Here is a 55702-nt window from a genome sequence, read left to right on the forward strand (position 1 = left end):
CTTCGGTCAGTTCGAACAGGATCGGCACCGGCTCGAACGGCCGACGCCCCTGCCGCATGCGCTTTTCGAACAGCGCGCGGTCGTCCGGAGTCAGTTCCAGCACCTCGACGATCACATCGAGCACCTGCTGCCAGTCGCCGGAACGCTCGCGGGTCATGCTCAGGCTGAAGCTGGGCCGGTTGTCGGCGATGATCACGCCGTTACGGTCGAAGATCAGCCCGCGGGTCGGCGGAATCGGCTGCACATGCACCCGGTTGTTTTCCGACAGCGTGGAGTGATAGTCGTACTGGATCACCTGCAGGTAGTACAGCCGGGCGATCAGTACGCAGATCAGCAGCAGGATCGCCACCGCGCCGACCACGACGCGGCTACGCACCAGACGGGCGTCTTTCTCGTGGTCCTTGAGGCGGATCGGCTGCGACATTGAAAAGGCTTACGGCTTATTTGTGGTAAGGGTGCCCGGACAGAACCGTCCAGGCGCGATAGATCTGTTCGCCGATCAGTATCCGTACCAAGGGATGCGGCAGGGTCAGCGGCGACAGCGACCAGCGCTGCTCGCTGCGCGCACAGACCTCCGGTGCCAGCCCTTCCGGTCCGCCGACCATGAGGTTGACGGTGCGCGAGTCCAACCGCCAGCGGTCCAGCTCGACCGCCAGTTGCTCCGTGCTCCAGGGCTTGCCATGGACCTCCAGGGTAACGATGCGCTCCCCCGGCTGGACCTTGGCCAGCATGGCCTCGCCCTCCTGACGGATCAGGCGGGCGACGTCGGCGTTCTTGCCCCGGGTATTGAGCGGGATTTCCACCAGTTCCAGGGACAGCTCCGACGGCAGGCGCTTGGCATATTCATGCCAGCCTTCCTCGACCCACTTGGGCATGCGCGAGCCGACCGCGATCAATCGCAGACGCACGGCGCTACCTCAGTCCAGGTCTTTGTTGAGCTTGGCGAAATGCTCATGGGTGTTTTCCGGGCTATGGTGCTTGCCATCGGCGGCACGGCTCTGCTCGGCACCCAGCCACAGGCGTTCCAGGTCGTAGAACTGGCGGGCGGCGGCGGTCATCATGTGCACGATGACGTCGTTCAGGTCGAGCAGGACCCAGTCGCTGTCGCCCTTGCCTTCCTCACCCAGGGGCATCACGCCTTGCTGCTTGACGATCTCGCGGACCTTCTCGGCCATCGCGTTGATCTGCCGGTTGGAGGTACCGGTGGCGATGATCATGTAGTCGGTCAGGCTGTGCTTGGCGCGTACGTCGATAACCTGGATGTCCTGTGCCTTGACTTCTTCCAGGGCCGACTTGGCCAGTTGGACCAGCTCTTCGCCGGTGATTTTCTGCTTGGTCATATAAAACTCGTTCAACTCATTGATAGCGGCGCCCATGGGCGCCTGCCGCTCTACGCACGATAAAGGCCGTGCGTCTCGATATAGGCCAGTACTGCGTCCGGCACCAGGAACCTCACCGACTTGCCGCTGGCCAGCAGCTGCCGGATCTGCGTGGCGGACACCGAAAGCGGCGTCTGCCAGACGAACGAAATGTTCCCCGCCGGGCCGGACATGGCGGTGGGATCGCTCTCCGAGCGCGCAGCCAGCAGGTTGCGCAGCTCGTCTGGGGGTTCTATGTCGGCATCCGGACGTTGCAGGACCAGGATGTGACAGTGTTTCAGCAACTCTTCCCAGCGGTGCCAGCCGGGCAGGCCGCAAAAGGCATCCCAGCCCATCAGCAGGAAAAGCTGGTCGCCGGCGCCCAGTTCGGCGCGCAACGACTCCAGGGTGTCGATGCTGTACGACGGTTTGTCCCGCAACAGCTCGCGGTCATCCACGCTCAGCCGTTCGACACCGGCCACTGCGCAACGCACCATGGCCAGGCGATCCTGCGCCGCTACCTGCGGGGTATCGCGGTGTGGCGGGCGGGCGTTCGGCAACAGGCGCAGCTCGTCCAGGCCCATGAACTCGGCCACTTCCAGCGCGCTGCGCAGGTGGCCGATGTGCACCGGATCGAAGGTGCCGCCAAGGATGCCGATCCGCCGGATCGCCGGGGCCTTGCTCAACGGGTCAGGACTCCTGGCCGCGCAACTGGCCGTCGCCGACGACTACGTATTTCTCGCAGGTCAGGCCTTCCAGGCCGACCGGGCCGCGGGCGTGCAGTTTGTCGGTGGAAATGCCGATTTCTGCGCCCAGGCCATACTCGAAGCCATCGGCGAAGCAGGTCGGGGTGTTGATCATCACGGAAGCCGAATCCACCTCGGCAACGAAGCGCCGGGCCAGGCCCTGGTGCTCGGTGACGATGGCGTCGGTGTGGTGCGAACCATAGTGGTTGATATGCTCGATCGCCGCGTCGATGCCATCGACGATGCGAATCGACAGGATCGCTGCCAGGTACTCGGTGCTCCAGTCTTCTTCGCTCGCAGGCGCGGCTTCGATGACCATGCGGGTACGCTCGCAACCACGCAGTTCTACGCCTTTCTCACGGAACTGGCGGGCCATTTCCGGCAGGAATTCGGCAGCGATGCTCGAATCCACCAGCAGCGTCTCCATCGCGCCACAGATACCGTAGCGGTAGGTCTTGGCGTTGAAGGCGATGCGCCAGGCCTTGTCCAGCTCGGCGTGCTCGCCGACATACACGTGGCAGATGCCGTCCAGGTGCTTGATCACCGGGACGCGGGCGTCACGGCTGATGCGCTCGATCAGGCCCTTGCCGCCGCGCGGAACGATGACGTCGACGAACTCCGGCATGCTGATGAGCGCGCCCACCGCCTCGCGGTCGGTGACTTCCACCACCTGGACCACCGCAGCCGGCAGGCCGGCCTCGGCCAGGCCGCGCTGGATGCAGGCGGCAATGGCACGGTTGGAATGGATGGCCTCGGAGCCGCCGCGCAGGATGGTGGCGTTACCCGATTTGAGGCACAGGCTCGCGGCATCGATGGTCACGTTCGGCCGCGACTCGTAGATGATCCCGATCACGCCCAAGGGCACGCGCATCTTGCCGACCTGGATACCCGACGGCCGGTAACTCATGTCGCGGATCGCACCCACCGGGTCCGGCAGGCTGGCGACCTGGCGCAGACCGACGATCATGCCGTCGATGCGTGCCGGGGTCAGGGCCAGGCGATCGAGCAGGGCCGGCTCCAGGCCGTTGGCCCGGCCGGCGGCCAGGTCCAGCTCGTTGGCTGCGGACAGTTCGGCGCGAGCCGCGTCCAGGGCGTTGGCGGCAGCGTGCAGCGCGCGGTTCTTCTGCGCGGTGCTGGCACGGCCGATAACGCGGGACGCCTCGCGGGCGGCGCGACCCAGGCGGGTCATGTAGTCAAGAACGGACTCAGTCATGGGGCTCAGTGTCTTGGCGAAGGGGAAAATCGGACGAGTATAACTGTCATGGGGTTGTACGCCCAGCGGTGACAGTCGGATGGTAGGAAGCGAGCCGCAGATTTTCCTTCCCCGCACTGCCCCCGTGGGAGCTGGCTTGCCAGCGATGAGGCCAGACCTGACAACATCATTGCCCTGGCCGGCCCTATCGCCGGCAAGCCAGCTCCCACAGGGATCGCATGCACCGCTTGAACCTGCGATTTACCTGCTTCATTTCCCTGAGATACAGAGCAAATCCCAGAAGCACTGCGGATCCTGTGGGACCAGTTCAGCTTGCCAGCGATGCGGTCAGGCCTGACAACACCGTTGCCCTTGCCGGCCCTATCGCTGGCAAGCCAGCTCCCACAGGGATCGCATGCACCGCTTGAACCTGCGATTTACCTGCTTCATTTCCCTGAGATACAGAGCAAATCCCTGAAGCACTGCGGATCCTGTGGGAGCTGGCTTGCCAGCGATGAGGCCAGACCTGACAACACCATTGCCCTTGCCGGCCCTATCGCTGGCAAGCCAGCTCCCACAGGGTTCTCTGTCGCCTGGGATAACGCGCTCTTCGTTCAGCCTGGATAAAGGAAGAAGTTGCTATCATCCCGGCCTCATTTCCCCATTCCAGAGCCACGATGCCGCACCCCGCCCCTTTGCCCGACAGCTTCTTCGACCGCGACGCCCAGGTCCTGGCCAAGGCCTTGCTGGGCAAGATCATCCGCCATCGGCAGGGCCCGTACTGGCTGTCGGCGCGAATCATCGAGACCGAGGCCTATTATCTCGACGAGAAAGGCAGCCACGCGTCCTTGGGCTACACCGAGAAACGCAAGGCGCTGTTCCTCGATGGCGGGCATATCTACATGTACTACGCCCGCGGTGGCGATTCGCTGAACTTCAGCGCCCAGGGCCCGGGCAATGCGGTGCTGATCAAGTCCGGCTTCCCCTGGGTGGATGAACTGTCCGACGACAACGCCCTGGCACAGATGCAATTGAACAACCCGGACGCCAGCGGCGGCCTCCGCCCGCCCGAGCGCCTGTGCGCCGGGCAGACCCTTCTGTGCAAGGCCCTGGGCTTGAAAGTGCCGAACTGGGACGCCAAGCGCTTCGATCCGCAACAGCTGTTCGTCGAGGACTGCGGAATCATCGTGCAACAAATAATCCAGACCACGCGGCTGGGCATCCCTCAAGGCCGCGACGAACATCTGCCGCTGCGCTTCGTCGATGCCGAATACGCACGGTACTGCACGCGGAACCCGCTGCGCCGCGGCCAAGTCGAAGGCCGCGACTTCTTCTTTCTGACACAAGGAAACTGAGACGATGGGCCCATGGCTCGACAGCCTCACCGGCTGGCTGACGATGAACCCGCAATGGCTGGGTCTGGCGATATTTCTGGTGGCCTTCGTGGAGTGCCTGGCGATCGCCGGGATCATCGTGCCCGGCACCGTATTGCTGTTCGCCGTGGCCGTGCTGGCCGGCAGCGGCGCCCTGTCGCTGCATGAAACCCTGATCCTGGGCTACCTCGGCGGGTTGCTGGGGACGCGGTGTCCTACACCCTGGGCCGACGCTTCCATCAGAACATCCGGCGCCTGCCCCTGCTGCGCCATCACCCGGAATGGATCGGCAGCGCGGAAACCTATTTCCAGCGCTATGGCATCGCCAGCCTGCTGGTCGGCCGCTTTATCGGGCCGCTGCGGCCGATGCTGCCGATGGTTGCGGGGATGTTCGACATGCCGCTGCCGCGCTTTATCGCGGTCAGCCTGATCGCCGCCGCCGGCTGGTCGCTGGCCTACCTGCTGCCCGGCTGGGCCACCGGCGCGGCCATGCGCCTGCCATTGCCGGAAGGCTTCTGGCCGCAGGCCGGGGTGGTCGCAGCCGGCCTGGCCATCCTGGTCGGGGTGAGCATCAACAGCTCACTGCGCGCCCAGCCCCGCGGTACCCGACTGATCGCGGCGGTCAGCCTGGTGATGCTGGCGGCAATCTTCTTCGGCTGGCCCTACCTCACCCATCTCGACCAGGGGCTGATGGCGCTGGTCCAGGAACACCGCAGCGATTACCTGAACAGCATCATGGTGCTGATCACCCGCCTTGGCGATTTCCGTACTCAATTCGTCGTTGCCGCCGTACTGGTCGCCCTGCTCCTGCTGACCCGGCAATGGCGCCCGGCATTCTTCGCCGCCGCCACCCTGGGCGGTACGGCGATCTGCAACGCCGGCCTGAAGTGGTTCTTCGCCCGCGCTCGCCCGGAAGTGCTGACCGAACCGCTGACCAGCTACAGCATGCCCAGCGGCCACAGCTCGGCCTCCTTCGCCTTCTTCCTGACCCTGGCGGTGCTGGCCGGGCGCAGCCAGCCGCCGCGCATGCGCCTGACCTGGATCCTGCTGGGCTGCCTGCCGGCGCTGTCGATCGCCATGTCGCGGGTCTATCTCGGCGTGCACTGGCCGACCGATGTCCTTGCCGGCGGGCTGCTGGCCTGCTGCGTATGCGCGGTCAGCCTGACGGTGATCCAGTACCGCGAACCGCTGTATGCCATGTCGCTGCGGGTGTGGTGGCTGATCCTGCCGGCCTGCGTCGGCGTGCTGGCGTTCTTTGCCCTGCACGCCCTGCCCCATGCGCTGCTGCGCTATTCCTATTGAGGCTCAGGCGAAGAGTTCGCCCTGGATGCGGTCCAGCAGCGACTGGATCGCCACCAGCTTCTGGGTAGGAGAATCGATGGCCAGCAGCTTGAGCTTGTCCTGATCATCGAAGGGCAGCAGATAGGCCAACTGGTTGGCCAGGGCCTGCTTGCCGGTGACCTGGCTGGCCATGTCGAGGCCGGAGACCATGGGATGCTCGGCCAGGGCCATCAACAGCGCCAGCAGGTCATCATCGTCCTCGTCGAGAGGCAGGTCGGCCTGCTCGTCGAGCCAGCGCACATCGGCCACCAGCAGGTTGTCCTTGCGCACTTCGAAGTCATCGACCATGAAGCGCCGCTCACCTTTCACCCGGATACCCAGAAGACCGTTGTCCTGCTGCTGGAAATCCTCGATCAGCGCCTGGCAGCCTATGCCCGCGAAGGATTCCGGCGCCCTGCCGACCTGTTCGCCCTCCAGGATGCAGACCACACCAAAGCCGCCGCCCTGCTTCATGCAGCGGCCGATCATGTCCAGGTAACGAGCTTCGAAGATCTGCAAATCCAGGTTGCAACCGGGGAACAGCACGGTATTCAGGGTAAACAGGGGCAAACTCATTGCAGCTCCTCTAGGCAACCAGGCTGACCGCCAGCGGCAGGAATACCGCAGTAGCCACGCCCATCAGGCTCATCGCCAGGGCTGCGAAAGCCCCGCACTCTTCACTTTCCTGCAAGGCCACCGACGTGCCCACCGCATGGGCGGTCAGGCCCAGGGCCATGCCCCGGGCTTCGGGGCTGCGCACGCCAAGCGCGGTCAACAGGGCCGGGCCGAAGATCGCCCCGATCACCCCGGTGATCAGCACGAATACCGCAGCCAGGGCCGCCACGCCGCCGATCTGCTCGGCCACCAGCATGGCGATGGGCGACGTCACCGACTTCGGCGCCAGGGTCATCAGGATCATGTGCTCGGCCCCGAACCACCAGCCCAGCAGGAGGCAGATGCCGGTGGCGAACACGCCTCCGACTACCAGCGTAGTAAAAGTCGGCCAGAACAGTTGGCGAATGCGCCGCAGGTTGAGATAGAGCGGCACGGCCAGGGCCACGGTGGCCGGGCCGAGCAGGATGTTCATGATCTCGGTGCTCTTGCGGTATTCGGCGTAGGTCAGGCCGCAGCTCAGCAGCACGCCCACCACCACCAGCATGGACACCAGCACGGGCTGGAGGAAGATCCAGCGGGTTTTCTCGTAGGCGGCAATGACGATCTGGTACGCCGCCAGGGTAACGCCGATGCCGAACAGCGGATGATGGATCACCGCCTGGGTTGCGCCATGCCAGTCGAGCATCATGGACGCTCCCCGGAGTGCTTGCCGCGATTGATCATCTTCTGCATCAGCACGCCACAGAAGGCCATGGCCAGCACCAGCGACAGTACCAGCGCCCCGGCGATGGCCCAGAAGTCGGCGACGATATCGGCGGCATAGACCATCACCCCCACCGCCGGCGGCACCAGCAACAGCGGCAGGTAGCGCAACAGGCTGGACGACGCTTCGCTCAGCGGCGCACCGACTTCGCCACGCACCATGAGGAACACCAGCAAAAGCACCAGGCCGATGATCGGCCCGGGCAGGATCGGCACCAGCAAGTGATTGACCGCCGTTCCGAGCAACTGGAACAGCACGAGCCACGTCAAACCGCGCAACAACATCGCATACCTCCCCTCGAACCTGGCGGCCATTATAAGCACGCTATCGACCTGTCTATAACCCGACATTCGCCCGAGGCATAGGCACTTGACCAGGCTTTCATCGCGTGCTGATCTTAGACGCTCGTATCTTTGCTGGTCACAAATCATTCAAGGACAGTCAGGAGAGTCGCGATGCCCTATGTACCCGTTGCAGAGCTGTCGCAGTACGTTGGTAAGGAACTGGGACGTTCCGAATGGCTGAAGATCGATCAAGAACGCATCAACCTGTTCGCCGAGGCCACCGGCGACTTCCAGTTCATCCACGTGGATCCGGTGAAGGCGGCAAAAACGCCATTTGGCAGCACCATTGCCCATGGTTTCCTCAGCCTGTCGCTGATTCCCAAGTTGATGGAAGACATCCTCGTCCTGCCCGAAGGGCTGAAGATGGTGGTGAACTACGGACTCGACAGCGTGCGCTTCATCCAGCCGGTCAAGGTCGATTCGCGAGTGCGCCTGGCGGTGATCCTCACGGACGTCACCGAGAAGAAACCCGGCCAGTGGCTGCTCAAGGCAACCGCCACCCTGGAAATCGAAGGCGAAGAAAAACCCGCCTACATTGCCGAACCGCTCTCCCTCGCCTTCCTCTGACCCTGCACGTGCGAAACGGCCTGCCGGGCCGTTTCACCCTCGCCCGGCTTCTGCGGCATACTCGTGGGCCTAGACCGCCCGGACCCCGCCATGCGCCCTTTCGTTCCATTTGCCTTGATTCTTTTGCTCGCTGCCTGCGGCGACGGTGAATCGCTGTCGCCGCCCGATGCCCGGCTGCCCGATGGCGGCCGCTACCGGGGAGATGTGGTAGACGGTCTGCTGCAGGGTGAGGGTCGTATCGACTATCCCAACGGCAGTTGGTACGCCGGGCACTTCAGCAACGGCCAGCTGGATGGCCAGGGCGAGTGGCACGGCAGCAATGGCGAGGTCTATATCGGCCAGTTCCAGCAGGGCCTGTTCCACGGCCAGGGCAAGCTGACCACCGCCACCAGCAGCTACAGCGGCGGCTTCAAGCTGGGCCGGCGCGATGGCGAGGGAACCTTGCGCGACGGCGCCCAGCATTACAGTGGCCAGTTCAAGGACGACCAGTACAGCGGCGCCGGCAAGCTGGTGCTTGCCGATGGCAGCCAGTACCAGGGCCAGTTCGCCAAGGGCAAGCCCAACGGCGAAGGCGTGCGCAGCGACACCAGTGGCAATCAGTTCAGCGGGCGCTTCGTCGATGGTGAACTCAACGGCACCGGCACCTTCAGCAGCGCCGAGGGCGATCAGTACATCGGCGACTTCAAGGCCAATCGCCTGGAAGGGCGCGGCCGTTACGAGAACGTCGATGGCGATGTGTGGATCGGCGAGTTCAAGGACGGTTCCCTGACCGGCCCGGGCGAACTCTTCGCGGTCGATGGCAGCCACTACAAGGGCGGCTTCCGGGAATGGCGCTTTGCAGGAAAGGGCCGCCTGCAACTGGCCGACGGCAGCGTCTATACCGGCGGCTTCGAGAACGATGCCTACCAGGGCAGCGGACGGCTGGTGCTGCCGGACGGCAAGGTCGAGGACGGCCACTGGATCAACGGCCTGCGGGTTCGTGACGAAAAAGGCCGGTTGCTGCCCGACCCGCTGGAGCAGGCGTTGCTCAACCAGGGCGCGCTGCTGGAACAGGAGCTGGCCCGCGTGCCGGCGTCCAGCGGCTCCATCGACCTGTACAGCCTGACCCTGGCCGGGGACGGCAACCAGAGCGTGTTCATGCGCGAAGCCGACTATGTCAGCGACATGCTCAAGACCCGTTTCGGCGCGGTCGGCCAGATCACCCTGGTCAACCATCGCGACCACCTGGCCGATCGCGTCATGGCCACCCGCGAGAACCTGGCCCGCTCCGCCCGCCGCCTGGCCGAGCGCAGCGGCCCTGACGACCTGGTATTCATCTACCTGACCAGCCACGGCAGCCACGAACATGAACTGGTACTGGACCAGCCGCGCCTGCAACTGGCCGACCTGCCGGCAGACGAACTGGCGGCGGCACTCGCCCCGCTCAAGGAGCGTGACAAGGTAATCGTCATCTCCGCCTGTTATTCCGGGGGCTATATCGAGGCGCTCAAGGACGACCGCACCCTGATCATGACCGCCTCGCGGGCCGACCGTGTCTCGTTCGGCTGCTCGGAAGAAGCGGACTTCACCTATTTCGGCGATGCCCTGTTCGCCCAGGCGCTGAACCAGACCGACGATCTGCTGCAAGCCTTCGAACTTGCCAGGGCGCATGTGGCCCAACGTGAACAAGCCGAGGATTTCGAGGCATCCGAACCGCAGATCTGGGCCCCGAAAGGGGTAGTGGCACATTGGCAAAAACTGCGCCAGCAACAAGCCCGCAAGGCCCTGCAAAGCAACGCTGCGGTTGAGGAAAAAAGCCCAGCCAGCCGCTAAGCTGGAGCCTATGCAAGGGAGAAACATCATGTACCTGACGCCGCAGCACATCCTGCTTGCCGGAGCCACCGGCCTTACCGGTGAACACCTGCTCGATCGCCTGCTCAGCGAGCCGACCATCAGCCGGGTGCTCGCGCCAACCCGCCGCCCACTGGCCGAACACCCGCACCTGGAAAACCCGGTGGGGGATCCGGCGGTATTCCTGCCGCAGCTCAGTGGTCGGGTGGACATCGCTTTCTGCTGCCTGGGTACCACGATCAAGCAGGCGGGCTCGGAGAATGCCTTCCGCGCGGTGGATCTGGACATGGTCGTGGCCTTCAGCAAGCGCGCCCGCGAGATGGGCGCACGGCATCTGCTGGTGGTCAGCGCGATCGGCGCCGACCCGAAATCGTCGATCTTCTACAACCGGGTCAAGGGCGAGATGGAAGAAGCGCTCAAGGCCCAGGACTGGCCACAATTGACCATAGCCCGGCCATCTTTGTTACTCGGGGAACGCAGCGAGCCACGCCTTGCGGAAAAGGTGGCGGGCAGTCTGTCGAAGCTGATTCCGGGCAAGTACCACGGGATCGAGGCGTGCCAACTGGCCAGGGCGCTGTGGCGGCTGGCGCTGGAAGAGCAGGATGGGATTCGGATCGTGGAGTCCGATGAGCTGCGCAAATTGGGGAAATGATCTTATTGCCTCATCGCTGGCAAGCCAGCTCCCACAAGGTCCCTGTGGGAGCTGGCTTGCCAGCGATAGGGCCCTAGAGTCCGCCGGAAGCCTGGAGCCCCACCCTAGAACGGTCAACACCGACAACGGCAACAACACCGTATCCAGCACCATGCTCCCCGGCAGGTCCAGCCCCGGGTACTTCGGTGCTTCGGCGCCAAAGCGATCCGCCGCACAACACCCGCCCTGCATCGCATACAGATCCAGCCGCGTTCCGGAATACACCAGCGGCGCTCCCGGCTTGGCCGCATCCAGAGTCCGCACCGTGGCGCAGCCTGTCGCGCTGAGCACCACCAGCAGCGCGAAGACCAGCGCCCTCACTCCTCGCCTCCGAAGTGATGCTCGCCCCAGCGTGGCAGCATGTCTTGCGGAATATCCAGCAGGTTGAGAATCCGCGCCACGACGAAGTCCACCAGGTCATCGATGGTCTGCGGCTGGTGATAGAAACCCGGCGCCGCCGGCAGGATGACCGCGCCCATCTGCGACAGCTTGAGCATGTTTTCCAGGTGGATCGTGGAGAACGGCGCCTCGCGCGGCACCAGGATCAACTGGCGGCGCTCCTTCAGGGTGACATCCGCCGCCCGCTCGATAAGGTTGTTGCAGGCGCCGGTGGCAATCGCCGAAAGCGTGCCGGTGGAACAGGGCACCACCACCATCGCCGCCGGCGCGCCGGAGCCGGAGGCGACCGGCGACATCCAGTCTTCCTTGCCATAGACCCGAATCTGCCCGGCCGCGGCGCCGGTGTATTCGGTCAGGAATGCCTGCATGCCCTGTGGCTTGGCAGGCAGGACGACATCGGTCTCGGTGGACATCACCAGTTGCGCCGCCTTGGAAATCAGGAAGTGCACCTCGCGGTCCTCGCGTACCAGGCAATCCAGCAGGCGCAAGCCGTACTGGGCCCCGGACGCGCCGGTCATGGCCAGGGTGATGCGCTCCGGCCCGCTCATCCGCGCAGCGCCTCGGCCAGCTTGCCATGCAGGCCGCCAAAGCCGCCGTTGCTCATGATCACCACCTGGGTACCGGCGCGGGCCTGGCCCTTGATCCGCTCGATGATGGCTTCAAGGCTGTCCGCCACCACCGCCGGCACCGTGCATTGCGCAGCGGTGGCGGCCAGGTCCCAGCCGAGGTTGGGTGGCGCGTACCAGATCACCTGGTCGGCGTCCTTGACGCTTTCCGGCAGACCGTCGCGATGGGCGCCGAGCTTCATGGAATTGGAACGCGGTTCGATCACTGCGATCACCGGAGCATCGCCAACCCGCTTGCGCAGGCCGTCGAGGGTGGTGGCGATGGCGGTCGGGTGGTGGGCGAAGTCGTCATAAATGGTGATGCCGTTGACCTCGGCAACCTTTTCCATCCGCCGCTTGACGCTTTTGAACGCGCTCAGGGCCGCGATGCCCAGGGCCGGGACGACGCCGACATGGCGTGCCGCCGCCAGGGTGGCCAGGGCATTGGCAACGTTGTGCTGGCCAGTCAGTTCCCACTCCACCACACCCTGCACCTCGCCCTCGAAGCTGACTTCGAAACGCGAGCCGTCATCGCTGAGCAGGCGCACCTGCCACTGGCCGCCGGCACCGGTGGTCTGCACCGGGGTCCAGCAACCCATTTCGATGACACGCTGGATCGCCGGTTCGGTAGTCGGATGGATCACCAGCCCCTCGCTGGGAATGGTCCGTACCAGATGGTGGAACTGACGCTCGATGGCCGCCAGGTCAGGGAAGATATCCGCGTGGTCGAATTCGAGGTTGTTGAGGATAGCGGTACGTGGGCGGTAATGGACGAATTTCGAGCGCTTGTCGAAGAAGGCGCTGTCGTATTCGTCGGCCTCGACCACGAAGAACGGCGTACCGCCCAGCCGCGCCGACACCGAGAAATTTTGCGGGACGCCGCCGATCAGGAAGCCCGGGCTCATCCCGGCGCGCTCCAGGACCCAGGCCAGCATGCTGCTGGTCGTGGTCTTGCCGTGGGTGCCCGCCACCGCCAGGACCCAGCGGCCCTGCAGCACATGGTCGGCCAGCCACTGCGGGCCCGAAACGTAGGGCAGGCCCTTGTTCAGCACGTATTCGACTGCCGGGTTGCCCCGCGACAGCGCATTGCCGATCACTACCAGGTCGGGAGCCGGGTCCAGTTGCGCCGGATCATACCCCTGGGTCAGGGCGATGCCCTGGGCTTCGAGCTGGGTGCTCATGGGCGGGTAGACGTTGGCATCGGAGCCGGTGACGTGGTGGCCGAGCTCCTTGGCCAGTACCGCCAGCGAGCCCATGAAAGTGCCACAGATACCAAGAATGTGAATGTGCATGGTCAACCTCGGAAAACGTGCAGGCAGGGTAGCCCAGAGGGGGGAAAAACTCACCCGGTGTTTGCTTCAGGCCCCCTTGGACAGCCCATGCTTGCGCAGTTTCCGATACAGGGTGTTTCTACTTATGCCGAGCTGCGCCGCAACCTGGGTCATGTGCCAGCGTTTTTCCTCGAGCACCGCCAGCAAGGCCTGGCGCTCGGCATCGTGCAGAGGGTGCGCCGGGTTATCCACAGGCGCGACCGGCGCGACCGCGGCCAAGGGCGCAGTGCGCACCAGTGCTGGCAGGTCGTGCACACCGATCCGGCCGTCCTCGCACAGCGCCACCAGCGTGCGCAGGACGTTACGCAATTGCCGCACGTTGCCCGGCCAGGCGAAGTCCAGCAGCAGCCGGCGGGCCGCCGGATCAAGCTGCACCGGCTGGCGCCCCGCCTCCCGGGCGAGGATGAAGTCCAGCAGCTGCGCCTTGTCAGAGCGCTCGCGCAATGCCGGCAATGCCACCTCCAGCCCGTTGAGCCGGTAGTAGAGGTCTTCACGGAAGCTGCCATCGGCGACCCGGTCAAGCAGATTGCGGTGGGTGGCACTGATGATGCGCACATCCACATCCTGCGGCTCGCCGCCGATCGGCACCACCTGACGTTCTTCCAGGACACGCAGCAGCCGGGTCTGCAGGCCCAGCGGCATGTCGCCGATCTCGTCCAGCAGCAAGGTGCCACCATCGGCCTGCTGCAACTTGCCGCGCATGCCTTCCTTGCGCGCGCCGGTGAAGCTGCCGCCGCGATAGCCGAACAGTTCGCTTTCGATCAGGCTTTCCGGGATAGACGCGCAGTTGAGTGCGATGAACGGCTTGCCCGCGCGCTGGCTGGCCTGGTGCACGGCCTTGGCGAAGGCCTCCTTGCCCGAACCGGTCTCGCCATTGAGCAGCAGCGGCACATCCCGTTCGAAGACCCGCACTGCACGACGGAAATCGTTTTGCAGCGCCGGATCGAGCAAACAGATCTCATCCGGCTTCGCTGCAGCGACGCTCGGAGCAGACAGCGGCCGCACCTGCTGCCCGCGCACGCTGGCGAACAAGCGACGTCCATCGCGGGTCCGTAGCGGCCAACTGGTGCTGGCCAGGGCAGTGGCGCGCCCCAGCAGATCGTCCAGCCGACAATCGAAGAACAGCTCCACCGGTTGCCCGAGCAACCCGCCTCGCAGGTTGCCCAGCAGGTTCAGGGCACTCTGGTTCACCGCACGGATCCGCCCTTCGCCATCGAAAGCCAGCAGCCCCTCACTGAACAGCCCGACCGACTCGGCCTGCAGATGGAAGCGCAGCAACCAGTGATTGTCGAAACAACGCAGGAAATAGCAGCTCTCGATCATCTTCGCCGAGAGATTGACCAGCGCCATGGTGTGGAACTGGCTCTGGCGCGAGGCATCGGCCCGCGCCGAAGACACATCGAGCACCGCCAGCAGTTCGCCGTGAGGATCGAACACCGGGCTCGCCGAGCAGGTCAGCCCGGTGTGACGGCCGCGAAAGTGTTCATCCTGATGGATGGTCAGGGCCTGGCGCTCGACCAGGCAGGTGCCGATGCCATTGGTGCCCTCCCGCGCTTCGCTCCAGTCGGCGCCCAGCCACAGGCCGGCGCGTTCGAAGATGCGCCGTTCGCTGGGTGCGGTCACGCAATTGAGGATGACCCCGCGCGCGTCGGTCAGCAGTACCGCATGGCCGGCCCCGGAAAGTTGCTGGTGCAGGCTGTTCATTTCGCCGTCGGCGATCTGCAGCACCTGGCGCAGGCGTTCGCGGCTTTCCAGCACACGCTCATGCTCGAGCACCGTCGGCGCCACGGCCAGGGCCGGGTCGAGGTGGTAGTCCTCCAGGCAGCGCAGCCAGGAGCGGGCGATCGACGGGTCGCTGCCAGGGCCCTGCAAGCCACCCTTGCCCTGCGTCACCGTCAGCACTTGCCGGGCATGCCGGCTCAGATGATTACCCTGCACTTTTTATTGTTCTCCGCGGGTGAGAGAAAGCCAGCATCCTCCAGGCGCTGGCGCATTGCAATGGCGGCTTGACCGCCGGGTCACGGGCTGTACCGCCAGCGGTACAAAGTGTCACCCAGGCTGTGCCGCATCCCTCACAAAACGCCGCGCGGATCCCCGGAAAACTGCGCCAGATCATCCATCCAGCGCCCTCTGCGGGCACTGGCCCGACCTTTGCTCTACGCTCCATATCCTCCCCAACAAAACACATAAGCCAGGAGAGACACCATGCGTTACGCACATCCGGGTACCGAAGGCGCAAAGGTTTCGTTCAAGAGCCGCTACGGTAACTACATCAATGGCGAGTTCGTGGCTCCGGTCAAAGGCGAATACTTCACCAACACGTCGCCGGTGAACGGCCAGCCAATCGCCGAATTCCCCGCTCCACTGCCGAAGACATCGACAAGGCCCTGGACGCCGCCCATGCCGCAGCCGACGCCTGGGGCCGCACCTCCGTACAGGACCGCTCCAACGTTTTGCTGAAGATCGCCGACCGCATCGAGCAGAACCTCGAAGTCCTGGCCATCACCGAGACCTGGGACAACGGCAAGGCCATCCGCGAAACCCTGAACGCCGATATCCCGCTGGCGGTGGACCACTTCCGCTACTTCGCCGGCTGCATCCGTGCCCAGGAAGGCGGCGCCGCCGAGATCAACGAAGGCACCGTGGCCTACCACATCCACGAACCGCTGGGCGTGGTCGGGCAGATCATCCCGTGGAACTTCCCGATCCTCATGGCCGCGTGGAAACTCGCCCCGGCCCTGGCCGCCGGCAACTGCGTGGTGCTCAAGCCTGCCGAGCAGACGCCGCTGGGCATCACCGTGCTGGTCGAACTGATCGGCGACCTGCTGCCGCCGGGCGTGCTCAACATCGTGCAAGGCTACGGTCGCGAAGCCGGCGAAGCCCTGGCCACCAGCAAGCGCATCGCCAAGATCGCTTTCACCGGCTCGACGCCGGTGGGTTCGCACATCATGAAATGCGCCGCCGAGAACATCATCCCCTCCACCGTCGAGCTGGGCGGCAAGTCGCCGAACATCTACTTCGAAGACATCATGAAGGCCGAGCCGTCCTTCATCGAAAAGGCCGCCGAGGGCCTGGTGCTGGCATTCTTCAACCAGGGCGAAGTGTGCACCTGCCCGTCCCGGGCCCTGGTCCAGGAATCCATCTATCCGCAGTTCATGGAAGTGGTGATGGAGAAGGTCAAGAAGATCAAGCGCGGCGACCCGTTGGATACCGACACCATGGTCGGCGCCCAGGCCTCTCAGCAGCAGTTCGACAAGATCCTGTCCTACCTGGAGATCGCCGAGAAGGAAGGCGCCGAACTGCTCACCGGCGGCCAGGTGGAAAAACTCGAAGGCAGCCTGGCCACCGGGTACTACATCCAGCCGACCCTGCTCAAGGGCAACAACCGCATGCGCGTGTTCCAGGAAGAGATCTTCGGCCCGGTGGTCAGCGTCACCACCTTCAAGGACGAAGCCGAGGCCCTGGCCATCGCCAACGACACCGAGTTCGGCCTGGGTGCCGGCGTCTGGACCCGGGATATCAACCGCGCCTATCGCATGGGCCGCGGGATCAAGGCCGGCCGCGTGTGGACCAACTGCTACCACCTGTACCCGGCCCATGCCGCGTTCGGTGGCTACAAGAAGTCCGGTGTCGGCCGTGAAACCCACAAGATGATGCTCGATCACTATCAGCAGACCAAGAACCTGCTGGTGAGCTACGACATCAATCCGCTCGGGTTCTTCTAAACCCTTATCGCTGGCAAGCCAGCTCCCACAAAGACCGCGTTCACCGCCACCCTGTGGGAGCTGGCTTGCCAGCGATGAATACGACGCGCTCCCACAGACAAAAACCAGTGCCAAGCGCTCTGGCCCGCTTCCTGCAGCACGCTCACCACTCAAAAAAAGACAACAGGTGACTCCCCATGCCAAGCGATCATTCCGCCGGATCCCCGGCAGGTTCTTCCGTAGATTTCGAAAAGGTCGGTTCCGACTATTTCCAGCAACGTGAATTGAAAAAAGGCGCCGCCGGCTGGGTCCTGCTGGTGGGTCTCGGCGTCGCCTACGTGATTTCCGGCGACTACGCCGGCTGGAACTTCGGCCTGGCCCAGGGCGGCTGGGGCGGGATGTTCCTCGCCACCCTGCTGATGGCCACCATGTACCTGTGCATGTGCTTCTCCCTGGCCGAACTGTCCTCGATGATCCCCACCGCCGGCGGCGGCTACGGCTTTGCCCGCAGTGCCTTCGGGCCTTGGGGCGGCTTCCTCACCGGCACGGCGATCCTGATCGAGTACGCCATCGCCCCGGCCGCCATCGCCGTGTTCATCGGCGCCTATTGCGAGTCGCTGTTCGGCATCGGCGGCTGGATGATCTACCTGGCCTTCTACGTCGTCTTCATCGGCATCCATATCTTCGGTGTCGGCGAGGCGCTGAAGCTGATGTTCATCATCACCGCCGTCGCGGCCATCGCCCTGGCCGTGTTCCTGTTGGCGATGGTGCCGCACTTCGATGCGAAGAACCTGTTTGACATAGCGCCCACCCAGGCAGCCGGCGCCAGCAGCTTCCTGCCGTTCGGCTATGTTGGTGTGTGGGCGGCGATTCCCTACGCGATCTGGTTCTTCCTCGCCGTCGAAGGCGTGCCGCTGGCCGCCGAAGAAACCAAGAACCCCAAGCGCGACCTGCCTCGCGGCCTGATCGGCGCCATGCTGGTGCTGCTCAGCTTTGCCTTGCTGATCCTGGTGATCGGCCCGGGCGGTGCCGGTGCCGAAGCCCTGAAAAGCTCCGGCAACCCGCTGGTCGAGGCGCTGGCCAAGGCCTACGGCGGCTCGACCTGGATGGGCGGCTTCGTCAACCTGGTCGGGTTGGCCGGCCTGATCGCCAGCTTCTTCTCGATCATCTACGCCTATTCCCGGCAGATCTTCGCCCTGTCCCGCGCCGGCTACCTGCCGCGAGCGCTGTCGCAGACCAACAAAAGCAAGGCTCCGGTGCTGGCCCTGATCATTCCCGGGATCATCGGCTTCGCCCTGTCGCTGACCGGCCAGGGCGATCTGCTGATCCTGGTGGCGGTGTTCGGCGCTACGCTGTCCTATGTGCTGATGATGGCCGCGCATATCACCCTGCGCATCAAACGCCCCAAAATGGAGCGCCCTTATCGCACCCCGGGCGGCATCCTGACCTCGGGCGTGGCCCTGGTGCTGGCCTGCATCGCCGTGGTGGCGGGCTTCCTGGTGGATCCGCGGGTAGTGATCGGCGCTGCGATCATTTATGGCGTGCTGATTGCGTACTTCGCCCTGTACAGCCGTCACCACCTGGTGGCCGGCACGCCGGAAGAAGAGTTCGCCGCGATCCAGAAGGCCGAAGAGGCCTTGCACTGACCGAAATACTGCGTCGCCGGTCAAACGGCGGCGCTCTGGAGATTGCACATGGCAAGTTTCGTACATACGGCAGGCCAGCAGACCTACCGCTTCGACAGCCTGAAGGAAGTAATGGCCAAGGCCAGCCCGGCCCGCTCCGGCGACTTCCTCGCCGGGGTCGCCGCCAGCAACGACGGTGAGCGGGTCGCGGCGCAGATGGCATTGGCCGACATCCCCTTGAGCCACTTCCTCAACGAAGCGCTGATTCCCTACGAGGACGACGAAGTCACCCGGCTGATCATCGACACCCACGACAAGCAGGCCTTCGCCGCGGTCAGCCACCTCACCGTCGGCGGCCTGCGCGACTGGCTGCTCAGCGATCACGCCGATGAAGCCAGCCTGCGCGCGCTGGCCCCGGGCCTGACCCCGGAAATGGCCGCCGCGGTATCGAAGATCATGCGCGTGCAGGACCTGGTGCTGGTGGCGCAGAAGATCCGCGTGGTCACGCGTTTTCGCGGCACCATGGGCCTGCGCGGGCGCCTGTCCACCCGCCTGCAGCCCAACCACCCCACCGACGAGCCGGCCGGGATCGCCGCGAGCATCCTCGACGGCCTGCTCTACGGCAACGGCGACGCCATGATCGGCATCAACCCGGCCACCGACAGCATCGCTTCGATCTGCGCCCTGCTGGAAATGCTCGACGCCATCATCCAGCGCTACGACATCCCTACCCAGGCCTGCGTGCTGACCCATGTCACCACGTCTATCGAGGCGATCAACCGCGGCGTACCGCTGGACCTGGTGTTCCAGTCCATCGCCGGGACCGAGGCGGCCAACGCCAGTTTCGGGATCAATCTGAATGTGCTGAAGGAAGGCTATGAAGCGGGCCTGAGCCTGAACCGCGGCACCCTGGGCCAGAACCTGATGTATTTCGAAACCGGCCAGGGCAGCGCGCTGTCGGCCAACGCCAACTTCGGCGTCGATCAGCAAACCTGCGAAACCCGTGCCTATGCCGTGGCCCGGCATTTCAAGCCGTTCCTGGTGAACACCGTGGTCGGTTTCATCGGCCCGGAATACCTGTACAACGGCAAGCAGATCATCCGTGCCGGCCTTGAAGACCACTTCTGCGGCAAGCTGCTCGGCGTGCCCATGGGCTGCGACATCTGCTACACCAACCACGCCGAGGCCGACCAGGACGACATGGATACCCTGCTGACCCTGCTGGGCGTGGCAGGCATCAACTTCATCATGGGCATCCCGGGCTCCGACGACATCATGCTCAACTACCAGACCACCTCCTTCCACGATGCCCTCTACGCCCGCCAGACCCTGGGCCTCAAGCCGGCGCCGGAGTTCGAGGCGTGGCTGGCCCGTACCGGCATCTTCACCCAGGCGGACGGCCGCGTGCGCTTCGGCGACAACCTGCCGCCGGCCTTCCGCCAGGCCCTGGCGCAATTGGGATAAGCGAGCGAACCATGGACAAGCAACCGACGCCCACCGACAACCCCTGGCTGGAACTGCGCCGCCTGACACCGGCGCGAATTGCCCTGGGGCGCACCGGTACCAGCCTGCCGACCCAGGCCCAGCTGGACTTCCAGTTCGCCCACGCGCAGGCCCGAGATGCTGTACACCTGCCGTTCGACCACGCCGGCCTGCGCGAGCAACTGCAGGAACGCGGACGCGATAGCCTGCTGCTGCGCAGTGCCGCGCAGGATCGTCACCAGTATCTGCAACGCCCCGACCTCGGCCGGCGCCTGCATGAAGACTCCGCCGAGCTGCTGCGCGAGCATGCGCGAAGCAATCCGGGGGGCGTGGACCTGGCCATCGTTGTGGCCGATGGCCTGTCCGCGCTCGCCGTGCATCGCCATACCCTGCCGTTGCTCAATCGCCTGGAAGAGCAGATCGCCACCGATGGCTGGTCTACCGCGCCGGTGATGCTGGTGGAGCAGGGCCGGGTCGCGGTAGCCGACGAAATCGGCGAGCTGCTGGGCGCCCGCATGACCGTGATCCTGATCGGCGAACGCCCCGGGCTCAGTTCGCCGGACAGCCTTGGCCTGTATTTCACCTGGAACCCCAGGGTCGGCCTGACCGACGCCTACCGCAACTGCATCTCCAACGTGCGCCTCGAGGGCCTGAGCTATGGCATGGCCGCGCACCGCCTGGTCTACCTGATGCGTGAAGCCTGTCGGCGGCAGCTATCGGGGGTGAATCTGAAGGACGAGGCCCAGGTCCACACTCTGGAAACGGAAACGAACCCGCAGCAAAACGGAAACTTCCTGCTTGGAAATCCTGACTGAGGGCTACTTTTTCGTCGATTGCGCTTTTTTTCCGCTTTAGGCAGCATCTGGGGCGACGGCTGCCCGAGATTCGCCGCCATTCCCTACGAAACACGAGGCCTGCTTATGCGAATCATCCAAGCAACCCTTGAGCACCTGGACCTGCTCGCCCCGCTGTTCGTCAAATACCGCGAGTTCTATGGCGAACTGCCATATCCGGATACCTCCCGCGCCTTCCTGCAAAAACGCCTGGAACGGGGCGAGTCGGTCATCTACCTGGCCTTGCCGGACGATGACGACAGCAAGCTGATGGGTTTCTGCCAGCTCTACCCGAGCTTCTCCTCGCTGTCGCTGAAGCGGGTATGGATTCTCAACGATATCTACGTGGCCGAGGATTCCCGGCGCATGCTGGTGGCCGACCACCTCATGCGCGAGGCCAAGCGCATGGCCAAGGAGACCAACGCCGTGCGCATGCGGGTCTCGACCAGCAGCAACAACGAGGTGGCGATGCGCACCTACGAGTCCATCGGCTTTCGCGAGGACACAGAGTTCAAGAGCTACGTACTGCCGATCAACTAGTCACAAGCACGACACGGACCCTGTGGGAGCTGGCTTGCCAGCGATAGGGCCGGCAAGGGCAATGAGGTTGTCAGATCGGGCCTCATCGCTGGCAAGCCAGCTCCCACAGGGATCAGTGGAACCCGAAAGTCTCCGCACATTCAGCTACAAACTGCGTAAGCAGAATCCCCTCACAGCCGTATAATGCCTCCCTTCAGACTGTGTGAATCGTTACCCAGGCCTGTGGGCAAAAACCTCACACTCCGCACTGCCAGCCATCGCATGCCCGTAAAGCCGGGTCCTGAACAAGGTGCTGTACATGGATTTCAACCCGCTGGACCTCATTCTGCATCTCGATACCTACCTCGATCTGCTGGTCAACAACTACGGTCCCTGGATCTACGCGATCCTGTTCCTGGTGATCTTCTGTGAAACCGGCCTGGTGGTGATGCCCTTCCTGCCGGGCGATTCCCTGCTGTTCATCGCCGGCGCCGTGGCTGCGGGCGGCGGCATGGACCCGGTGCTGCTGGGCGGCCTGCTGATGCTGGCGGCGATCCTGGGCGACAGCACCAATTACGTGATCGGACGAACCGCCGGGGAACGGCTGTTCCGTAACCCCGACTCGAAGATCTTCCGCCGCGACTACCTGCAGCAGACCCACGATTTCTACGAGCGCCACGGCGGCAAGACCGTGACCCTGGCGCGCTTCCTGCCGATCCTGCGCACCTTCGCGCCGTTCGTCGCCGGCATCGCGAAAATGTCCTACCCGCGTTTCTTCGGCTTCAGCGTGGCCGGCACCATCCTCTGGGTCGGCGGCCTGGTGACCCTGGGCTACTTCTTCGGCAACGTGCCGTTCATCAAGCAGAACCTGTCGCTGATGATCGTCGCCATCATCTTCCTGTCGCTGGTCCCGGTGATCATCGGTGTGGTCCGTGGCCGCCTGGGCCGCAGCCAGGCCAAGGCGCACTGACCGGCGATCATGTGGAGCTTCAGCGCCTGGCGTCGGCGCCGCACCCTGGAACGTCATCCGGTCGATCCACAGCTGTGGCAGCAGGTGCGCGAGCGCCTGCCGATCCTCGACGGCATCAGCAACGCGGAAGACCGCTGGCTACGTGAAGCCTGCGTGCTGTTTCTCAGCGACAAGCACCTGACCTGCCTGCCCGGGGTCGAGCTGAACGATGGCGAGCGCCTGTTCCTCGCGGCCCAGGCGCAGTTGCCGTTGCTGCACCTGGGCGCGCTGAACTGGTACCAGGGCTTCCACGAACTGATCCTCTACCCCGACGACTTCCTCAGCCCGCAGCGCCACCGCGACAGCAGCGGCATCGAACACGAGTGGGACGCCGAGCACAGTGGCGAAGCCTGGCAACAGGGCCCGGTGATCATGGCCTGGCCCGGCGTGCTCTCCAGCGGTGGCTGGGAAGGCTACAACCTGGTCATCCACGAGCTGGCACACAAGCTGGACATGCTCAACGGCGACGCCAACGGCTTGCCGCCGCTGCACAACGACATGCGCGTCGGCGACTGGGCCACGGCCATGCAACAGGCCTATGACGACCTCAACGCCCAACTGGACCGCAACCCCGACGCCGAAACTGCCATCGATCCCTACGCAGCGGAAAACCCGGCGGAATTCTTCGCCGTCACCAGCGAATACTTCTTCAGTGCGCCCGACCTGCTGGCCCAGGCATACCCCCAGGTCTACGCCCAGTTGCGCGGCTTCTATCGCCAGGATCCCCTGGCCCGCCTGCAACAGCTGCAGGCCACGCATCCCGGCTACAAAGAAGCCGCGGAGTGAATCGGTCAAGCATCGGGGCGGGCGTGGCAAGGGCCTTGGAATGTGCCTATAATCGCGGCCAATTTTTGGTCAAACACGGGGGCAACGCCCAATGAGCTACAGCAAGATCCCGGCTGGCAAAGACCTGCCGAACGACATCTACGTCGCCATCGAGATCCCGGCCAACCACGCGCCGATCAAATACGAGATCGACAAGGACAGCGACTGCCTGTTCGTTGACCGCTTCATGGCCACCCCTATGTTCTACCCGGCCAACTACGGTTTCATCCCGAACACCCTGGCCGACGACGGTGATCCCCTGGACGTGCTGGTCGTTACCCCGTATCCGGTCGCTCCAGGCTCGGTGATCCGTGCCCGTCCGGTCGGCGTTCTGAACATGACCGACGATGGTGGCGGCGACGCCAAGATCATCGCCGTACCGCACGACAAACTGTCGCAGCTGTACGTAGACGTGAAGGAATACACCGATCTGCCAGCGCTGCTGCTGGAGCAGATCAAGCACTTCTTCGAGAACTACAAGGATCTGGAGAAAGGCAAATGGGTCAAGATCGACGGCTGGGGCAATGCTGACGCCGCCCGCGCCGAGATCAGCAAGTCGGTCGCTGCCTACAAAGGCTAAGTCCGGTTGCGTAAAAAGCCCCGCATTCGCGGGGCTTTTTTATGGGCGCTGGCATGGAAACCATTCGATCAAATGGCCCTTTGCATAATTAGCGAAAATTCCTACAAAAATATGGGCAACTGCTGTAATCGTGCATCCTTCGACTCCCCGAAACATCTCAACTCAATGTTTATAGGAAGCCTTGCGCTTGGGTTCTAGACTCGACGCCCATGAATACTTCCGGTGATCGATTGAAGGCCCTGCTGAGCGAGTGCAACCTGAGCGCTTCGGACTTTGCCGCGCAACGCAAGGTAACCCCCAGCATGTAAACAACTGGTTCCACCGCGGCGTGCCCCAGGCCCGCCTCGATGAAATCGCCGAACTGCTCTGCGTACGGGCCAAATGGCTGCGTACCGGCGAAGGCCCCAAGCACAGCTCGCCGCTACCGCGGGTCAATCGCAGCCGCAACGGCCCGTTGCGCAGTGAACCACCAGAGCACAGTGCCCTGAGTTGCCACGGCGAAAACGACGTCCGCCTGCAGTTCCATGTACTGCGCGCACGCCAGCTCGAGCCCATCGACCAACGCTACCTGCGCCTGCCGCGCCACGCCCTTGACCGCCTCGGTGTCGATCCCGGCCAGGCGATCGCCCTGAGCATGCCCGACTACAACATGACTCCGCTGATTCCCTACGGCGCCCCCCTGGCCATCGACCGCGGCCTGACCCGGGTGGTGGACGGCGAACTCTACGCCGTACTGCACAACGGCCAATTGCGCATCAACAGCCTGAGCAAACGCAGCAACGGCGCCCTGCGCCTGCACAGCCACGACAGCGAGGGTTTTCCCTGCGAGAACTACGGAGTCGGCCAATCCCGCGGCCACCAGCTGGAAGTGCTGGGCTGGGTGTTCTGGTGGGCGCAATATCGCAGCGAAAGGCCGGACTGAAGCGCCGGAGTGCATTTTTTGCTGGGCATTGCGAGTCATTCCCAGTATGCTGTGCGCCACCTCAGCCCTGAGTGCCGCTTGCATCTCACGGGCCGGGCGAGGTCTCACACAGCCCTCGCTCATACGGCACCACCCTGCGGTGCCGTCCAACGATTTGAAGGCGGTTGCGGCTTGCCAAAAGCCAGCCAGAACTGTCCCCGAGAAGCCGGCCACAAGCCGGCTTTTTAATTTCCGTTGTTGCCGCTTCCCTCGCCAACCCGCCTGACCCCCGTCAGCGCCAGAAACGAATTCATCTGCCCATACGGCGCTCGATATACCCCCAACGCATTCAGGTACTTCACGCTGATCGCCGCCAGTTCCCAGGCCATGGGTTCGTCGTCGATGGAGAACGCCTGCTCCGAGACGAACAGGTCCAGCCCGGTGAGATCACCCAGGGCCTTGAGCGGCGCTGATCGTTCACGGTGCCGGGGCAGCAACGTTTCGTTGCTCCAGGCCCAGCGCCAGGTGTTTTCATTGCCGGCATGGCTGCCGATGGGAATGACATCCGCCTCGACCACCTTGTTGTCGTCGAGGTCGTACATTTCCAGTAGACCGGCCTCCTGGTCGAACGACCATCGGGCGTGACCGGCGAGGTGGTGCTCGGTTTCGAGCAGTTGCTGTTTTTCCTTGAGTTCGTCCTTGGCAGACCGCAGGAAGCGGTCGAAATGTTCGTTGATCATGAGATTTCCTGAACGCTGCGGATGGCGTGGCCGGAACGATCAAGAGTAGCCGCGATTCGCCAGACCGCGGCAAATACACCTCACCCCCGCGGGGACGGCGGCGGCAGCAGCTCCAGTACGCGATCGCGGCCGCCCTCGGCCACCAGGTAAGTGCCACGCCCGGTAGCCACGATGGATTGCGGCGCCTTGAGGAAGGACAACACCGTGCGTTGCTCGCCCTGCGGATCCACCAGCAGCAGGCGGGCGCGGTGGGTGGAGTCCTCGCTTATCCACAGGCCACGCTGGTCACACATCAGGAAGGTGGGCTGGTTGAGGCCACTGAGAATCACCGGGTCGCTGCGGTCCTCGGTCAACTGGCGGACCAGGCCGGTTTCCTTTTCGCTGTACAGCAGGCGGCCATCGCTGCAACGGGTAATCGACTCGGTTTCAGTGAGACCATCCCTCAGCACGGTCAGCGAGCCGTCACTCCAGCGGTAGCGCATCAGGCGACCGTCACCCTTGCGATCCTCGATGGCGTAGAGATCCTCGCCGTCGTTCCACAGGCCCTGGACATTGTTGCCACTGAACAACGGCGTTACCTGGCCGTCCTTGAACAGGCTGACCGGCGCGTTGCCTACTTCCTGGCTGAACACCCAGCCACCGAGCGCGGGGTCATGCCGTCGGGCTTGGACAGCCCGCCCACCAGGGTTTCGCGCTGGCCGTCGGGCTGGATGCGCACGATGCTGCCTTTGCTGCCTCGCAATTCCTGGCTGATCAGCAACGAGCCATCCGGCAAAGGCGCCAGGGACGCCGCCTTGGGCACGGCGCGGTAGACGACCTGGAAGCTCCAGTCGCCAGAAGCCTGCACCGGGTAGAAGCTTTGCCAGGCAAAGAAACCCAGCGCGGCGAGGACCAGCACAGCGCCGGCAAGCACTAGCTGACGCAATACAGAGAAGCTTCGAGTCATGGATCAGACCGCCGTCAGGTGTTCATAAAGGATGGCCGCGCCCACCAGCATCAGTACCACGCCACCGGCGATCTCGGCGCGCTTGCCGACGACCGCGCCGAGCACGCGACCAAGCATCACGCCGACAGTGACCATCACACAGGTAGCCATGCCGATTGCCGCTGCCGCGACCAGTATGTTCACGTCGACGAAGGCCAGGCCCACGCCCACCGCCATGGCATCGATGCTGGTGGCGAACGCGGTCACGGCAAGGATTAAGAAGGAATGCTGGCTGGCTTTTTCTTCGGCTTCGTCTTCGTGCTTGAGACCGTTGTAGATCATGTGAAGGCCAAGTGCCAGTAGCAGGCCGAATGCGATCCAGTGGTCCCAGTTTTCCACGTATCGCACCGCTGCCTGGCCGATGCCCCAGCCGACGACGGGGGTGATGGCCTCGATCACACCGAAGATCAGGCCGGTGCGCAGGGCTTCGCTGAAGCGCGGTTTATGCAGGCTTGAGCCTTTGCCGATGGCGGCGGCAAACGCATCGGTGGACATCGCCATGGCGAGGAAGAAAAGGGAAATCGGGTTCACGGTTTCTATCCAGTCGGGCTATGAGTCAACGACGCAACCACACGCCCGACTCCAGGCATGGTTGCATCGTTGGTCTCGCCAACCAGAAGGTGTTCACGCCACGGCTGCTGCCGAGAATGTTGACGCGAACGCTCATGACCAAGGGTCAGGAGCAGGCTACTCCCCAACAAGGGTGGCCAATATAGTGGCCCGGATGTGAAAAAAACATCAACCGAAAACGACTTTTCCTACATCAAGGCGTCTGGACGGGCCTCATCGCTGGCAAGCCAGCTCCCACAGGGATCGCGTACACCACTGAAACCGTGGGAGTCCGCCCAGCCTTTCAGGCTGCGCTGTCGCGCAGAGAACAGTTCCAAAGCACGACGCGTACCCTGTGGGAGCGGGTTCACCCGCGATTGCGGTAGTGAATTCACAATAGCAATCGCGGGTGAACCCGCTCCCACAAGGTCCCTGCAAATCAAAGAGTTATGTTTTGTTCTATGAGAATTGGCTTGCCGGCGATGAGGCCCTCAAGAAAACATCAGAGGTTCTGGTCGAGGAAGGTCACCACAGTCCCCATGCACGCCACCCGCTCTTCCACGTGCGGCATATGGCTCGAGTTCTCGAACAGCGCCCAGCGAATCCCCGGGATCAGGTCCAGGTATGGCTTGACCACCAGCGGCGTGGCTTCGTCATAGCGCCCGGAAATCAGCAGGCTTGGCACGTTGATGCGCGGCAGGCGATCAACGATGGTCCAGTCCTTGGTGCTGCCGATCACGTGGAATTCGTTCGGCCCGGTCATGGCGTGGTACACGGTGGGGTCGGCGTCGACCTGGGCGAAGGTCCGCGCCACTTCGTCCGGCCAGGGGTTGAGGCGGCAGACATGACGGTCGTAGAAGACCCGGGTCGCGGCGATGTAGTCGGCGGCGGTGAAGTCACCAGCGGCCTCGTGGCGCAGCAGGGTGTCCTGCACGTCCTGCGGCAGTTCCTCGCGCAGGCGGTTGGCTTCCTTGACCCAGGTGCGCATGTCTGCCGGCGAGTTGGCGATCACCAGGCAGCGCAGCCCGGCCGGGCGCCGTACCGCGTGCTCGCTGGCGAGCATGCCGCCCCAGGACTGGCCGAGCAGCGCGTAGCGGTCGCGAATGCCCAGATGGTCGAGCAGGTTGTCGAGTTCTTCGAGGAACAGGCTCACGGTCCAGAATGACGGCGGCATGTCCGGCAGATGGGTCGAGCGCCCGTTGCCGAGCTGATCGTAGTGGATGACCGGGTAGCCACCGGCCGCGACATCCTTGTAGGCATCGACGTAGTCATGGGTACAACCCGGGCCGCCATGCAGGATGACCAGCGGGGTGCGCCCGCACTCCAGGTCACCGGTGACGCGATACCAGGTCTGATAACTACCGAAAGGGGCAAAGCCTTCACGCGATTTGATGAGTTCCATTTCATCGGGCTCCGTGCGGATCGTAGGGCATACCATAGCCGCCACGTGCCTCGGGCATAACTAGAGAATTCTCTAGGTTTTCGCGATTTTTCCGCTATCAGTCCTCTAAAAGCCGGTAATGCACGGCACGGGCTACCGCCTGGACACGATTCCTGGCACCCAGCTTGTGCATGGCCGAGGTCAGGTGCAGGGAGATGGTGGCCAGCGAGCGGTTCAATTGCTCGGCGATCTGCGCCGCCGTCAGGCCCTCGGCGGCCCAGCGCAGGCACTCGCGTTCGCGGCGGGTCAGGCGGATGACCTGCGGCGAGCATTCCTTGTCGAGCAAGGGGTAGGCGGCTTCCTGGAGCGCGTGGGCGACCAGACTGAAGTCAGCGAGATGCTCGCGGGCCTCGTCGAGGTCACGCCTGCTGGTCTGCGGGCGCAGGCCGGTGAGGGTGGCGAAGCCGCCGCGAGGCAGGTGGATCGGCACGGTCACGCCACAGGCCAATTGCGCATCCTGCAGATAGCCGACCACCGGCGCATGCCGACTGTCGATGAAACGCTGGAGGATGGTGTCGCCCTTGGGCTGGTAGGACCAGACGAACGGCGAAATGCTCGTCAGCGCAAGGTGCTGCACCGGATCGATCTGGTAATAGCCTTCGGCGCACCAGAGGTCCTGCCAGTCCTGCGGGGTGTTGCGCACCCGCAGGATCGCCGGGGTGATGAGTTCGCCGACGTGGTCCAGTGGAACGGGACTGTAGTCATAGACCAGGGCTTCGAAGCCCAGGTCCGCTGCCACGTCGGCAACGCGGTCCATCTGCTCGTCCAGGCTCCTGCCAGACAACAGACGATGGTCGAGATCAGCCAGTTTGGCCTGCATTCCTTGCACTCCTGCGTGTTACCCCTGTTGGATTTCCATCTTGAAGTCCGACAAGTAGAATGCCACGGCCCGGCGCCGGACTGCCACCACAAACCTATAGGAAATACTAGCTTGTGGGCACTGCCGTCTCCTGCGCAGGGTATAGCTGCAAGCCAATGCCAACAGGAGAGTAGCGATGTGGCGTGAGATGCAACCTGACCAGCAGTTCGACGTGACGGTCGATGGCCACAATCTCGTGGTGTACAGCTATGGTGAAGGCGACGAGGTGCTGCTGCTCCTCAACGGCGGCCCCGGGCTACCCTGCGATTACCTTCGCGAGGCCCATTCGTGGCTCAAGGACAAGGGTTTGCGCGTGGTCACCTTCGACCAGCTGGGAACCGGCAAGTCCGCCCGCCCCGAAGACCCGTCCCTGTGGAACATCACCCGCTACGTTGCCGAAGTGGAAACCGTGCGCCAGGCCCTCGACCTCGGCCGTGTGCACATGCTCGGGCATTCCTGGGGCGGCTGGCTGGCGATCGAGTACGCCATCCATCATCCGCAGGCACTCAAGAGCCTGATCCTGGAAAACACCGTCGGCGATATCCCGCACCTGTCCAGCGAGCTGGAACGCCTGCGCGGCGCCCTTGGCAGCGAAACCGTGGCGATGATGCAGCGTTTCGAGGCCCTGGGGCAGCTCGACCATCCGCAGTACCAGGCCGCGATCACCCTGCTCAACTATCGGCATGTCTGCCGCCTCGATGAATGGCCGGCGCCGATCAAGCGCTCGCTGGGCGACTGGAACATGGGCCCGTACACCGCCATGCAGGGGCCCAACGAGTTCCTCTATATCGGCAACCTCAAGGACTGGAACCGGCTCAAGGAAATGGGCGACTTCAACATGCCGGTGCTGATCACCACCGGGCAGCACGACGAACTCACCCCGGCCTGCGCCATGCGCATGAAGCTGGCCCTGAAAGACGCCGAACTGCATGTGTTCCCCAACAGCAGCCATATGCCGTTCTACGAGGAACCCGAGGCGTACTACCCGGTATTGCTGGACTTCCTGCAGCGCTACCGGGGTTGATCGATGAACCTGGCGCGCTACCGCTTCGTCCTGACCCGCCCGCTGCAACTGCTCCCGGTATTGCTGGGCATCAGCCTCATCACCTTCGTGCTGGTGCGCTCGATCCCCGGCGACCCGGCGCGGGTACTGCTCGGCGCGCGCAGCACGCCGGACGCGATCCAGAAGATCCGCGCCCAGTTCGGCCTGGACGAGCCGATCTGGGTGCAATACCTGTATTTCCTGAAGAACCTGCTCAACGGCGACCTGGGCCAGTCCCTGCTGTATCGGGTCGATGCGCTGAAGCTGATCGCCACGCGGATCGAGCCGACCCTGATGCTGGTGTTCGGCAGCGTGCTCCTGGCATTGCTGATAGCCGTGCCGCTGGCGACCCTCGCGGCGCGCAACAAGGGCGGCTGGATCGATAACCTGATCCGCGTGTTCACCACGGCCGGGCTCGGGTTGCCGGCGTTCTGGCTGGGCTTGATGCTGATCCTGCTGTTCAGCGTGCATTGGGGCCTGTTCCCGGTTTCCGGCTATGGCCGGGGGTGGCCGGAAAAACTTCACCACCTGGTGCTGCCCTGCCTGACCATCGCCCTCGCGCTGTCGGCGGTACTGGTGCGCAACCTGCGCGCCAGCATGCTGGTGGAAATGCAGTCCGACCAGGTCACCGCCGCCCGCGCCCGCGGTCTCTCCGAGAACGCGGTGTTCCGCCGCCACGTGCTGCCCAACTCGATGGTGCCGACGGTCAACCTGCTGGCCGTCAACATCGGCTGGCTGATCAGCGGCACCGTGGTCATCGAAAGCCTGTTTTCCCTGCCCGGCATCGGCCAGTTGCTGGTGCGCGGCATTTTTACCCGCGACTACATGGTGGTGCAGGGCGTGGCCATGGTGCTGGCCTGTGCCACGGTAGCGGTGAACTTCATCGCCGATATCGTCACCACGGCCATCGACCCGCGGGTGAAGATCCAATGAGCAGCCCCAGCATCGCAATCCCGAGCCGCTGGCGCCTGCGCTGGAACCTGGGCGATGGCCGCCTGACCCTGTATTTCGGCCTGGCCATCGTTCTTGGCTGGGGCCTGCTCGCCCTCCTCGCTCCATGGGTCGCCCCCTACGACCCGCTGCTGCAGAATGGCGACCTGCGCCTGATGGCACCGAGCCTGGCGCACCCTTTCGGCACCGACAACTTCGGCCGCGACATCCTCTCCCGGGTCATCTGGGGCGCACGCATCGATTTGCAGATGGCCCTGGTCGGGGTGATCTTCCCCTTCCTGCTCGGCACCTGCATCGGCGCCATCTCCGGCTATATCGGCGGACGCCTGGACGCAGTGTGCATGCGCCTGATCGACATCGTCCTGGCCTTCCCCTTCCTGGTCCTGATGCTGGCGATCATGGCGATCCTCGGCCCCGGACTGGGCAGTTTCTATATCGCCATGGCCCTGGTCGGCTGGGTCTCCTATGCGCGGCTGATCCGCTCGCAGATCCTGATCCTCAAGGAAAGCGATTTCGCCCTCGCCGCCCGCAGCCTCGGCTTCAGCCACCGGCGCATCCTTTTCGGGCACCTGATGCCCAATGCCCTGTTCAGTTCGGTGGTGTTCTGCATGTCCGACGCGGTGCTGGTGCTGCTCAACGGTGCGGCGGTCAGCTACCTGGGCCTCGGCGTGCAGCCGCCCACCGCCGAGTGGGGCACGATGGTTGCAGAAGGTCAGAGCTTCATCACCAGCGCCTGGTGGATCTGCACCTTTCCGGGCCTGGCCGTAGTGACCCTGGCGATGGGCTTCAGCCTGCTCGCCGACGGTGTCGCCGAACGCCTGGGAGACCGCTCATGAGCACGCCGCTGTTGCAGGTCGAGGACCTGAGCGTGATCGTTCGCAATGATCAACGCGATGTTGCCGTGGTCGATCGCTTGTCCTTCAGCCTTGGCGAAGGCGAGATCCTCGGCCTGGTGGGCGAATCCGGCTCGGGCAAGACCATGGCCTGCCGCGCCCTGATGCGCTTGCTGCCCTCGCCGAAACTGCGCGTCGAAGGCACGGCGGTGCGCCTGGACGGAACCGACCTGCTGCAACTGGACGATGCCGGCATGCGCCGCATGCGTGGCCGCGAACTGGGGATGATCTTCCAGAACCCGAGCAGCCACCTCGATCCACTGATGCGCATCGGCGAGCAGATCGCCGAGGGCATCCGCCTGCACCAGGGAGCCTCGCGCCGGGAAGCGCGGACCGAGGCCATCGAGGTGCTGCGCCAGGTCGGCATTCCCGACCCGCAATCCCGGGTGGACAACTACCCGCACGAATTCTCCGGCGGCATGCGCCAGCGGGCGATGATCGCCGTGGCCCTGGGCTGCAATCCGAAGGTGCTGATCGCCGACGAGCCGACCACGGCGCTGGATGTCACCGTGCAGGCGCAGATCCTCCGGCTGCTCCTGGACCTGCGCGACCGCCGCGGCCTGTCGATGATCCTGATCAGCCACGACCTCGGCGTGGTCGCCCAGACCTGCGACAGCATCGCCGTGATGTATGCCGGACGCTTATGCGAGCACGGTAGCAAGATGCAGATCCTCAAGCGCCCGCAACACCCCTACAGCGCCGGCCTGCTCGCCTGCCATCCGGCGGCGGACAGCGGCCAGCGCCTGATGAACACCATCGGCGGGCAACCACCGCTGCTCGGCGACATGCCCGCGGGTTGCCGCTTCGGCACACGCTGCGGCCTGGCATCGCCGATGTGCCGCGAGCACTTGCCACAGTTGCGCGAGATTTCGCCCGGTCACCGCCTGGCCTGTCATACACCGCTGCTGCACGGAGTCGCCTCATGACCACGCTGTTGCAGGTCAACGACCTGCAGGTGCAATTTCCCGCCGCTGGCAGCGGCCTGTTCAGCCTGCGTCCGCGCAAGGTCAGCGCGGTCAATGGTGCGTCGTTGCACCTGGCCGCCGGGGAAACCCTCGGCCTGGTGGGCGAGTCCGGCTGCGGCAAGAGCACCCTGGCCCGGGCCATCCTGCACCTGAACCCGGTGGCCGGCGGGCAGGTTCTCTTCGACGGCATCGACATGGCCCAGGGCAGCCAGGCCGATATCGCCCGCCTGCGCCACGAGACCGCGATGATCTTCCAGGACCCGTACACCGCCCTGAATCCGCGGCAGCGCATCGGCGACATCATCGCCGAGGTACTGCGGGTGCAGCGCAAAGTGCCCGAGGCACAGGTACCGGCACGGGTCGCCGAACTGCTGAGCCTGGTCGGCCTGCGCCCGGAACTGGCCGAGCGCAAGCCGCGCTCGCTGAGTGGCGGCCAGTGCCAGCGGGTCGGCATCGCCCGCGCCCTGGCGGTGGAACCGCGGCTGATCATCGCCGACGAATGCGTCGCCGCCCTCGACGTGTCGATCCAGGGCCAGATCATCAACCTGCTGCTGGAACTGCGCGAGCGCATGAACCTCGCCATGCTGTTCATCACCCACGACCTCACCGTGGTTCGCCGCCTGTGCGACCGGGTGGCGGTGATGTACCTCGGGCGCATCGTCGAGGAAGGCCCGGTGCACGAGGTCTTCGACGCGCCACGCCACCCCTATACCGCTGCACTGATCCAGTCCATCGCCGATATCGACCCGGCCCGCCGCCTGCCCGAGCAACCGCTGCCGGGCGAGCCGCCGAGCCCGCTGCACCTGCCCACCGGCTGCGCCTTCCATCCCCGTTGCACGCGCGCATTGCCGGCCTGCCGGGAAAGCACGCCGCCGACCCATTCCCTGGGTACACGACGCCATACCTGCGTCCACCCGGAGCCGCTGTCCTGACCTAACGTCCTTTCATCAAATGGAGCTTGAGCATGAAACCCGGAGCATTGAAGTTACTCACCGCCGCCCTGCTGGCCGCCAGCGCCCTGACCACCGGCGTCGCCCACGCCGCAGGGGTGCTGACCATCGGCTGCCGTGAGGAAAGCACCACCTTCGACCCGATCAAGACCGCGCAGAACCGCGACAACTGGGTCTTCGCCAACGTCTACGACGTGCTGGTGCGGGTGGACAACAGCGGCACCAGGCTGGTCCCCGGCCTGGCGGAAAGCTGGGTCATCTCCGACGACGGCCTGACCTACACCTTCAAGATCCGTCCCGCGAAGTTCTCCGACGGCTCGCCATTGACCGCCGAGGACGCCGCCTTCTCCCTGCTGCGCATTCGCGATAACCCCGGCTCGCTCTGGGCCGACTCCTACAAGATCATCGACACGGCCGTCGCCAAGGATCCCCACACCCTGGTGGTGACCCTGCACAGCAAATCGGTGCCCTTCCTCGCGCAACTGGCCACGGCCAACGTATCCATCGTGTCCAAGGCAGCCATCGAAAAGCTCGGCGAGGAGGAATACGCGCAGAATCCGGTGGTATCCGGGGCATTCAAGGTCAAGGAGTGGCTGCGCGGCGACCGCGTGATCCTGGAAAAGAACCCGCAATACTGGGAAGCCGACAAGGTCAGCCTGGATGGCGTCGAGTGGATCTCCATCCCGGATGACCGCACGCGCATGCTCAAGGTCCAGGCCGGCGAGCTGGACTCGGCCATCTTCGTGCCCTTCTCCCAGGTCAACGACCTGCAGAAGGACAAGAAGGTCACCGTCCACATCGACCCGTCGACCCGCGAAGACCACCTGCTGATCAACCACGAGAAAGGCCTGCTGGGCAAACAGGAAGTGCGCGAGGCCATCGACCTGGCGATCGACAAGAAGGCCCTGGTGGAAACCGTCACCTTCGGTCATGGCGAGCCGGCCTATTCGTACATTCCCAAGGGGCGCTGTACCACAACGCCAACAACCTGCAGCGCCCCTACGACCCGGCCAAGGCCCGCGAACTGCTGAAGAAGGCCGGGGCCGAAGGGCTCAAGGTCAATTACGTGGTCAATGCCGGCAACGAAGCCGACGAGCAGATCGCCGTACTGGTGCAGAAGCAACTGGCGGATGTCGGCATCACAGCCAACCTGCAGAAGGTCGATCCGACCCAGAGCTGGCAGATGCTGGTGGACGGCGACTACGACCTGTCGGTGATGTACTGGACCAACGACGTGCTCGACCCCGACCAGAAGACCACCTTCGTGCTCGGGCATGACAGCAACCAGAACTACATGACCCGCTACAGGAACGACAAGGTCAAGGACCTGGTGGCTGCGGCGCGGGTCGAGACCGATCCGGTCAAGCGCGGCCAGATGTACGAAGAACTGCAGAAACTGGCCAAGCAGGACGTGCACTGGATCGACCTGTACTACAGCCCGTACATCAACATTTCGCGCAGCAATATCCAGAACTTCCTGCAGAACCCGCTGGGGCGCTTCACCCTGGAAGAGACGGTGAAGCTGGAGCCTGGCGTGAAAACCGCGCAGAACTGAGTCGTGCGCTCGGCCTTACCGCTGGAATGCCGGCGGTAAGGCCGTCGCCATGCGACCAAAGAACCTGCCACCAATTTGCCCCGGATGCCCTGCTCTGCTAGTGTCGCGCCGTTCAGAACCGCCACCGAGACAGACGCCATGGCCCGAAAAAAAGCCGCCATCGATTTCGAGCAATCCCTCGCCGACCTGCAAGCCCTTGTCGAGCGCCTGGAGAACGGCGAGCTGTCGCTGGAAGACTCGCTGACCGCCTTCGAGCAAGGCATCCGCCTGACCCGCGACTGCCAGGGCGCCCTGACCCAGGCCGAACAGAAGGTGCAGCTCCTTCTGGAACGCGACGGCGAACTGGCCGCAGAGCCCTTCGACGCGGAACAGGCGGAATGATCCGCGCCTACCAGACCGCCTGCCAGGCACGGGTCGATGCTGCCCTGGAGCCGCTGTTCCAGGCGCCTTCGGTGGAACTCACCCGGCTCTACGAAGCCATGCGCTACAGCGTGATGAACGGCGGCAAGCGCGTCCGTCCGTTGCTCGCCTATGCCGCCTGCGAAGCCCTGGGCGGCACAGCCGAACAGGCCAATGGCGCGGCCTGCGCGGTCGAGCTGATCCATGCTTATTCGCTGGTGCATGACGATCTGCCGGCGATGGACGACGACGACCTGCGGCGTGGCCAGCCGACTACCCACAAGGCCTTCGACGAGGCCTGCGCGATCCTGGCCGGCGATGGTTTGCAGAGCCTGGCGTTCAGCGCCCTGCTCGACCCGCGCCTTAGTTCGCAGAGCGATGCCACCCGGCTGGCCATGGTGCAGACCCTGGCCAAGGCGGCCGGGCCTGCCGGCATGGTCGGCGGCCAGGCCATCGACCTCGGTTCGGTAGGCCTCAAGCTGGACCAGGCCGCTCTCGAATTCATGCACCGGCACAAGACCGGCGCGCTGATCGAAGCCAGCGTGCGCCTCGGCGCCCTGGCCAGCGAACGCGCTGGCGACGCCGAACTCAAGGCCCTGCAGCAGTATGCCCAGGCCATCGGCCTGGCCTTCCAGGTGCAGGACGACATCCTCGACGTGGAAAGCGATACCGCCACCCTGGGCAAGCGCCAGGGCGCCGATATCGCCCGCGACAAACCCACCTATCCCGCGCTGCTCGGGCTCGACGCGGCCAAGGCCTATGCCCTGGAACTGCGCGACCAGGCGATCGACGCCGTGCGTCCATTCGACGCAGCCGCCGAACCGCTGCGGGCGCTGGCGCGCTACATCGTCGAACGCCGCAACTGAGCGGTGCCCCAATCGCTGGCAAGCCAGCTCCCACAGAGACTGCATGCACCGCCTGACCTGTGGGAGCTGGCTTGTCGGACCGCCGCACCGCAGCGATGAGGCCCTGACAGTCACCCACAAAATGTGCAGTCTCTCCCCAATGGGGTAAACTGCCGCGTCTTCAAACCTATAACGACTCGCCTGATGCCCACGACGTTTCAAGAGATCCCACGCGAACGCCCGGTCACGCCGCTCCTGGACCGTGCCGCCACGCCTGCCGGTTTGCGGCGCCTGGCCGAAGCCGACCTGGAGAACCTGGCCGACGAACTGCGCCAGGAGCTGCTCTACAGCGTCGGCCAGACCGGCGGTCACTTCGGTGCCGGCCTGGGCGTCATCGAGCTGACCATCGCCCTGCACTATGTCTTCGACACCCCGGATGACCGCCTGGTGTGGGACGTCGGGCACCAGGCCTATCCGCACAAGATCCTCACCGGTCGCCGCGAGCGCATGAATACCCTGCGCCAGAAGGATGGCCTGGCCGCCTTCCCGCGACGCAGCGAGAGCGAATACGACACCTTCGGCGTCGGTCATTCCAGCACCTCGATCAGCGCTGCCCTGGGCATGGCCATCGCCGCCCGCCTGCGCAACGAGGCGCGCAAGTCCATCGCGGTGATCGGCGACGGCGCCCTGACCGCCGGCATGGCCTTCGAGGCGTTGAACCATGCCCAGGAAGTCAACGCCGACATGCTGGTCATCCTCAACGACAACGACATGTCGATCTCGCGCAATGTCGGCGGGCTGTCCAACTACCTGGCCAAGATCCTCTCCAGCCGCACCTACGCGAGCATGCGCGAGGGCAGCAAGAAGGTCCTGTCGCGGCTTCCCGGCGCCTGGGAAATCGCCCGCCGCACCGAGGAATACGCCAAGGGCATGCTGGTCCCCGGCACCCTCTTCGAAGAGCTGGGCTGGAACTACATCGGCCCGATCGACGGCCACGACCTGCCGACCCTGATCGCTACGCTGCGCAACATGCGCGATCTCAAGGGCCCGCAGTTCCTGCATGTAGTAACCAAGAAAGGCAAGGGCTTCGCCCCGGCCGAGGTCGATCCGATCGGCTACCATGCCATCACCAAGCTGGAACCGCTGGATGCCCCCGCCGCCGCGCCGAAAAAGGCCGGCGGACCAAAGTATTCCGCCGTGTTCGGTCAATGGCTGTGCGACATGGCCGCCGCCGACGAGCGCCTGGTGGGCATTACCCCGGCAATGAAGGAAGGCTCCGACCTGGTGGCCTTCAGCGAACGTTATCCACAGCGCTACTTCGACGTGGCCATTGCCGAGCAACATGCGGTGACGCTGGCCGCAGGCATGGCCTGCGAGGGCTCCAAGCCGGTGGTGGCGATCTACTCGACCTTCCTCCAGCGCGCCTACGACCAGTTGATCCATGACGTCGCGGTACAGAACCTCGACGTGCTGTTCGCCATCGACCGCGCCGGCCTGGTGGGCGAAGACGGCCCGACCCACGCTGGCAGCTTCGACCTGTCCTACCTGCGCTGCATCCCCGGCATGCTGGTGATGACCCCGAGCGACGAGAACGAACTGCGCCGCATGCTCAGCACCGGCCACCTGTACAACGGCCCGGCGGCGGTGCGCTACCCGCGCGGCAGCGGCCCGAATGCGCCGATCGAAGACAGCCTGGATCCGCTGGAAATCGGCAAGGGCGTGATTCGCCGCCAGGGCAGCAAGGTCGCCTTGCTGGTGTTCGGCGTGCAACTGGCCGAGGCACTGAAGGTTGCCGAAACACTGAACGCCACGGTGGTGGACATGCGCTTCGTCAAGCCACTGGACGAGGCACTGGTGCTGGAGCTGGCTGGCAGTCACGACCTGCTGGTGACCATCGAAGAGAACGCCATCATGGGCGGCGCCGGTGCGGCGGTGGGCGAGTTCCTGGCTCGCGAAGCCGTGCTCAAGCCTTTGCTGCACCTGGGGCTGCCGGACGTGTATGTGGAGCATGCCAAGCCGGCGCAGATGCTCGCCGAGTGCGGGCTGGATGCCGCGGGGATCGAAGCTTCGGTGCGCAAGCGCATGGAGCTTCTGGGCCTGTAAGGGCCTCATCGCTGGCTTGCCAGCGATTGCCGTGTATCTTCCGTGCATCAGGCCAATTGGCGGGGAAGACGGTAGAGATACAGGATGACCACGCTGGAGATCGCCAGCAGGATCTGCGGCACTGCCTCCAGACCGACGAACACCGACAGCGCGGCGACCCAGGCCGGCAGGCAGGCGAACAGCATGCCCAGGCGGCGAACCCTGGCCAGTTCGATCCAGGCAGCAGGTTCGGCCTCGCTATCGAGCGCCTTGCCGGTGGCGATCAGGGCGTGCTTGTACACGCCGAAACGCGGCAGGGTCAGGAACATCGAAGCAATGCCGCCAATGAACATCGGCATGGCCAGGACCGGGATGAGCGGGTCCATGCCACCGAAAGCCCAGGCGAAGACAATCAAGGGCGCCAGCGCCACCGCCAGGTATTGCCACCAGGCCAGGGCCAGGCGAGTCCGTACCTGGCTGCGGGTCACGCGCGACCGGCCTCGCCCTGGTGCTCGTTGCCCATCATGTGGCCGAGCTTGCCGGCCTTGGTGGCCAGGTAGTGCTTGTTGTGCGGGTTATGCCCGGTATGCAGCGGCACGCGCTCGGCAACGACGATACCCATGTCGGTCAGCGCCTTGACCTTGCGCGGGTTGTTGGTCATCAGGCGCAACGAACCAACGCCCAGGTGTTCCAGCATCGGCCGGCACATGCCGTAGTCGCGCTGGTCGGCGGCAAAGCCCAGGCGCTCGTTGGCCTCGACCGTGTCGGCACCGCCGTCCTGCAACTCGTATGCGCGGATCTTGTTCAGCAGGCCGATGCCACGGCCTTCCTGGCGCAGGTAGAGCAGTACGCCGCGCCCTTCCCGGGCGATGGCTTGCAGGGCTGCTTCAAGCTGCGAACCACAATCGCACCGCTGGCTGAACAGGGCATCGCCCGTCAGGCATTCGGAATGCAGGCGGCCCAGCACCGGCTGGCCGTCGGCGACATCACCGAGGCTGAGCACGACGTGCTCGCGGCCGGTGGCTTCGTCGAGAAAACCGTGCATGGTGAAGGTCGCGAAAGGAGTAGGCAGCTTGGACGCAGCAACGAAAACGACGGGCACCTTGTGCTCCTGAATATGCATGAAAATTGACGTGGGCCGATTGTAACAGCAGCTTGCCACAGCTGCTTATGCTGAATTGCTGAGGCAAAAGATCGAAAAGTTCGATGGTGGATGACCTAGCGCACAGGCTTTTCGAAGGGGTAAGGCTGCTTCCAGCGCTCGAAAATCGGCTTCAGTGCGCCACTGGGCACGAGTTCGTCCATGCGCTTGTCGAACAGGTCGCGCAACGCCTTGCCTTCGGGCGTATCGCCAAATGCCAGATACAAAGGCAGTTCCGCCACATGGGTACTGCGGAAGTCCTCCGGGTGCTCGGCCTGGGCGTGCACATGGTTGACCTCGGTCTGGGCATCGATATAGAAGTCCACCCGCTCGCGCTCGAGCATCGGCAGGATACCGTCGCGGCGCTGTACTTCGCGGTAGTAGCCGACGTTGGCCAGGTAGCGCTGGTAGTCGTAACCGCGTACCCAGGACAGGCGGAACTGGCCAAGGTTGGCCGGAGTCGGCTGCGGCTTGCGGGCCAGGCCCAGGGCGTAGATATGATCGGAGTCGAAATTCCAACGTGGGTACAGGTTGCCGGACATTTCCTCTTGATAGGAGCCGACCCAGGCATCCGCCTCACCGCGATTCACCAGGCCGATGGCCCGGGTGTAAGGCGCGCTGAGCACCTTGACCTTGACCCCGGCCGGCTCGAACACCCTGCGCAATACATCCCAGGCCACGCCGGTGCCATCGGCGTTGGTGTAGTCCTGCCAGGCCTCGCTGGCCAGACGCACCTCCGCCGGCAGGCCTTCGGCCCGCGCCACGCCCAGCATCCCGGCCAGCATGGCGACCAGCAACAACCACTTGCGCATCGTGCGACTCCCTTTAAACCAGGCTCCAGACCAGCACTTGCATGGCCAGCCAGGCGAAGACCCCGGCCAGCACATCATCGAGCATGATGCCCACGCCGCCATGCACATGCCGGTCGATCCAGCGAATCGGCCATGGCTTGAGGATGTCGAAGAAGCGGAACATCAGGAATCCGGCCAGCAGCCACAGCCAGCCTTCCGGCACCAGCCAGAGGGTGATCCACATGCCGACCATCTCGTCCCAGACGATACCTTCATGGTCGTGGACCTTGAGGTCATCGGCCACCTTGCCGCACAGCCAGAAGCCGAACAGCATGGTCAGGCCGAGCATCAGCCAGTAGCCCCAGTCCGGAAGCATCTGCCACAGCGGCACGAACGGCAGCGCCACCAGCGAGCCCCAGGTTCCAGGGGCCTTGGGCATGGTGCCCGAGCCGAAGCCGAAAGCCAGGAAATGCCACGGATTGCGCCAGACCGAAGGCGGAACGTTTTCCGCTGGCACCTGGTTGGGGTGGTCGGTCACGGTGTCTCCCTAAAATGTTGATAGCCGCGCACGGCAGGAGTGATATCGCGGCCCTGGGCATCGTGCAGGCTGACGCCGCTGCCGGCCTCGACCCGACCCACCACGTGCACTGGCCAGCCCTCGGCCAGCAGACCGGGCAGCTCGGCAGGCGGCAGGGTGAAGGCGATCACGTAGTCGTCTCCACCGGTCAGCGCCGCCTGTCGTGCCCCCTCGAGACCGAGAAACGCGGTCAGCGCCTCACCCAGCGGCAGGCGCTCCACTTCCAGGCGCAAGGCAACGGCGGAAGCCGTGGCGATATGTCCGCAATCGGCCAGCAGACCATCGGATACGTCCAAGGCCGCCGTGGCCTTGCCACGCAGTGCCTGGCCCAGCGCAATCTGCGGCGAAGGCGACCAATACTGGGACAGTAGCGGTTCGGCCCGGGTTGCATCGGCCTGACGTTCACCCAGCACCAGGGGCAAGGCGCCGGCGGCATTGCCCAGCTCGCCACCGACGCAGACCAGGTCACCGACCTGCGCACCGCCCCGGGTCAGCGCCTGCCCGGCAGGCACGCGACCGAGCACGGTCATGGTCAGGCTCAGGGGGCGCGGGTGGTGTCGCCGCCGACCAGGGTCAGGCCGCACTGCCGGGCCATCCGGCTGAGGCCGCGGGCGTAGTCGCGCAGCCAGTCCGGATCGGTCTCGGCCAGGGTCAGGGCCAGGGTGAAGGCCAGCGGCGTGGCGCCCATGGCAGCCAGGTCGCTGGCGGCGACCGCCAGCGAGCGCTGGCCGAGCAGGAAAGGATCGCTGACGACAGGGAAATGCACCCCGGCCACCAGCGTGTCGGTGGAGATCGCCAGCTGTTCGCCGGGCCCCGGCGCCAGCAGCGCGCAATCGTCACCGATGCCCAGGGCGATACCTTCGCCGCCCTGCGCACAGGGCGCGGCGGCGAAGAACTGGCGGATCAGCTCGAACTCACCCATGGACAGGCAGCGCCACGATCAGCGCTTGAACGCCTTCACTTCGGCTTCGCGAAGCACGGGTGCAAGCTTGTCGAGAACACCGTTGACGAACTTGTGGCCGTCGGTGGAACCGAAGACCTTGGCCAGTTCGATGCCCTCGTTGATCACCACGCGGTACGGCACGTCGTGGCGCACCAGCAGTTCCCAGCCGGACAGGCGCAGCACGGACAGCTCGACCGGGTCGAGTTCTTCCAGGGCCATGTCCAGGCAAGGCTTGAGGGCGTTGTCGATTTCGGTCTTCTTGGCCGGCACCCCGTGAAGGATCTCGCGGAAGTAGGCACCGTCGACATCGCTGAAATCGTTATCGACCCGGAACTGCGCTTCGATCTCGTTCAGCGAATGCTGGGCCATGTGCCACTGGTAAAGGGCCTGGGTCGCGAGCTTGCGGGCTTCGCGACGCTTGGCGCTTTTCGAGGGTTTGCCGGCATCGGCGGGTTTCGGATCGCGCGGGTTGAAACGATCGCTTTCGTCGCTAATCACTTGGCCTCCAGCTGCGCCAGCAGACTGACCATTTCCAGAGCGGACAGCGCGGCTTCGGCGCCCTTGTTGCCGGCCTTGGTGCCGGAACGCTCGATGGCCTGCTCGATGGAATCGACGGTCAGCACACCGAAGGCGACAGGAATACCGAACTCCATGGACACCTGGGCCAGGCCCTTGGTGCATTCGCCCGCAACGTATTCGAAGTGCGGAGTACCGCCACGGATCACGGCGCCCAGGGCGATGATCGCGGAGTACTCACCCTGTTGGGCGACCTTCTGCGTGACCAGGGGGATTTCGAACGCGCCCGGGGCACGGATGATGGTGATGTCGCTTTCGCTCACGCCATGACGAACCAGGGCGTCAACGGCACCGCTCACCAGGCTTTCGACGACGAAGCTGTTGAAGCGGCCAACCACCAAAGCGTAGCGACCTTTGGGGGCAATGAAGGTACCTTCGATGGTCTTCAGGGACATTGCGGGATTCTCATCTTAAAGAGCCAGGCCGCAAGAACGCGGCCTGTGGGAGTTTTGGTCACGAACGGGCAACGGTCAAACACCGTCGGCTCATTCGGAGGGCACGTATTCTACAACTTCCAGATCGAATCCGGATATCGCATTGAACTTCATCGGCGAACTCATCAGGCGCATCTTGCGCACACCGAGGTCGCGCAGGATCTGCGAACCGGCACCGACGGTGCTGTAGGTGGTCGGCGCCTTGGTCGGAGCATCGCCCGCACTTTCGCGGATATGCGCCAGCAGCACATCACCGTCCAGCGGATGACCGAGCAGCAGCACCACGCCGCTGCCGGCCTCGGCCACGGCGGCCATGGCCGCGCGCAGGCTCCAGCGGCCCGGCTGCTTGACCAGCAGCAGGTCGCGCAGCGGGTCCATGTTGTGTACGCGTACCAGGGTCGGCTCTTCCGCGCAGATCTTGCCCAGGGTCAGGGCCATGTGCACGTCGCCTTCCACCGCGTCACGGTAGGTGACCAGGTTGAATTCGCCCAGCTCGCTCTCGATCGGCTGCTCGGAAATCCGCTGGATGGTGCGCTCGTGGATCATGCGGTAGTGGATCAGGTCGGCAATGGTGCCGATCTTCAGGCCGTGCTCGGCGGCGAAGACTTCCAGCTCGGGACGGCGCGACATGGTGCCGTCGTCGTTCATCACCTCGCAGATAACCCCGCTGGGCTCGAAGCCGGCCATGCGCGCCAGGTCGCAGGCGGCCTCGGTGTGCCCGGCGCGCGCCAGGGTACCGCCGGGCTGGGCCATCAGCGGGAAGATATGACCGGGGCTGACGATATCCTCGGCCTTGGCGTCCTTGGCGGCGGCAGCCTGTACGGTGCGGGCGCGGTCGGCGGCGGAGATGCCGGTGGTGACGCCCTCGGCGGCTTCGATCGAGACGGTGAACTTGGTGCCGAAGCCGGAACCGTTGCGCGGCGCCATCAGCGGCAGCTTCAAGGTTTCGCAGCGTTCGCGGGTCATCGGCATGCAGATCAGGCCGCGGGCGTGCTTGGCCATGAAGTTGATGTGCTCGGGCAGGCAGCACTCGGCTGCCATGATGATGTCGCCTTCGTTTTCGCGGTCTTCGTCATCCATCAGGATGACCATTTTGCCCTGGCGGATGTCTTCGACCAGTTCTTCGATGGTGTTGAGCGCCACGCGGCACCCCCTTCTCAATTCAGGATTTCAGGTAGCCGTTGGCGGCCAGGAAGCTTTCGGTAATGCCGCTGCCTTTGCTCGGCTCGGCGGCTTTGTCACCCAGGAGCAGGCGCTCCAGGTAACGGGCAAGCAGGTCGACCTCGAGGTTGATCCGACGACCCGGGCGGTAGTCGGCCATGATGGTTTCGGCCAGGGTGTGCGGGACGATGGTCAGCTCGAATTCGGCGCCATCGACTTCATTGACCGTCAGGCTGGTGCCATCGACGGTGATCGAGCCCTTATGGGCGATGTACTTGGCCAACTCCTTGGGCGCACGCACGCGGAACTGGATGGCGCGGGCGTTATCGGCGCGGGAGATGATCTCGCCGACGCCGTCGACATGACCGCTGACCAGGTGACCGCCGAGACGGCTGCTCGGGGTCAGGGCCTTTTCCAGGTTGACCCGGCTGCCGGCCTTCAGGTCGGAGAAGGCGGTGCAGTCCAGGGTTTCCCGGCTGACGTCGGCCCAGAAGCCGTCGCCCGGCAATTCCACGGCGGTCAGGCAGACGCCGTTGACGGCGATGCTGTCGCCGAGCTTGACGTCGCTCAGGTCGAGCTTGGCGGTTTCGACATGGACACGCACATCGCCGCCCTTGGGAGTGATGGCGCGGATGCTGCCGATGGATTCGATGATGCCGGTGAACATGGGGTCCTCCTCGGAGACCAGGGCCGCGCCAGGCGCAAGCCGCGAATTATACGCCTGGGGCAGGCGCGGGGACGGCAGTGACTCGCCAGTCATCGCCAACCGCGCGCATTTCGATGATTTTCAGGGCCGGTGCCTCGCTCATCCGCGCCAGCGGCCAGTCGAGCAGCGGACGCGCGGTGGAGCCAAGGAACCTGCCAGCGATGAACAGCTGGTATTCGTCGATCAGGCCAAGCCGGGCGAACGCGCCGGCGAGACCGGGGCCGGCTTCCACCAGCACCTCGTTGATATCGCGGCGGGCCAGTTCCACCAGCAACTGGCGCAGGTCGACCTGGCCGTTCTCGCCAGGTATGCGCAGCAGTTGGTGGCCGGCGGCGGCATAGCGCGGATCGTCTTCGGCGGCGGTGACCACCAGCGCCGCGCCGGCCTGGAAGAACGGCGCGTCCAGCGGCAGGCGCAGCCGGCCATCGATCAGCACGCGCAGTGGCGGACGCGCCAATGCCAGGGCGGTGGTCTCGGGATCCAGGCCCAGTTCATCGCCGCGTACGGTCATCCGTGCGTTGTCGGCGATCACGCTGGCGGCACTGGTCAGGACCACACTGGAGCGGGCGCGCAGGCGTTGCACGGCAGAGCGCGCCGCCGGGCCGGTGATCCACTGGCTTTCGCCGCTGGCCATGGCGGTGCGACCATCCAGGCTCATCGCCAGCTTGACCCTGACGAACGGCAGGCGATGCTCCATGCGCTTGAGGAAACCGGGGTTGAGCGCCCGGGCTTCGGCTTCGAGCACACCGCTGGCGACTTCGATACCGGCGTCGGCCAGACGCTTGAGGCCATTGCCAGCGACCTGCGGATTGGGGTCCTGCATCGCCGCGACCACCCGGCTCACCCCGGCGTTGACCAGCGCTTCGGCGCAAGGCGGCGTGCGTCCGTGGTGGCTGCAGGGCTCCAGGGTCACGTAGGCACAGGCACCGCGCGCCAGCTCGCCGGCCTCGCGCAAGGCGTGGACTTCGGCATGGGGTTCGCCGGCACGCACATGCCAGCCCTCACCGACGATGCGCCCGTCACGCACGATCACGCAGCCTACCCGCGGATTCGGATGGGTCGAGTACAGGCCCTTGCGCGCCAGCTCCAGCGCGCGGGCCATGTAGTGAGCGTCGAGCACGGCGCGTTCTGTGGACATGTTCACTCTTTGGACGGCTCTCGGGCCAGGCGGTCGATCTCTTCGCGGAACTCGTCGAGGTCCTGGAAGCGTCGATACACGGAAGCGAAGCGGATATACGCCACTTCATCGAGCTTTTGCAGTTCGGCCATGACCAGCTCACCGACCACCAGCGACTTGACCTCGCGCTCGCCCTTGGCCCGCAGCTTGTGCTTGATGTGGGCCAGTGCGGCTTCCAGGCGCTCGACGCTGACCGGACGCTTTTCCAGCGCGCGCTGCATGCCGGCGCGCAGCTTGTCTTCGTCGAAGGGTTGGCGGGTACCGTCCTGCTTGATCAGGCGCGGCAAGACCAGTTCGGCGGTCTCGAAGGTGGTGAATCGCTCGCCGCAGGCCACGCATTCGCGGCGGCGGCGTACTTGCTCGCCCTCGGCGACCAATCGCGAGTCGATGACTTTGGTGTCGTTGGCACCGCAGAAGGGACAGTGCATGGTGGCAGGCAACAAAAAAAGGGAGGGCCATGGTAGCGCATCCGACTGGCAAGACAAGCCAAAGGGGTTACCATCCAGTGAGGAAATACGCCCCCTAAGGAATTTATCCATGTCGTTTCGAGCGCTCGCCGTGCTCGGTTTCGCCACCCTGCTGACCGCCTGCAGCAGCGAAACCCCCAAGCCAGTACCGCCCCAGGCCCCGGCCAAGCCCGTGGCCAGGCATGTCCATGTGCCGACGCCGCTGCCTGCCTACCAGCGCGAACTGAGCGGCAGCTTCACCAATATTCCCCGGGGCGCCGAGGTCGAGGTCGCCCTGCTGGTGATCGACGAGCGCGGCCGCCCGCAGCGCCTGCTGGCCAGCGATACCTACGACGGTACCGGCCAGGCCCTGCCGTTCCAGTTGCGCTTCAATCCGGAGGTCTTTCCAGCCGGTGGGCGGGTGGAGTTGCGTGCCCGCGCCAGCCAGTCCGGACAACTGATCCTGCACCTCAAGCCGGTCAGCGTGCCCCATGCCGAAACCCAGGCCTTCGGCCCGCTGCAACTGGAAAAGGCGCCCTAGATGGCGCCCGTTCAACTGCAGGCCGCGTTGAGCGGGTTGCTGGGCGATGCGCGCCTGGTGGCCAGCGAATTGCCGGACTGCCCGCTGAAACTCTGGTTGATCGACGCCGATAACATGGATCGCGCCTTCAGCCCCGAGGAAACCCGGCGCATTCTCGACGAGCCGCCATACTGGAGTTTCTGCTGGGCCAGCGGCCTGGCCATGGCCCGCTACCTGGCCGAGCGCCCGGAGTGGGTCGCGGGCAAGCGGGTCCTGGATTTTGGCGCCGGATCCGGGATTGCCGGGATCGCGGCGGCGAAGGCCGGTGCCCTGGAAGTGGTTGCCTGCGACCTCGATCCGCTGGCGCTGCAGGCCAGCCGGGCGAACGCGGAACTCAATGAGGTGCAGCTGAGCTATTCCAGCGACTTCTTCGCCGAGGACGATCGCTTCGACCTGATCCTGGTCGCCGACGTGCTCTACGATCGTGCCAACCTGCCGCTGCTCGACCAGTTCCTCAGCCGTGGCCGGCAGGCCCTGGTAGCCGACTCGCGGGTGCGCGACTTCCAGCATCCGCTCTACCGCCGGCTCGATACCCTGCATGCCCTGACCCTGCCGGACCTGGCCGAGCCCCACGAGTTTCGCCAGGTGAGCCTGTACCACGCCAGCCGCGGGGCCTTATAGTGGCGTCATTCATGCGTTCGCGAGAGTCGAGATGAGTCAGGAATCGCCGTACATTTTCGATACCACCGTTGCCAACTTCGATCAGGTGGTGATCGCCAACTCCCATCACAAGCCGGTGCTGGTGGACTTCTGGGCCGACTGGTGCGCGCCGTGCAAGGCGTTGATGCCGATGCTGGCGAAGATTACCGAGGAGTACCAGGGCGAACTGCTGCTAGCCAAGGTCAACTGCGATATCGAACAGGACATCGTCGCCCGCTTCGGTATCCGCAGCCTGCCTACCGTGGTGCTGTTCAAGGATGGCCAGCCGGTGGACGGCTTCGCCGGTGCCCAGCCGGAATCGGCGGTGCGCGCCATGCTCGAACCCCATGTGCAACTGCCCGCACCGGCCGCGGCCGATCCGCTGGAGCTGGCCCAGGCGCTGTTCAACGACGGGCGCTACAGCGAGGCTGAAGCCGCGCTCAAGGCACTGCTGGCCGAGGACAACAGCAACGCCGCAGCGCTGATCCTCTATGCCCGCTGCCTGGCCGAACGTGGCGAGCTGGTGGAAGCGCAGACCGTGCTGGACGCCGTAAAGAGCGACGAGCACAAGGCAGCGTTGGCCGGCGCCAAGGCCCAGTTGACCTTCCTGCGCCAGGCCAGGGACCTGCCGGAAGTGGCCGAACTGAAATCGCGCCTGGCGCAGAATGCCGAGGATGACGAGGCGGCTTACCAGTTGAGTATCCAGCAACTGTCGCGCCAGCAGTACGAGGCGGCGCTGGAAGGCCTGCTGAAGCTGTTCAAGCGCAACCGCGGGTACGAAGGCGGCTTGCCGCACAAGACCTTGCTGCAGGTCTTCGAGCTGCTGGGCAATGACCACCCGCTGGTGGGGACCTACCGGCGCAAGTTGTTCGCAGCACTCTACTGAGTCAGTTCCGGCCCTATCGCTGGCAAGCCAGCTCCCACACGGACCTGTGGGAGCTGGCTTGCCAGCGATAGGGCCCGAAAGAGTACCTAGCCGATCCAGTGATACACCGGCGCATCCGCCCCGCTTTCCACCTTCACCTCGGCACTGTGCCGCAGCCGCACCAGCAGGCGCTTGCCCGCCGCCGTGCTCCCGGCCAGGCCTTCAAGCAACTCCAGCAACGCCGGCCCCTGCATTTCCCCCGCCTTGCGCAGCAGTTCCTTCGCCGCCAGCCATAGAGTGTCATCCGGCCGCGCCTGCGCTACCGGCGCTGCACTGCTGACCGGCGTCGCCGCCGGCTCGCCCGCCCGCGCCAGGCTAGCCCATTCCTCCGGCCCCAGCTCGATGGTCAGATCCACCGGCCATTCGCCGATATGTCCTCGAATTCGCACGTCGCGTCCTCCGTTTTCAGGCGGCCATGCTCCCATGCCGGTCGAAGAACGCCAAGGGAGACTGGCGAGCGGATTCTACTTTGTTATAACATTTCAAAATCTTTCCAAGCCCTCCCCGGAGTTCCGCCCATGCGTCGCCTGCTGCTTGCCTTGCCTTTCGCGCTGCTGCCCCTGGCCTTCACCGCCTACGCGCATTCCGACCACGATCATGATCATGAGCACGACCACGCCCATGGCACACTGGGCGCCCACGAACATGGTGTCGCCCACCTGAACGCCGTGCTTGACGGCAATACCCTGGAACTGGAACTGGAAAGCCCGGCGATGAACCTGGTGGGCTTCGAGCATGCGGCCCAGAGCGATGCCGACAAGGCCAAGGTGGCCGCCGTGCGTGCCCAACTGGAACAACCACTGAAACTGTTCGGCCTGACCGCCGCTGCCAATTGCAGGGACAGCGACCAGGAACTGCAAAGCCCGCTGTTCGGCGATGCCCCGGTCAAGGATGACGACGGTGATGGCGACGAGCATGAGCACGGCCACAGCGATATCCACGCCCACTACCGCTTCGAATGTGCCAAGCCGGATGCCTTGCGGAGCCTGGACCTGGCCCCGCTGTTCAAGACCTACCCTTCGACCCAGAAGATCCAGGTCCAGTTGATCGGGCCAAGTGGCCAGAAAGGTGTCGAAGCCACGCCGGCAAACGCTACGATCAACTTCTAAGCCACCTATCCAGTGAAGCGCCCGGGGCAACCCGGGCGTCGATTTATGAGCCAGGCACTGATTGAACTGACCGACCTGGGCTTCGCCTGGCCGGGCCAACCACCGCTGCTGGACATCCCGGCGCTGCGCCTCGACGCCGGTGAATCGCTGTTCCTCAAGGGCCCCAGCGGCAGCGGCAAGACCACCCTGCTGGGCCTGCTCGGCGGTGTGCAGAAAGCCGACCGCGGCAGCATCCGCCTGCTCGGCCAGGACCTTGGCGAACTGAGCCAGAGCGCCCGCGACCGTTTCCGCGTCGACCACACCGGCTACATCTTCCAGCAGTTCAACCTGCTGCCGTTCCTGTCGGTGCGGGAGAACGTCGAGCTGCCTTGTCGTTTTTCCAGGACGCGCGCCGAACGTGCTGCTCAACGCCATGGCAGCGTCGCCGAAGCCGCCAGCGTGCTGCTTGCCCACCTCGGCCTGAAGGACCCGACCCTGCTCGCCCGTCGCGCCGACAGCCTGTCCATCGGCCAACAGCAACGCGTTGCTGCAGCCCGGGCGTTGATCGGCCAGCCGGAGCTGGTGATCGCCGACGAGCCCACCTCGGCCCTCGACGCCGATACCCGCGAGGCCTTCATCCGCTTGCTGTTCGCCGAATGCCGCGACGCCGGCTCCAGCCTCTTGTTCGTTAGCCATGACCAAAGCCTGGCGCCGCTGTTCGACTGCCAGTCGTCCCTTGCCGAACTCAACCGCGCGGCCCGCCCTGCCAGCGATACGGAGGTCTGATGTACCTGCTCCGCCTTGCCCTGGCCAGCCTGGCCAACCGCCGTTTCACCGCTTTTCTCACCGCCTTCGCCATTGCCCTGTCGGTGTGCCTGCTGCTGGCCGTGGAACGGGTCCGAACCGAAGCCCGCGCCAGCTTCGCCAGCACCATCAGCGGTACCGACCTGATCGTCGGCGCCCGCTCCGGCTCGGTGAACCTGCTGCTGTATTCGGTCTTCCGCATCGGCAACGCCACCAACAACATTCGCTGGGACAGCTTCGAACACTATGCCAACGACCGTCGGGTGAAGTGGGCGATCCCGATTTCCTTGGGCGATTCGCACCGCGGATACCGGGTGATGGGCACGACCCAGGCGTACTTCGAGCACTACCAGTACGGCCATCGGCAGAACCTGGAACTGAGCCAGGGCCGGGCGTTTGCCAGCGATCCATTCGAGGTGGTGCTGGGCGCCGAGGTTGCCGAAGCCCTGCATTACAAGCTCGGCGACAAGCTGGTGCTGGCCCATGGAGTGGCCGCCATCAGCCTGGTCAAGCATGACGACAAGCCCTTCACCGTGGTCGGCGTGCTCAAGCGCACCGGCACCCCGGTAGACCGCACCTTGCACATCAGCCTGGGTGGCATGGAGGCGATCCATATCGACTGGCACAACGGTGTGCCGGCGCGTGGCAACGGGCGTATCAGCGCCGACCAGGCGCGCAACATGGACCTGACGCCGACGGCGATAACCGCCTTCATGCTCGGCCTCAACAGCAAGGTGGCGACCTTCTCGCTGCAACGGGAAATCAACGAGTTCCGCAGCGAGCCGCTGCTGGCGATCCTGCCCGGCGTCGCCCTACAGGAACTGTGGAGCCTGATGGGCACGGCGGAGCAGGCGCTGTTCGTGGTATCGCTGTTCGTGGTGCTGACCGGGCTGATCGGCATGCTCACGGCCATCCTTACCAGCCTCAACGAGCGCCGCCGGGAAATGGCCATTCTGCGCTCGGTAGGCGCACGACCGTGGCACATCGCCGGGCTGCTGGTGCTGGAGGCCTTTGCCCTGGCCCTGGCCGGGATCGGCGCAGGGCTGGGACTTCTGTACCTGGGCATCGCCGCAGCCCAGGGTTACGTGCAGGCCAACTATGGGTTATACCTGCCGCTGGCCCTGCCGAGCAGCCACGAATGGACCCTGCTGGCGATCATCCTCGGCGCTGCGCTGCTGATGGGCAGCATCCCCGCGTGGCGGGCCTATCGACAGTCGCTGGCCGATGGCCTGTCCATTCATCTGTGAGTATCCGTGGAATGCGCCGTGCCCTGTTGTTGTTGCTGTTTTGCGCCCTGCCCGCCTGGGCCGGTGAGCCCCGGACCCTGGAATGGCCGCAGTTGATTCCCCCCGGCGCGCCGGTGATCGAGCCGCAACTGGCACCGCTGCACAACCTGTCGCAACTCTCCAACCTGGGTGACGCGCTGGCGGCCGAAGCGGCGCCGGCGGCGCACCAGCAGGTGCCGGACGCGCCGGTGGTCAAGGAACTCGACGGCCAGCAGGTCAAGCTGCCGGGCTATATCGTGCCGCTGGAAGTCGGTGAGGACGGGCGCACCACGGAGTTTCTCCTGGTGCCGTACTACGGCGCCTGCATCCATGTCCCTCCGCCACCGTCGAACCAGATCGTGCATGTGGTCAGCGAGATCGGCATCAAGGTCGAGGAGCTGTACCAGCCCTACTGGATCGAAGGGCCCATGCGTGTCCAGTCGTCGTCCAGCGAGCTGGCCGAGGCCGGATATCAGATGGAAGCCGAGAAAATCTACGCTTACGAACTACAATGAATGGCCGCGCCACAACGCCTTCGCTTTCATTGAGCTGAATCAAGTATCGCCCCGTGGCAGCTCCTTAACATTGGAACCATCGAATCCAAATGTCCCCTGGGAGCTTCCATGAACAAGTCCTTGCTCGGCGCCTCGCTGATCGCCCTCGCGCTAGCAGCGCCTGCCGCCTACGCCCACAAGGCCGGTGATTTCATCGTCCGCGCCGGTGCAGCCACCGTCGCCCCGAACGAAGACAGCGGCAACCTGAAACTCGACGGCGTAAAGGTCGCCGGCACCAAGGCAACCGTGGACAGCGACACCCAGCTGGGCCTGGCCTTCGCCTACATGGTCACCGACCACGTCGGTATCGAACTGCTGGCCGCCACCCCGTTCCAGCACCAGGTGAACGTGAAAGGCCTCGGCCCTGCCCTCGATGGCAAGCTGGCCGACATCAAGCACCTGCCACCCACCCTGTCGGTCCAGTACTACCCGATGGATGCCGGCTCGAAGTTCCAGCCTTACGCCGGTATCGGCCTGAACTACACCCTGTTCTTCAACGAAGACCTGACCAGCGAACGCAAGGACCAGGGCTTCAGCAACATGAAAATGAAAAACTCCGTGGGCCTCGCCGGCCAGTTGGGCATGGACTACATGATCAACGACAACCTGCTGGTCAACGCCTCGGTCTGGTACGTGGATATCAACACCGAAGCCAGCATCGACGGGCCGAGCGCACTGGGCGTGGGCAAGACCAAGGTCGATGTGGATATCGATCCATGGGTCTACATGGTGGGTATCGGCTACAAATTCTGAATGCAAAAAAGGGCCGCGCAAGCGGCCCTTTTTTTATGGCGGCCTTCAGGGCCTCATCGCTGGCAAGCCAGCTCCCACAGGGGCCTGAGCTGGCTGATACGGCATTCAGCGGCCCAGCAGTCGGCTCAGGCCCACCGCCAATGGCGTGACCTCAGGCAACCCGAACCGCTCCAGCAGCCGGCGGTTATCCGCCCGCGAGTGGCGAATATCGCCGCTGCGCGCTACCCCGTAACTCACTGCCGGCAAGTCTCCCAGCACACTGCGCAATGCCTCCAGCAACTGGTTCAACGACGTCGCCTGGTTCAGGCCGATATTCACCGCCCCCTCTTCCACCCGTGGCATTTCCAGCGCTTGCACCATCACCGCGACCAGGTCGGAGACATAGAGGAAATCCCGGGTCTGCTCGCCATCGCCGAACACGGTGATCGGCGTGCCGCTCAGCGCGCGCTCGCAGAAGATGCTGATCACCCCGGAGTAAGGCGAGGACGGATCCTGGCGCGGGCCGAAGATATTGAAGAAGCGGAATACCACGGGCTCCAGGCCATGCTGGCGACGGTAGAAATCCAGGTACTGCTCGCTGGCAAGCTTGTCCGAGGCGTAGGGTGTCAGCGGTGCCTTGGCAATGTCCTCGCTGATCGACTCGCCTTCACCATTGTTGCCGTAGACCGCCGCGCTGGAAGCGAACAGCACGCGCTTGACGCCGGCCAGGCGCATCGCCTCGCAGACATTCAACGTGCCGATGAAATTGCTCTGGTGGGTCTTCACCGGATCATCCACCGAGGCCTGTACCGAGGCCACCGCCGCCAGGTGCACCACGGCCCGACAGCCTTCGACAGCGCGCTTGACCAGCTCTGCATCGGCGACGTCGCCTTCGATCAGTTGCAGCCCGGGGTGGCCGAGTTGCAGGTTGTCACGCTTGCCGGTGGACAGGTCATCCAGCACACGCACCGAATGGCCCTTCTGCAGCAGGGCGTCACACAGGTGGGAACCGATGAAGCCAGCGCCACCGGTAATCAGAATGGGGGCATCAGCCATGACGATAGAATCGATCCAGTAAGGTCGGCAGGCCGGAGCGCCAGGCACGCGGCTTGATGCCGAAGGTGTGAAGGATTTTCTTGCAGGCCAGCACCGCGTGTTGCGGTTCTTCGGCAGCATCGGGACGCGCGGCGTGGGCCTGGGCGGTGGGGGCCTCGACCGCGAGCTGGCGCAATTGCGAGGCTTCGCCGAGGATCGCCTGACCCAGCGCCAGCGGCGTGGTCGCCTCGTTGCCGGCGTAGTGGTAGGTACCCCATAGCGGCGCGGCGCAATCCAGTTGCTTGAGGACCGAGAGAATGACCCGGGCGGCATCGTCCACCGGGGTCGGGTTACCCCGCCGATCGTCGGCCAGGAACAGCTCGTTGGCAGTTTCCGCCCGGGTCAGGAAGCGCCCGAGGATACCGTCGGGGCTATCGTCCAGCACCCAGCCGAAGCGCAGCAGTACATGCTGCGGACAGATGGCCCGCACGCTCTGCTCGATGCGCCACAGCGCCTGGCCACGCAGGCCCAAGGGCACCGGCTCGTCCTTTTCGCTGTAGGCCGTCGCGCGCGAGCCATCGAACACCCGGTAACTGGACGGTTGAACGAGAATGATGTTGTGGTGCTGGCACAGCTCGGCGAGCCGCTCTACCGAGCGCTCCTGGGAGGCCAGGCGCTGCTCGCTGACCGATTCGGCCTGGAACCAGTCGAAGTAGTAGGCCAGGTTGACCAGGGCGTCGGGCCGGGTGTCATCGAGCAACTGGGTCAGGCTCGCAGCATCCCAGCCCTGTTCGGGCGGGCGTGGCGCGAGAAAGCCGATGTCCTCCTCGGCCCCGAGACGAATCAGCGCTTGCCCAAGGGCATTTCCACCACCCAACAGCATCAGGCGCATTCGCATAGGTTCAGCAGGTCCGCTCAGGTTGATTGAAGGCAAGCACGTAGTTTGCGGTTTCCGCCGAGGGAAGTCCAACCGCCCGAGTCCACGAAATGTTTAGCCGCGCAGGTCAAGCAGGGCGGTTTCCCACACTCTCAAATAGGAATCCGCTTACACCGGCAAAAGAACCAACTGACTTCGGCGACCGAAAAAACCACCTTCAATATCTACCTTGCCGGCTACCTGTTGCGCAGTCAGGAGCCATCGTGGGGCAAGGACGCCCCGAATCCTCTATTTGCTAAGGAAGGTTGCCCATGAAGGACTGCGAAATCGCCACCCTCACCCTCGATAACGACCAGCTCGACCAACTGCACAAGGCCAGCCTC

The 55702-nt window shown here is 64.6% G+C and carries 56 protein-coding genes, 7 pseudogenes and 1 riboswitch (2 of these 64 cut by a window edge); of the genes and pseudogenes, 32 read left to right on the forward strand and 31 right to left on the reverse strand.

Translation table 11 applies throughout. The annotated features are described in order from the left end of the window. The 5 genes in view from mrdA to CSV86_RS30675 are tightly spaced (at most 50 nt apart) and all read right to left on the reverse strand, a layout consistent with a single transcriptional unit that may run on beyond the window. Positions 1-424, reverse strand: partial view of a penicillin-binding protein 2 gene (gene mrdA, locus CSV86_RS30655; RefSeq protein WP_009397921.1) — the 5' portion only. Its footprint begins 1469 nt before the window's first position; 424 of the gene's 1893 nt are visible here — the first part of the coding sequence; its start codon is at positions 422-424; the stop codon falls past the left edge of the window. Between the two features lie 16 nt (positions 425-440). After that, entirely contained in the window at positions 441-908 is a 468-nt protein-coding gene (gene rlmH / locus CSV86_RS30660) for a 23S rRNA (pseudouridine(1915)-N(3))-methyltransferase RlmH (protein ID WP_009397919.1), read from the reverse strand. Positions 909-917: 9 nt separating this feature from the next. Beyond that, on the reverse strand, positions 918-1340 hold the full coding sequence (gene rsfS, locus CSV86_RS30665; RefSeq protein WP_037059871.1) for a ribosome silencing factor: 423 nt from the start codon (positions 1338-1340) through the stop codon (positions 918-920). A 50-nt stretch (positions 1341-1390) separates the two neighbouring features. Next, the gene (gene nadD / locus CSV86_RS30670) at positions 1391-2044 is read right to left on the reverse strand and encodes a nicotinate-nucleotide adenylyltransferase (RefSeq protein WP_009397917.1); all 654 of its coding nucleotides are present in this window, start codon (positions 2042-2044) and stop codon (positions 1391-1393) included. A gap of 4 nt (positions 2045-2048) precedes the next feature. Further along, complete coding sequence (locus CSV86_RS30675; RefSeq protein WP_009397915.1) at positions 2049-3317, reverse strand: glutamate-5-semialdehyde dehydrogenase; 1269 nt, start codon at positions 3315-3317, stop codon at positions 2049-2051. 656 nt (positions 3318-3973) lie between these two features. Between CSV86_RS30675 and CSV86_RS30680 the strand changes: the two genes are divergently transcribed. Together CSV86_RS30680 and CSV86_RS30685 are read left to right on the forward strand one after the other, a co-directional pair. Continuing rightward, positions 3974-4651: a DNA-3-methyladenine glycosylase gene (locus tag CSV86_RS30680; RefSeq protein ID WP_037059864.1), complete on the forward strand. Its 678-nt coding sequence runs from the start codon at positions 3974-3976 to the stop codon at positions 4649-4651. A 4-nt stretch (positions 4652-4655) separates the two neighbouring features. Next, positions 4656-5971 (forward strand): annotated as a pseudogene (locus CSV86_RS30685) (bifunctional DedA family/phosphatase PAP2 family protein). A gap of 3 nt (positions 5972-5974) precedes the next feature. Here the strand turns inward: CSV86_RS30685 and CSV86_RS30690 are convergent. The 3 genes from CSV86_RS30690 to CSV86_RS30700 are packed head-to-tail and all read right to left on the reverse strand — an operon-like array spanning position 5975 to position 7651. Then, positions 5975-6565: an LON peptidase substrate-binding domain-containing protein gene (locus CSV86_RS30690; protein WP_009397911.1), complete on the reverse strand. Its 591-nt coding sequence runs from the start codon at positions 6563-6565 to the stop codon at positions 5975-5977. 10 nt (positions 6566-6575) lie between these two features. Further along, entirely contained in the window at positions 6576-7292 is a 717-nt protein-coding gene (locus CSV86_RS30695) for an LrgB family protein (protein ID WP_009397910.1), read from the reverse strand. Continuing rightward, positions 7289-7651 (reverse strand): CidA/LrgA family protein, encoded by a 363-nt coding sequence (locus tag CSV86_RS30700; protein ID WP_009397909.1) that lies wholly within the window; start codon positions 7649-7651, stop codon positions 7289-7291. The genes CSV86_RS30695 and CSV86_RS30700 overlap by 4 nt, the downstream gene beginning before the upstream one ends. A gap of 171 nt (positions 7652-7822) precedes the next feature. Here CSV86_RS30700 and CSV86_RS30705 point away from each other — a divergent pair, with 171 nt between their 5' ends. The 3 genes from CSV86_RS30705 to CSV86_RS30715 all read left to right on the forward strand — a co-directional run bounded on the left by CSV86_RS30705 (position 7823) and on the right by CSV86_RS30715 (position 10760). Beyond that, positions 7823-8278 (forward strand): MaoC family dehydratase, encoded by a 456-nt coding sequence (locus tag CSV86_RS30705; RefSeq protein WP_009397908.1) that lies wholly within the window; start codon positions 7823-7825, stop codon positions 8276-8278. Positions 8279-8368: 90 nt separating this feature from the next. Beyond that, on the forward strand, positions 8369-10090 hold the full coding sequence (locus CSV86_RS30710) for a C13 family peptidase (RefSeq protein WP_009397907.1): 1722 nt from the start codon (positions 8369-8371) through the stop codon (positions 10088-10090). Positions 10091-10118: 28 nt separating this feature from the next. After that, positions 10119-10760 (forward strand): oxidoreductase, encoded by a 642-nt coding sequence (locus CSV86_RS30715; protein WP_009397906.1) that lies wholly within the window; start codon positions 10119-10121, stop codon positions 10758-10760. 73 nt (positions 10761-10833) lie between these two features. Here CSV86_RS30715 and CSV86_RS30720 read toward each other — a convergent pair. From CSV86_RS30720 to CSV86_RS30735, 4 genes and pseudogenes are all read right to left on the reverse strand, one after another. Then, positions 10834-11120, reverse strand: a pseudogene (locus CSV86_RS30720) (YceK/YidQ family lipoprotein). Then, a complete protein-coding gene (gene ubiX / locus CSV86_RS30725) occupies positions 11117-11746 on the reverse strand; it encodes a flavin prenyltransferase UbiX (protein WP_009397903.1) in 630 nt (209 codons plus the stop codon). The pseudogene CSV86_RS30720 and the gene ubiX overlap by 4 nt, the downstream one beginning before the upstream one ends. Beyond that, entirely contained in the window at positions 11743-13095 is a 1353-nt protein-coding gene (gene mpl, locus CSV86_RS30730; RefSeq protein WP_170395330.1) for a UDP-N-acetylmuramate:L-alanyl-gamma-D-glutamyl-meso-diaminopimelate ligase, read from the reverse strand. Before mpl ends, ubiX begins: the two co-directional genes overlap by 4 nt. 66 nt (positions 13096-13161) lie before the next feature. Then, positions 13162-15072: a sigma-54-dependent Fis family transcriptional regulator gene (locus tag CSV86_RS30735; protein ID WP_009397395.1), complete on the reverse strand. Its 1911-nt coding sequence runs from the start codon at positions 15070-15072 to the stop codon at positions 13162-13164. 267 nt (positions 15073-15339) lie between these two features. On the opposite strand from CSV86_RS30735, the pseudogene exaC reads away from it, so the two are divergent. The 9 genes and pseudogenes from exaC to CSV86_RS30780 all read left to right on the forward strand — a co-directional run bounded on the left by exaC (position 15340) and on the right by CSV86_RS30780 (position 24633). Further along, positions 15340-16859: pseudogene (gene exaC / locus CSV86_RS30740) on the forward strand (acetaldehyde dehydrogenase ExaC). 176 nt (positions 16860-17035) lie between these two features. Next, positions 17036-18484 carry an ethanolamine permease gene (gene eat / locus CSV86_RS30745; protein WP_009397403.1) on the forward strand — a complete coding sequence of 483 codons (1449 nt, stop codon included), beginning with the start codon at positions 17036-17038 and terminating at the stop codon, positions 18482-18484. A gap of 48 nt (positions 18485-18532) precedes the next feature. Further along, positions 18533-19927, forward strand: a complete 1395-nt coding sequence (locus CSV86_RS30750; RefSeq protein ID WP_009397405.1) for an ethanolamine ammonia-lyase subunit EutB — start codon at positions 18533-18535, stop codon at positions 19925-19927. Positions 19928-19938: 11 nt separating this feature from the next. Continuing rightward, complete coding sequence (gene eutC / locus CSV86_RS30755) at positions 19939-20760, forward strand: ethanolamine ammonia-lyase subunit EutC (RefSeq protein WP_009397407.1); 822 nt, start codon at positions 19939-19941, stop codon at positions 20758-20760. Positions 20761-20865: 105 nt separating this feature from the next. Then, entirely contained in the window at positions 20866-21318 is a 453-nt protein-coding gene (locus tag CSV86_RS30760) for a GNAT family N-acetyltransferase (protein ID WP_009397409.1), read from the forward strand. 298 nt (positions 21319-21616) lie between these two features. Then, a complete protein-coding gene (locus tag CSV86_RS30765) occupies positions 21617-22267 on the forward strand; it encodes a DedA family protein (RefSeq protein WP_009397411.1) in 651 nt (216 codons plus the stop codon). A 9-nt stretch (positions 22268-22276) separates the two neighbouring features. Continuing rightward, positions 22277-23092 (forward strand): M90 family metallopeptidase, encoded by an 816-nt coding sequence (locus CSV86_RS30770; protein ID WP_009397413.1) that lies wholly within the window; start codon positions 22277-22279, stop codon positions 23090-23092. A 91-nt stretch (positions 23093-23183) separates the two neighbouring features. Then, the gene (ppa, locus tag CSV86_RS30775; RefSeq protein ID WP_009397414.1) at positions 23184-23711 is read left to right on the forward strand and encodes an inorganic diphosphatase; all 528 of its coding nucleotides are present in this window, start codon (positions 23184-23186) and stop codon (positions 23709-23711) included. Positions 23712-23920: 209 nt separating this feature from the next. Further along, positions 23921-24633: pseudogene (locus CSV86_RS30780) on the forward strand (LexA family transcriptional regulator). Positions 24634-24857: 224 nt separating this feature from the next. Here CSV86_RS30780 and CSV86_RS30785 read toward each other — a convergent pair. The 5 genes and pseudogenes from CSV86_RS30785 to CSV86_RS30805 all read right to left on the reverse strand — a co-directional run bounded on the left by CSV86_RS30785 (position 24858) and on the right by CSV86_RS30805 (position 29147). After that, entirely contained in the window at positions 24858-25352 is a 495-nt protein-coding gene (locus tag CSV86_RS30785) for a DUF6882 domain-containing protein (RefSeq protein ID WP_009397420.1), read from the reverse strand. Between the two features lie 80 nt (positions 25353-25432). Continuing rightward, positions 25433-26298 (reverse strand): annotated as a pseudogene (locus CSV86_RS30790) (SMP-30/gluconolactonase/LRE family protein). A 3-nt stretch (positions 26299-26301) separates the two neighbouring features. Next, positions 26302-26868: a manganese efflux pump MntP gene (gene mntP / locus CSV86_RS30795; RefSeq protein WP_009397423.1), complete on the reverse strand. Its 567-nt coding sequence runs from the start codon at positions 26866-26868 to the stop codon at positions 26302-26304. Between the two features lie 3 nt (positions 26869-26871). After that, positions 26872-27040: riboswitch (yybP-ykoY riboswitch) on the reverse strand. A 348-nt stretch (positions 27041-27388) separates the two neighbouring features. Then, positions 27389-28288: a proline iminopeptidase-family hydrolase gene (locus CSV86_RS30800; RefSeq protein ID WP_009397424.1), complete on the reverse strand. Its 900-nt coding sequence runs from the start codon at positions 28286-28288 to the stop codon at positions 27389-27391. A 97-nt stretch (positions 28289-28385) separates the two neighbouring features. Beyond that, a complete protein-coding gene (locus tag CSV86_RS30805) occupies positions 28386-29147 on the reverse strand; it encodes a LuxR family transcriptional regulator (RefSeq protein WP_009397425.1) in 762 nt (253 codons plus the stop codon). 175 nt (positions 29148-29322) lie between these two features. Between CSV86_RS30805 and CSV86_RS30810 the strand changes: the two genes are divergently transcribed. The 9 genes and pseudogenes from CSV86_RS30810 to dxs all read left to right on the forward strand — a co-directional run bounded on the left by CSV86_RS30810 (position 29323) and on the right by dxs (position 38889). Further along, a complete protein-coding gene (locus tag CSV86_RS30810) occupies positions 29323-30210 on the forward strand; it encodes a proline iminopeptidase-family hydrolase (RefSeq protein WP_009397426.1) in 888 nt (295 codons plus the stop codon). Between the two features lie 3 nt (positions 30211-30213). After that, complete coding sequence (locus tag CSV86_RS30815) at positions 30214-31161, forward strand: ABC transporter permease (protein ID WP_009397427.1); 948 nt, start codon at positions 30214-30216, stop codon at positions 31159-31161. Next, complete coding sequence (locus CSV86_RS30820; RefSeq protein WP_009397428.1) at positions 31158-32015, forward strand: ABC transporter permease; 858 nt, start codon at positions 31158-31160, stop codon at positions 32013-32015. The genes CSV86_RS30815 and CSV86_RS30820 overlap by 4 nt, the downstream gene beginning before the upstream one ends. Next, positions 32012-32998, forward strand: a complete 987-nt coding sequence (locus tag CSV86_RS30825; RefSeq protein ID WP_009397429.1) for an ABC transporter ATP-binding protein — start codon at positions 32012-32014, stop codon at positions 32996-32998. Before CSV86_RS30820 ends, CSV86_RS30825 begins: the two co-directional genes overlap by 4 nt. After that, a complete protein-coding gene (locus tag CSV86_RS30830) occupies positions 32995-33969 on the forward strand; it encodes an ABC transporter ATP-binding protein (protein WP_009397430.1) in 975 nt (324 codons plus the stop codon). The genes CSV86_RS30825 and CSV86_RS30830 overlap by 4 nt, the downstream gene beginning before the upstream one ends. Positions 33970-34001: 32 nt before the next feature. Further along, a pseudogene (locus tag CSV86_RS30835) lies at positions 34002-35542 on the forward strand (ABC transporter substrate-binding protein). Between the two features lie 138 nt (positions 35543-35680). After that, positions 35681-35923: an exodeoxyribonuclease VII small subunit gene (locus tag CSV86_RS30840; RefSeq protein WP_009397432.1), complete on the forward strand. Its 243-nt coding sequence runs from the start codon at positions 35681-35683 to the stop codon at positions 35921-35923. Continuing rightward, positions 35920-36807 (forward strand): (2E,6E)-farnesyl diphosphate synthase, encoded by an 888-nt coding sequence (gene ispA / locus CSV86_RS30845; RefSeq protein ID WP_009397433.1) that lies wholly within the window; start codon positions 35920-35922, stop codon positions 36805-36807. Before CSV86_RS30840 ends, ispA begins: the two co-directional genes overlap by 4 nt. 183 nt (positions 36808-36990) lie before the next feature. After that, a complete protein-coding gene (gene dxs / locus CSV86_RS30850; RefSeq protein WP_009397434.1) occupies positions 36991-38889 on the forward strand; it encodes a 1-deoxy-D-xylulose-5-phosphate synthase in 1899 nt (632 codons plus the stop codon). 47 nt (positions 38890-38936) lie between these two features. Here the strand turns inward: dxs and CSV86_RS30855 are convergent, their stop codons facing one another. The 11 genes and pseudogenes from CSV86_RS30855 to nrdR form a co-directional block, all read right to left on the reverse strand. Further along, on the reverse strand, positions 38937-39356 hold the full coding sequence (locus CSV86_RS30855) for a hypothetical protein (protein ID WP_009397435.1): 420 nt from the start codon (positions 39354-39356) through the stop codon (positions 38937-38939). After that, a complete protein-coding gene (gene ribA, locus CSV86_RS30860; RefSeq protein ID WP_009397436.1) occupies positions 39353-39970 on the reverse strand; it encodes a GTP cyclohydrolase II in 618 nt (205 codons plus the stop codon). Before ribA ends, CSV86_RS30855 begins: the two co-directional genes overlap by 4 nt. Before the next feature lie 116 nt (positions 39971-40086). Continuing rightward, entirely contained in the window at positions 40087-40821 is a 735-nt protein-coding gene (locus CSV86_RS30865) for a substrate-binding periplasmic protein (RefSeq protein WP_009397437.1), read from the reverse strand. Positions 40822-40834: 13 nt separating this feature from the next. After that, a complete protein-coding gene (locus CSV86_RS30870; protein WP_009397438.1) occupies positions 40835-41338 on the reverse strand; it encodes a phosphatidylglycerophosphatase A family protein in 504 nt (167 codons plus the stop codon). Next, positions 41335-42299: pseudogene (gene thiL / locus CSV86_RS30875) on the reverse strand (thiamine-phosphate kinase). The gene CSV86_RS30870 and the pseudogene thiL overlap by 4 nt, the downstream one beginning before the upstream one ends. A gap of 18 nt (positions 42300-42317) precedes the next feature. After that, complete coding sequence (gene nusB / locus CSV86_RS30880) at positions 42318-42818, reverse strand: transcription antitermination factor NusB (protein ID WP_009397440.1); 501 nt, start codon at positions 42816-42818, stop codon at positions 42318-42320. Next, positions 42815-43291: a 6,7-dimethyl-8-ribityllumazine synthase gene (gene ribH, locus CSV86_RS30885; RefSeq protein WP_009397441.1), complete on the reverse strand. Its 477-nt coding sequence runs from the start codon at positions 43289-43291 to the stop codon at positions 42815-42817. The genes nusB and ribH overlap by 4 nt, the downstream gene beginning before the upstream one ends. A gap of 90 nt (positions 43292-43381) precedes the next feature. Continuing rightward, the gene (gene ribBA, locus CSV86_RS30890; protein WP_009397442.1) at positions 43382-44473 is read right to left on the reverse strand and encodes a bifunctional 3,4-dihydroxy-2-butanone-4-phosphate synthase/GTP cyclohydrolase II; all 1092 of its coding nucleotides are present in this window, start codon (positions 44471-44473) and stop codon (positions 43382-43384) included. A 19-nt stretch (positions 44474-44492) separates the two neighbouring features. Beyond that, on the reverse strand, positions 44493-45158 hold the full coding sequence (locus CSV86_RS30895; protein ID WP_009397443.1) for a riboflavin synthase: 666 nt from the start codon (positions 45156-45158) through the stop codon (positions 44493-44495). Positions 45159-45204: 46 nt separating this feature from the next. Beyond that, positions 45205-46335, reverse strand: a complete 1131-nt coding sequence (gene ribD / locus CSV86_RS30900) for a bifunctional diaminohydroxyphosphoribosylaminopyrimidine deaminase/5-amino-6-(5-phosphoribosylamino)uracil reductase RibD (protein WP_009397444.1) — start codon at positions 46333-46335, stop codon at positions 45205-45207. Positions 46336-46337: 2 nt separating this feature from the next. Next, positions 46338-46802, reverse strand: a complete 465-nt coding sequence (nrdR, locus tag CSV86_RS30905) for a transcriptional regulator NrdR (RefSeq protein ID WP_009397445.1) — start codon at positions 46800-46802, stop codon at positions 46338-46340. A gap of 109 nt (positions 46803-46911) precedes the next feature. Between nrdR and CSV86_RS30910 the strand changes: the two genes are divergently transcribed. From CSV86_RS30910 to trxA, 3 genes are read left to right on the forward strand one after another with little or no spacing between them, the layout of a single operon-like run. After that, positions 46912-47361 (forward strand): YbaY family lipoprotein, encoded by a 450-nt coding sequence (locus tag CSV86_RS30910; RefSeq protein WP_009397446.1) that lies wholly within the window; start codon positions 46912-46914, stop codon positions 47359-47361. Then, complete coding sequence (locus tag CSV86_RS30915) at positions 47362-48021, forward strand: class I SAM-dependent methyltransferase (protein WP_009397447.1); 660 nt, start codon at positions 47362-47364, stop codon at positions 48019-48021. It begins immediately after the preceding gene. 31 nt (positions 48022-48052) lie between these two features. Then, positions 48053-48925 carry a thioredoxin gene (gene trxA / locus CSV86_RS30920; RefSeq protein WP_009397448.1) on the forward strand — a complete coding sequence of 291 codons (873 nt, stop codon included), beginning with the start codon at positions 48053-48055 and terminating at the stop codon, positions 48923-48925. Between the two features lie 86 nt (positions 48926-49011). Here the strand turns inward: trxA and CSV86_RS30925 are convergent, their stop codons facing one another. Next, positions 49012-49353, reverse strand: a complete 342-nt coding sequence (locus CSV86_RS30925) for a hypothetical protein (protein WP_009397449.1) — start codon at positions 49351-49353, stop codon at positions 49012-49014. A gap of 129 nt (positions 49354-49482) precedes the next feature. Here CSV86_RS30925 and CSV86_RS30930 point away from each other — a divergent pair, with 129 nt between their 5' ends. The 5 genes from CSV86_RS30930 to CSV86_RS30950 all read left to right on the forward strand — a co-directional run bounded on the left by CSV86_RS30930 (position 49483) and on the right by CSV86_RS30950 (position 53428). After that, complete coding sequence (locus CSV86_RS30930) at positions 49483-50073, forward strand: DUF2796 domain-containing protein (protein ID WP_009397450.1); 591 nt, start codon at positions 49483-49485, stop codon at positions 50071-50073. 45 nt (positions 50074-50118) lie between these two features. After that, positions 50119-50838, forward strand: a complete 720-nt coding sequence (locus CSV86_RS30935; RefSeq protein WP_009397451.1) for an ABC transporter ATP-binding protein — start codon at positions 50119-50121, stop codon at positions 50836-50838. After that, positions 50838-52103 (forward strand): ABC transporter permease, encoded by a 1266-nt coding sequence (locus CSV86_RS30940; protein WP_009397452.1) that lies wholly within the window; start codon positions 50838-50840, stop codon positions 52101-52103. The genes CSV86_RS30935 and CSV86_RS30940 overlap by 1 nt, the downstream gene beginning before the upstream one ends. An 11-nt stretch (positions 52104-52114) precedes the next feature. Beyond that, the gene (locus tag CSV86_RS30945) at positions 52115-52636 is read left to right on the forward strand and encodes a DUF3299 domain-containing protein (protein ID WP_009397453.1); all 522 of its coding nucleotides are present in this window, start codon (positions 52115-52117) and stop codon (positions 52634-52636) included. Between the two features lie 108 nt (positions 52637-52744). Beyond that, on the forward strand, positions 52745-53428 hold the full coding sequence (locus CSV86_RS30950; protein ID WP_009397454.1) for an OmpW/AlkL family protein: 684 nt from the start codon (positions 52745-52747) through the stop codon (positions 53426-53428). Between the two features lie 105 nt (positions 53429-53533). Here the strand turns inward: CSV86_RS30950 and CSV86_RS30955 are convergent, their stop codons facing one another. Together CSV86_RS30955 and CSV86_RS30960 are read right to left on the reverse strand one after the other, a co-directional pair. After that, positions 53534-54463, reverse strand: a complete 930-nt coding sequence (locus CSV86_RS30955) for an NAD-dependent epimerase/dehydratase family protein (protein WP_009397455.1) — start codon at positions 54461-54463, stop codon at positions 53534-53536. Then, a complete protein-coding gene (locus CSV86_RS30960; RefSeq protein ID WP_037059704.1) occupies positions 54456-55340 on the reverse strand; it encodes a sugar nucleotide-binding protein in 885 nt (294 codons plus the stop codon). The genes CSV86_RS30955 and CSV86_RS30960 overlap by 8 nt, the downstream gene beginning before the upstream one ends. A gap of 290 nt (positions 55341-55630) precedes the next feature. On the opposite strand from CSV86_RS30960, the gene CSV86_RS30965 reads away from it, so the two are divergent. Continuing rightward, a protein-coding gene (locus CSV86_RS30965) for a TauD/TfdA family dioxygenase (RefSeq protein WP_009397459.1) crosses the window boundary here: on the forward strand, positions 55631-55702 show its beginning. Its footprint extends 972 nt past the window's final position; the window shows 72 of its 1044 coding nt (coding positions 1-72); the start codon lies at positions 55631-55633; its stop codon lies off the right edge, out of view.

It is taken from the genome of Pseudomonas bharatica CSV86 (genome assembly GCF_000319305.2).
GTDB classification, from domain to species: Bacteria; Pseudomonadota; Gammaproteobacteria; order Pseudomonadales; family Pseudomonadaceae; genus Aquipseudomonas; species Aquipseudomonas bharatica.

Coding starts and splice junctions, on each gene's coding strand:
- ispA (WP_009397433.1), top strand. CDS start 35,920: ATGATCCGCGCCTACCAGACCGCCTGCCAGGCACGGGTCGATGCTGCC.
- CSV86_RS30940 (WP_009397452.1), top strand. CDS start 50,838: ATGTACCTGCTCCGCCTTGCCCTGGCCAGCCTGGCCAACCGCCGTTTC.
- CSV86_RS30765 (WP_009397411.1), top strand. CDS start 21,617: ATGGATTTCAACCCGCTGGACCTCATTCTGCATCTCGATACCTACCTC.
- CSV86_RS30910 (WP_009397446.1), top strand. CDS start 46,912: ATGTCGTTTCGAGCGCTCGCCGTGCTCGGTTTCGCCACCCTGCTGACC.
- CSV86_RS30785 (WP_009397420.1), bottom strand. CDS start 25,352: ATGATCAACGAACATTTCGACCGCTTCCTGCGGTCTGCCAAGGACGAA.
- trxA (WP_009397448.1), top strand. CDS start 48,053: ATGAGTCAGGAATCGCCGTACATTTTCGATACCACCGTTGCCAACTTC.
- rsfS (WP_037059871.1), bottom strand. CDS start 1,340: ATGACCAAGCAGAAAATCACCGGCGAAGAGCTGGTCCAACTGGCCAAG.
- mpl (WP_170395330.1), bottom strand. CDS start 13,095: ATGCACATTCACATTCTTGGTATCTGTGGCACTTTCATGGGCTCGCTG.
- CSV86_RS30865 (WP_009397437.1), bottom strand. CDS start 40,821: ATGCGCAAGTGGTTGTTGCTGGTCGCCATGCTGGCCGGGATGCTGGGC.
- CSV86_RS30840 (WP_009397432.1), top strand. CDS start 35,681: ATGGCCCGAAAAAAAGCCGCCATCGATTTCGAGCAATCCCTCGCCGAC.
- CSV86_RS30950 (WP_009397454.1), top strand. CDS start 52,745: ATGAACAAGTCCTTGCTCGGCGCCTCGCTGATCGCCCTCGCGCTAGCA.
- CSV86_RS30710 (WP_009397907.1), top strand. CDS start 8,369: ATGCGCCCTTTCGTTCCATTTGCCTTGATTCTTTTGCTCGCTGCCTGC.
- CSV86_RS30680 (WP_037059864.1), top strand. CDS start 3,974: ATGCCGCACCCCGCCCCTTTGCCCGACAGCTTCTTCGACCGCGACGCC.
- CSV86_RS30960 (WP_037059704.1), bottom strand. CDS start 55,340: ATGCGAATGCGCCTGATGCTGTTGGGTGGTGGAAATGCCCTTGGGCAA.
- CSV86_RS30945 (WP_009397453.1), top strand. CDS start 52,115: ATGCGCCGTGCCCTGTTGTTGTTGCTGTTTTGCGCCCTGCCCGCCTGG.
- CSV86_RS30825 (WP_009397429.1), top strand. CDS start 32,012: ATGAGCACGCCGCTGTTGCAGGTCGAGGACCTGAGCGTGATCGTTCGC.
- CSV86_RS30805 (WP_009397425.1), bottom strand. CDS start 29,147: ATGCAGGCCAAACTGGCTGATCTCGACCATCGTCTGTTGTCTGGCAGG.
- eat (WP_009397403.1), top strand. CDS start 17,036: ATGCCAAGCGATCATTCCGCCGGATCCCCGGCAGGTTCTTCCGTAGAT.
- CSV86_RS30895 (WP_009397443.1), bottom strand. CDS start 45,158: ATGTTCACCGGCATCATCGAATCCATCGGCAGCATCCGCGCCATCACT.
- ribD (WP_009397444.1), bottom strand. CDS start 46,335: ATGTCCACAGAACGCGCCGTGCTCGACGCTCACTACATGGCCCGCGCG.
- CSV86_RS30915 (WP_009397447.1), top strand. CDS start 47,362: ATGGCGCCCGTTCAACTGCAGGCCGCGTTGAGCGGGTTGCTGGGCGAT.
- nrdR (WP_009397445.1), bottom strand. CDS start 46,802: ATGCACTGTCCCTTCTGCGGTGCCAACGACACCAAAGTCATCGACTCG.
- CSV86_RS30695 (WP_009397910.1), bottom strand. CDS start 7,292: ATGATGCTCGACTGGCATGGCGCAACCCAGGCGGTGATCCATCATCCG.
- ppa (WP_009397414.1), top strand. CDS start 23,184: ATGAGCTACAGCAAGATCCCGGCTGGCAAAGACCTGCCGAACGACATC.
- CSV86_RS30675 (WP_009397915.1), bottom strand. CDS start 3,317: ATGACTGAGTCCGTTCTTGACTACATGACCCGCCTGGGTCGCGCCGCC.
- CSV86_RS30700 (WP_009397909.1), bottom strand. CDS start 7,651: ATGTTGTTGCGCGGTTTGACGTGGCTCGTGCTGTTCCAGTTGCTCGGA.
- eutC (WP_009397407.1), top strand. CDS start 19,939: ATGGACAAGCAACCGACGCCCACCGACAACCCCTGGCTGGAACTGCGC.
- CSV86_RS30760 (WP_009397409.1), top strand. CDS start 20,866: ATGCGAATCATCCAAGCAACCCTTGAGCACCTGGACCTGCTCGCCCCG.
- CSV86_RS30935 (WP_009397451.1), top strand. CDS start 50,119: ATGAGCCAGGCACTGATTGAACTGACCGACCTGGGCTTCGCCTGGCCG.
- CSV86_RS30830 (WP_009397430.1), top strand. CDS start 32,995: ATGACCACGCTGTTGCAGGTCAACGACCTGCAGGTGCAATTTCCCGCC.
- CSV86_RS30955 (WP_009397455.1), bottom strand. CDS start 54,463: ATGGCTGATGCCCCCATTCTGATTACCGGTGGCGCTGGCTTCATCGGT.
- CSV86_RS30810 (WP_009397426.1), top strand. CDS start 29,323: ATGTGGCGTGAGATGCAACCTGACCAGCAGTTCGACGTGACGGTCGAT.
- dxs (WP_009397434.1), top strand. CDS start 36,991: ATGCCCACGACGTTTCAAGAGATCCCACGCGAACGCCCGGTCACGCCG.
- CSV86_RS30690 (WP_009397911.1), bottom strand. CDS start 6,565: ATGAGTTTGCCCCTGTTTACCCTGAATACCGTGCTGTTCCCCGGTTGC.
- CSV86_RS30820 (WP_009397428.1), top strand. CDS start 31,158: ATGAGCAGCCCCAGCATCGCAATCCCGAGCCGCTGGCGCCTGCGCTGG.
- CSV86_RS30930 (WP_009397450.1), top strand. CDS start 49,483: ATGCGTCGCCTGCTGCTTGCCTTGCCTTTCGCGCTGCTGCCCCTGGCC.
- CSV86_RS30800 (WP_009397424.1), bottom strand. CDS start 28,288: ATGGAACTCATCAAATCGCGTGAAGGCTTTGCCCCTTTCGGTAGTTAT.
- CSV86_RS30770 (WP_009397413.1), top strand. CDS start 22,277: ATGTGGAGCTTCAGCGCCTGGCGTCGGCGCCGCACCCTGGAACGTCAT.
- CSV86_RS30705 (WP_009397908.1), top strand. CDS start 7,823: ATGCCCTATGTACCCGTTGCAGAGCTGTCGCAGTACGTTGGTAAGGAA.
- CSV86_RS30815 (WP_009397427.1), top strand. CDS start 30,214: ATGAACCTGGCGCGCTACCGCTTCGTCCTGACCCGCCCGCTGCAACTG.
- CSV86_RS30715 (WP_009397906.1), top strand. CDS start 10,119: ATGTACCTGACGCCGCAGCACATCCTGCTTGCCGGAGCCACCGGCCTT.
- CSV86_RS30750 (WP_009397405.1), top strand. CDS start 18,533: ATGGCAAGTTTCGTACATACGGCAGGCCAGCAGACCTACCGCTTCGAC.
- ubiX (WP_009397903.1), bottom strand. CDS start 11,746: ATGAGCGGGCCGGAGCGCATCACCCTGGCCATGACCGGCGCGTCCGGG.
- ribH (WP_009397441.1), bottom strand. CDS start 43,291: ATGTCCCTGAAGACCATCGAAGGTACCTTCATTGCCCCCAAAGGTCGC.